This is a genomic window from Streptomyces sp. NPDC006384, assembly GCF_042870695.1.
In the GTDB taxonomy this organism is placed as follows: Bacteria; Actinomycetota; Actinomycetes; order Streptomycetales; family Streptomycetaceae; genus Streptomyces.
Genome location: NZ_JBIAHR010000017.1, coordinates 112,318 through 169,988 on the forward strand (window position 1 = coordinate 112,318; position 57,671 = coordinate 169,988).

Sequence of the window (57,671 nt, forward strand, 5' to 3'; positions counted from 1 at the left end):
GATCAGCCGACACCTTCGGCTACGGCGGCGTCGCCGTCGACGCCCGCCGCCCCGGCACCGTCGTCGTCTCCACCAACAACCGCTGGGCGGCCGTCGACACCCTCTTCCGGAGCACCGACGGCGGCCACAGCTGGACCTCCCTCAAGGAATCCGCCCGCCTCGACGTGTCGGAGACCCCCTACCTGAAGTGGGGAGAGAAGCAGCCCAAGTTCGGCTGGTGGATCCAGGCCGTCGCCCTCGACCCCTTCGACTCGAAGCACCTCGTGTACGGCACCGGCGCCACCCTCTACGCCACCCGCGACCTGCGCCGCTGGGCCCCGCAGATCCGCGGCCTGGAGGAGACGTCCGTGACCCAGCTGATCTCGCCCCCGAGCGGCCGGGCCCACCTGCTCAGCGGCTCACGGGACATCGGCGTCATGTACCACGAGCGGCTCACGGCGTCCCCGGCGCGCGGCATGGCCGCCAACCCCGTGTTCGGATCGGCGACCGGACTCGCGCAGGCCGCGCGCAGACCGGCGTACGTCGTCCGGACCGGCTGGGGCGACCACGGCAACGGCGCGTACTCGAACGACGGCGGCATCACCTGGGCGCCCTTCGCGTCCCAGCCCGCCATCGCCAAGAGCGCCCCGGGACCGATCGCCGCCAACGCCGACGGCAGCGTCCTGCTGTGGTCCTTCGTCCACTGGGACGGCACGAAGTACGCGGCCCACCGCTCGGCGGACAACGGCACGACCTGGTCCGAGGTCCCCTCCTTCCCCAAGGGCGCCAGGCCGGTCGCCGACCCGGTGGACCCGGCGGTGTTCTACGCCTACGACACCGACGCGGGCGCCCTGCTCGCCAGCACCGACGGCGGCCGCACCTTCACCGCCCGCGCCACCGGACTGCCCGCCGGCGACAGCCAGTACCAGCTTGCCGTGGCACCCGGCCGCAGCGGCGACCTGTGGCTGAGCACCAAGCACAACGGCCTGTACCGCTCCACCGACGGCGGCGCCGCCTTCACCAGGGTGACGAGCTGCCTGGCCTCCCACACCCTCGGCTTCGGCAAGGCCGCCGACGGCGCCGCGTACCCGGCGGTCTACCAGGTCGGCTCCCTCGGCCCCGCCGGTACCCTCACCGCCGTCTACCGCTCCGACGACGAGGCGCGGACCTGGACGCGGATCAACGACGACCGGCACCAGTGGGGCTGGACCGGCGAGACCATCACCGGCGACCCCCGCATCCACGGCCGCGTCTACCTCGCCACCAACGGGCGCGGCATCCAGTACGGAGACCCCAGGTGATGCCCAACCTCGCGGACACCACCCGCCACCGCATCCTCTTCGGAGGCGACTACAACCCGGAGCAGTGGCCCGAGGAGACCTGGCACGAGGACGTCCGCCTGATGAGGGCCGCCGGCGTCAACTCGGTCACCCTCGGCGTCTTCTCCTGGTCCCGGCTCGAACCCCGGCCCGGCGCCTACGACTTCGCCTGGCTGGACCGCCTCATGGACCTGATGCACGCGAACGGCATCGGCGTCGTCCTCGCCACCCCCACCGCCTCGCCCCCGCCCTGGCTCGGCCGGCTGCACCCGGACACGCTGCCCGTCGACGAGGACGGCCGCACCGAGTGGTGGGGCGGACGCCAGCACTTCTCGCACTCCAGCGCCACCTACCGCCGTTACGCCGCCGCCGTCACCGAGGCCCTGGCCGCCCGCTACGCCGGCCACCCCGCCCTCACCATGTGGCACATCAACAACGAGTACTGCACCTTCGACCACGGCGACGAGGCCGCCGTCCGCTTCCGTCACTGGCTGCAGGACCGGTACGGCACCCTCGACGCCCTCAACACCGCCTGGGGCACCGCCTTCTGGAGCCAGGGCTACGGCGACTGGGACGAGATCCTCCCGGCCCGCCGCACCCACTACCTGAAGAACCCCGCCCAGGTGCTGGACTTCCGGCGCTTCACCTCCGACATGCTCCTGGAGTGCTTCACCGCCGAACGCGACATCGTCCGCCGCCACACCCCGCACCTCCCGGTCACCACCAACTTCATGCCGCTGTGGCACGGCCAGGACGCCTGGCGCTGGGCCGAGGAGGAGGACGTCGTCTCCGTCGACCTCTACCCGGACCCCCGCGACCCGCTCGGCGCGCAGCACGGCGCGCTCGTGCAGGACATGACCCGCTCGCAGGCGCGCGGCCCGTGGATGCTCATGGAGCAGGCCGCCGGACCGGTCAACTGGCGCGGCGCGAACCACCCCAAGCCGCGCGGCCTGAACCGCCTGTGGACCCTGCAGGCGGTGGCCCGCGGCGCCGACGCCGTCTGCTACTTCCAGTGGCGCCAGTCGCGGCAGGGCGCGGAGAAGTTCCACTCCGCCATGCTCGGCCACGCGGGGGAGGAGGGGCGTACGTACCAGGAGGTCAGGCAACTCGGCGCCGACCTCGCCAGGATCGGCCCGCACGTGGCGGGCACCCGGATCACCGCCGACGTCGCCGTGCTGCACGACTGGCACTCCTGGTGGGCCGGCGACCAGGAGGGCCGTCCCTCCACCCGCTTCGCCTACCCCGACCTGCTGCACGCCTGGCACCGGGCCCTGTGGGAGGCCCGTCTCACCACCGACTTCGCCCACCCCGAGCACGACCTCACCCCGTACCGGGTGGTCGTCGTGCCCCAGCTCTACGCCCTCACGGACGCGGCGGTCGACAACCTCCTCGCCCACGTCCGCCGCGGTTCCACCCTCGTCTGCGGCTTCCACACCGGCGTCGCCGACCAGGACGACCGGGTCAGGGAGGGCGGCATGGACGCCCGGCTGCGCGAGCTGTTCGGCATCCGCGTCCTGCACGAGCGGTGGCCGCTGGAGACGGACGAGAAGGCCGCCTGCGACGGCTTCCTGGGCACCCTGTGGTCCGAGGAGATCGAACCCGACGGCACCGCCGACGAGACGGTCCCCTACAAGGGCGGCGAGCTGGACGGACTCCCGGCAGTCCTGCGCAAGGGCCGCGCCTGGTACGTGTCGACCCTCCCGGAACCGGAGGCGCTGCGCGAGCTGCTCGCCCGGATCGCCGCCGACGCGGGCGTCCGCCCGGTGCTCGACGGTCTCCCGGCCGGCGTCGAGGCGGTACGCCGCGGCGACCTGCTGTTCCTCCTCAACCACCACCGCGACCCGGTCACCGTCGACGTCCCCGGCACCCACCGCGACCTGCTGACCGACGAGACCGTCAGCGGCCGCGTCACCCTCGGTCGCCACGGCGTGGCCGTCCTCGCGGAGCCCGCCCGATGACCGGCGCGTCCCTGCCCGGCGGCCCCGTGCACGGCACCTGGGAGCCCGGGCCCGCCGCCCGCTGGGAGGACGCCTTCCTCAGCGGCAACGGCCACCACGGCGCCCTGGTGTTCGGCGACCCGCACCACGACAGGGTCGTCGTCACCCACCACACCCTCGTCCGCCCGGACGGTGACGACGAGCTCCGCCGGCCACCGCGGCTCGCCGCCGCCCTCCCCGCACTCCAGGACCGCCTGCTGGCGGGCGACACGAGGGCCGCCGAGGAGTTCACGGACGGCCGTCCGCTGCAGTGGGTGCGGCCCTTCCACCCGGCGTTCCAGCTCCGGCTGAACCGGCCCCCCGACGACACCGGCCGCCCCAGCCGCCGCACGGTCGACTTCACCACCGGCGAGACGACCGCCACCCGCGCCGACTGGACCAGCCGCGTCTTCGTCTCCCGCGCCGACGACGTGATCGTCCAGCGCGTCACCGCCCCGTGCCTCACCCTCGACATCTCCCTCGACCCGCGCCTGCCCGGCGCCCCCGCCGGTCTGGGCATCGGCCACGGCGCCGTCCTCACCCCCGAGGGCGCCCTGCTCAGCCTGCGCGCCCGCTACCCCGGCAGCGACCTGGCGTACACCGGCGTCACCCTGGTCGCCGTCACCGGCGGCACCACGAGACTCGTCCCGCCGGGCGTGCTCGTCGAGGGCGCCACGGAGGTCCTGCTCCTGACCCGGGTGCACCGGCACACCGGGGAGTCGGACGTCACCGCCGAGGGCCGCGCCCTGCGCGACCTGGCGGCCGGCACCTTCCCCGCCACCCCGTCCCTCACCCCTGGCGCCACCCCGGGTGACGGGCAGGACGGCCCCCCGGAGACCGCCGCCCCGCCCGCCACCCCGTACGACACCCTCCTCCGCCGCCACCTCGCCCTGCACCGCACCGCCTACGGCCGCGTCACCCTCGACCTCGCCGCCGACCCCGCCGAACGCGCCCTGCCGGGCTCCGCCCTGCTGGAACGCCCCCGCAGCACCGCCCTCCTGGAGCGCCTCTTCGCCGCCGGCCGCTACCACCTCCTGTCGGCCGGCGGCCTGCTCCCGCCCCGCCTGACCGGCCTGTGGACCGGCGACTGGAACACCGCCTGGTCCGGCGCCCTCACCACCAACGCCAACCTCAACCTCCAGACCGCCTCCGCCGCCGCGGCCGCCCTGCCCGAGGTCACCGAGGCCCTCGCGGCCCTGGTCCACCGCCAGTTGCCCGACTGGCGGGACAACGCCCGCGAGATCTTCGGCACCCGCGGTGTCGTCGCCCCCTCCCACACCGACGGCGAGTCCGGACACACGTACCACTTCAGCCGCGAGTACCCCCTGCACCTGTGGACGGCCGGCGCCGACTGGCTGCTCAAGCCCCTCGTCGACCACGACGAGACCTACGGCACCCGCGACCCCCGCACCCTCGCCGCGCTCGCCGAGACCGCCCTGTTCTACGAGGACTTCCTCACCCGCACCGACGCCGACGGCAATCTCGCCGTCGTCCCCTCCTACTCACCCGAGAACCGCCCCGCGAACGCGAGCTGGGGCACGGTGAACGCGGCCATGGACCTCTCCGCGGCCCGGCACGCCCTGCGCACCGCCGCCGACCACCACCCCGAGCACGCCGACCGCTGGCGGACCCTCGCCGACCGCCTACCGCCGCACCGGATCAACGAGGACGGCGCCCTCGCCGAATGGGCCCTGCCCGGCCTGCGGGACACCTACGACCACCGCCACCTCAGCCACCTCTACGGCGTCTGGCCGCTCGACGAGATCACCCCGTACGACACCCCCGAACTCGCCGCGGCCGCCCACCGCGCCCTCGAACTGCGCGGCGCCGAGAACGACTCCGCCCACGGACACCTCCACCACGCCCTGGTCGCCGCCCGGCTCGGGGACGGCGCCCGGGTCGCCCACGCCCTGGCCCGGGTGCTCGACGGCGACTTCTTCCACGCCTCCCTGATGAGCGCGCACTACCCCGGCCGCGACGTCTACAACGCCGACGCGGCGCACACCCTCCCGGCGGTGCTCATCGAGATGCTGGTGCACTCCACCCCCGGCCGCCTGGTGCTGCTCCCCGCCCTTCCGGCGGCCTGCCCCGAAGGCGGACTCAGGGGCGTACGCACCCGGTTCGGGGCGGCCGTCGACCTCACCTGGCGGGCCGACGGCACCGCGACGGCGGTCCTGCGCCCCTCCCGCACCGTCCGCGTCGACCTGAGAACACCCGCCGGCGCCGAACCGCTCGACCTCGTCGCCGGACAGGACCGCGTCATCGAGGTCAAGGCGCGCTAGCGGGCCGTGGGCCTCCCCGGCACCTCACACCACGGCCGAGGGGCCGGTCCCGGGAACCACCACCCGGCACCGGCCCCCTCCCGCGTCCGCTCCACGACCGGCGGCCGCGCTTCCTCCCGCAGGTGTCCCGCCTGCGCCCCCGCCGCGAGAAGACCGGTACCGGTGCTACGCCCGCGAAGGCGCCGGACCCGAGCTCGCGCGGACCGTCAGCTCCGGCGCGAGCAGCACGACCTCCTCGCGGCCGCGCCCCTCGAGCTTGGCGACCAGCTGCTCCACGGCGCGCCGCCCCATCTCCTGCGCGGGCACGGCGACCGAGGTCAGCCGCACCGAGGCCTGCGTGGCGACCTGCTCGGGACAGACCGCGACCACCGACACGTCCTCGGGCACGGCACGCCCCTGCTGGCGCAGCAGGGCGAGCAGCGGCTCGACCGCCGACTCGTTCTGGACGACGAACCCCGTGGTGTCCGGCCGCTCGTCGAAGATCCGGGCGAGGGTCGCGGCCATCGCGTCGTACCCGCCGTCACAGGGGCGGTGCAGCAGTCGCAGCCCCAGCTCGCGCGCCCGGGTGCGCAGCCCGTCGAGGGTGCGCTCGGCGAAGCCCGTGTGCCGTTCGTAGACCGCGGGGGCCTCGCCGATGACAGCGATGTCGCGGTGCCCGAGCGACGCCAGATGCTCCACGCACAGCGCGCCGGTCGCCCGGAAGTCCAGATCGACGCAGGTCAGACCGGTCGTGTCGGCGGGCAGACCGATCAGCACGGAGGGCTGGACGGCCCCCGCGCCCGGCCTCGTCCCGGCGGGGCCGTCCCCGCCGTCCCCGCCGCGCAGCAACGGCAGCCGCTCGTCGTCGAGTTCGACGTCCATCAGGATCATCGCGTCGGCCAGGCCGCTGCCGGTGACCCGGCGCACCGCGTCGGGGCCCTCCTCGCCGGTCAGCAGCAGGGTGTCGTACCCGTGGGCGCGGGCGGTGGTCGCGACCGCGATGGCGATCTCCATCATCACCGGCACGTACATGTCGGTACGCAGCGGGATCATGAGCGCGATGATGTTCGACCTGCTGCTGGCCAGGGCGCGGGCTCCGGCGTTCGGGTGGTAGCCGAGCTGCCGGATGCTCTCCTCGACCCGCTGCCGGGTGGTGACGGAGATGGACCGCTTGCCGCTGAGGACATAGCTCACCGTGCTCGCCGATACTCCGGCGTGCTGAGCGACCTCGGCGAGGGTGACCATCCAGCTCTCCAAGCTTTGTGAAGCGCTTCGACAGCGCACAAGGTGGGCAACAAAGGGTGAGGATGGTTCCGACAGTAACCCCGGCCGCAGTGGGTGTCCATAGGTCGTCGAAGCGCTTCGACAGCTTTCTTCTCCGGTCCCCCTCCCACTGCCCGGCGGGGTCTTCGGTCCGTGCCTCCCGGCCATTCTCCCGCGCCCGCGGCCATCGGCCGAACGGCCGCACGAAGGGTGGTGGGTCCGCCCCGGAAGGGGTACACACGATCGGGTAGCACCGACTAGTCGCATACGCCCGCGAGTTCACGCACGCCCGGTTCGCGGACGTATCCCCCTTCGATGCCGATCCGCGGCGAGGTGAGCCTCATGTCCGCTCCAACCACCCCCTCCTCCCGATCCACCGTCACCGAACGGGAGGCCCGCCAGGTGGCGGAGGCCGCCCGGGAACAGGACTGGCGCAAGCCCAGCTTCGCCAAGGAGATGTTCCTCGGCCGCTTCCGCCTCGACCTCATCCACCCCCACCCGGTCCCCGCCGACGAGGACGTCCAGCGCGGCGAGGAGTTCCTCGCCAAGCTCCGCGACTTCTGCGAGACGAAGATCGACGGGGCCGTGATCGAGCGCGACGCCCGCATCCCGGACGACGTGATCACCGGGCTGAAGGAGCTCGGCGCCCTCGGCATGAAGATCGACACCAGGTACGGCGGACTCGGCCTCACCCAGGTCTACTACAACAAGGCCCTCGCCCTGGTCGGATCCGCGAACCCCGCGATCGGCGCGCTGCTCTCCGCCCACCAGTCGATCGGCGTCCCGCAGCCGCTGAAGATGTTCGGCACCCGGGAGCAGAAGGAGACCTTCCTGCCGCGCTGCGCCCGCACCGACATCTCGGCGTTCCTGCTCACCGAGCCCGACGTCGGCTCCGACCCGGCCCGTCTCGCGACCACCGCCGTCCGGGACGGCGACCACTACGTCCTCGACGGTGTGAAGCTGTGGACGACCAACGGCGTCGTCGCCGACCTGCTCGTCGTCATGGCCCGCGTCCCGGAGTCCGGGGAGAGCCGGGGCGGCATCACCGCCTTCGTCGTGGAGGCCGCCTCCGAGGGCATCACCGTCGAGAACCGCAACGCCTTCATGGGCCTGCGCGGCCTGGAGAACGGCGTCACCCGCTTCCACCGGGTGCGCGTGCCGGCCGCCAACCGCATCGGCGAGGAGGGCCAGGGCCTGAAGATCGCCCTCACCACGCTCAACACCGGCCGGCTGTCCCTGCCCGCCATGTGCGTCGGCGCCGGCAAGTGGTGCCTGAAGATCGCCCGCGAGTGGTCGGCGGCGCGCGAGCAGTGGGGCAGGCCGGTCGCGCTGCACGAGGCGGTCGGCTCCAAGATCTCCTTCATCGCCGCGACCACCTTCGCCCTCGAGGCCGTCCTCGACCTCTCCTCCCAGATGGCCGACGAGGACCGCAACGACATCCGCATCGAGGCCGCCCTCGCCAAGCTCTACGGCTCCGAGATGGCCTGGCTGATGGCCGACGAGCTGGTCCAGATCCGCGGCGGCCGCGGCTTCGAGACCGCGGCCTCCCTGGAGGCCCGCGGCGAGCGCGCCGTCCCCGCCGAGCAGCTCCTGCGCGACCTGCGGATCAACCGGATCTTCGAGGGCTCCACCGAGATCATGCACCTGCTGATCGCGCGCGAGGCCGTCGACGCCCACCTCTCCGTCGCCGGCGACCTGATCGACCCGGACAAGTCCCTGTCCGACAAGGCGAGGGCAGGCGCCCAGGCGGGCGTCTTCTACGCCAAGTGGCTGCCCAGGCTGGTCGCCGGACCGGGACAGCTCCCGCGCTCGTACGCCGAGTTCCACCCCGCCGGCCACGTCGACCTCTCCGGCCACCTGCGGTACGTCGAACGCACCGCCCGCAAGCTCGCCCGCTCCACCTTCTACGCCATGTCCCGCTGGCAGGGCCGGATGGAGACCAAGCAGGGCTTCCTGGGCCGGATCGTCGACATCGGCGCCGAGCTGTTCGCGATGAGCGCCGCCTGCGTCCGCGCCGAGCACCTGCGCGCGAAGGGCGACCACGGCCGCGAGGCCTACCAGCTCGCCGAGGCCTTCTGCCGCCAGTCCCGCATCCGCGTCGAGGAACTCTTCGGCCGCCTGTGGACCAACACCGACGACGTCGACCACAAGGTCGTCAAGGGCGTCCTGGGCGGCGCCTACGAGTGGCTGGAGCAGGGCGTCATCGACCCGTCGGGCCAGAACCCCTGGATCGCGGACACGACGCCCGGGCCGAGCACCAGGCAGAACGTCCACCGCCCCATCCCCTGACCCGCCCGCCGGCACCCGGACCCCGCCGTCACCCGCACCTCCGCGCGGTGACGGCGGGGTCCGGGTGCGACCGCCCCGCACCGGGGGGCGCGGCGACCCGCCCGAGGGACGCGCTGTCCCGCCGGACACCGGGTGCGGCCACAATGGGGGGATGAGCGACAGTCCAGCCCCCCTCGCCGATCCGCACCTCGTCTACGACCCGGTGGCGGGCGACGGCCCGAAGGACGTGGTGATCCTCGGGTCCACCGGGTCGATCGGGACCCAGGCCATCGACCTCGTGCTGCGCAACCCGGACCGCTTCCGGGTCACCGCGCTGTCCGCCAACGGCGGCCGGGTCGCCCTCCTCGCCGAGCAGGCGTACCGGCTGAGGGCACGGACCGTCGCCGTGGCCCGCGAGGACGTCGTACCGGCGCTGCGGGAGGCCCTGCGGGCGCAGTACGGCGCCGGGGAGCCGCTCCCCGAGATCCTCGCCGGACCGGACGCGGCCACCCAGGTCGCCGCCTCCGACTGCCACACCGTCCTCAACGGCATCACCGGCTCCATCGGGCTCGCCCCGACCCTCGCCGCCCTGGAGGCGGGCCGCACCCTCGCGCTCGCCAACAAGGAGTCGCTCATCGTCGGCGGCCCGCTGGTCAAGGCCCTCGCCAAGCCCGGACAGATCATCCCGGTCGACTCCGAGCACGCCGCCCTCTTCCAGGCGCTCGCCGCCGGCACCCGCGCCGACGTGCGCAAACTGGTCGTCACCGCCTCCGGCGGCCCCTTCCGGGGACGCACCCGGGAGCAGCTGGCGGGCGTCACCGTCGAGGACGCCCTCGCCCACCCCACCTGGGCCATGGGCCCGGTGATCACGATCAACTCCGCCACCCTCGTCAACAAGGGCCTGGAGGTGATCGAGGCCCACCTCCTCTACGACATCCCCTTCGACCGCATCGAGGTCGTCGTGCACCCGCAGTCCTACGTCCACTCGATGGTCGAGTACACGGACGGGTCGACGCTGGCGCACGCCACGCCCCCCGACATGGGCGGCCCCATCGCCGTCGGCCTCGGCTGGCCCGAACGCGTCCCCGACGCCGCCCCCGCCTTCGACTGGAGCAAGGCCTCGACCTGGGAGTTCTTCCCGCTCGACAACGAGGCCTTCCCCTCGGTGAACCTGGCCCGGCACGTCGGACGGCTCGCGGGCACGGCCCCGGCGGTGTTCAATGCCGCCAACGAGGAGTGCGTCGAGGCGTTCCGCGACGGCACGCTGCCGTTCCTCGGGATCATGGAGACCGTCACGCGGGTGGTCGAGGAGCACGGCACCCCCCGTACGGGAACCTCGCTCACCGTCGCGGACGTCCTCGAAGCGGAGACCTGGGCACGCACCCGGGCCCGGGAACTGGCGGCACAGACGGCGGAGGCCCGTGCATGACGACCCTGATGTTCATCCTCGGCATAGTCCTCTTCGCCGTCGGCCTGCTGTTCTCCATCGCCTGGCACGAGCTGGGGCACCTGTCCACGGCCAAGATGTTCGGCATCCGCGTGCCGCAGTACATGGTCGGCTTCGGACCGACGCTCTTCTCCCGCAGGAAGGGCGAGACCGAGTACGGCATCAAGGCCATCCCGTTCGGCGGCTACATCCGCATGATCGGCATGTTCCCGCCCGGCGCCGACGGCAGGCTGGAGGCCCGCTCCACCTCGCCCTGGCGCGGCATGATCGAGGACGCCCGCTCGGCCGCCTTCGAGGAACTCCAGCCCGGTGACGAGAAGCGCCTGTTCTACACGCGCAAGCCGTGGAAGCGCGTCATCGTCATGTTCGCCGGCCCGTTCATGAACCTGGTCCTCGCGGTGGTGCTCTTCCTCACCGTCCTGATGGGCTTCGGCATCTCCCAGCAGACCACCACCGTCGGCTCCGTCTCCCGGTGCGTCATCTCACAGAGCGAGAACCGCGACGACTGCACCAAGTCCGACCCGGCCTCCCCGGCCGCGGCGGCCGGCCTCCGCGCCGGCGACAAGATCGTCGCCTTCGACGGCGTACGGACCGACGACTGGGACAAGCTCTCCGACCTGATCCGCGCCAACCCCGGCGAGCAGGTGCCGGTCGTCGTCGAACGCGGGGGCCGGGAGGTCACCCTCCAGGCGACCATCGCCACCAACCAGGTCGCCAAGAAGGACTCCCACGGCCAGATCGTCGAGGGCGAGTACGTCACCGCCGGCTTCCTCGGCTTCAGCGCCGCCACCGGCGTCGTCAAACAGGACTTCGGCCAGTCCGTGACCTGGATGGGCGACCGCATCGGCGACGCCGTCGACTCCCTCGCCGCCCTGCCCGGCAAGATCCCCGCCCTGTGGGACGCCGTCTTCGGCGACGGACCCCGCGAGGCCGACTCCCCGATGGGCGTCGTCGGCGCCGCCCGCGTCGGCGGCGAGATCGCGACCCTCGACATCCCGCCCACCCAGCAGCTCGCGATGTTCGTCATGCTGGTCGCCGGCTTCAACCTCTCCCTGTTCCTCTTCAACATGCTCCCGCTGCTGCCGCTGGACGGCGGCCACATCGCGGGGGCCCTGTGGGAGTCGCTGCGCCGCAACACCGCCAAGGTGCTGCGCCGGCCCGACCCGGGCCCCTTCGACGTGGCGAAGCTGATGCCGGTGGCGTACGTGGTGGCGGGCGTCTTCGTCTGCTTCACGCTGCTCGTCCTGGTGGCCGACGTCGTCAACCCGGTACGGATCAGCTGACGCCCACGCTCCGCCGTGAAGCCCGATCCGGAGAGCATGTCCCTCCGGGCCGGGCTTCACGCGCCTCACCCGCCGTACGGGCGCCATCGGGCGAACCTGGCGTACGCCCTGTGCCGGGTGTTCGGGCGCGTGCCGTAATCTCGAAGGCCGGAGCCCACCGCTGAACGGGACCGGACCTTGATCCACGACTTGGGGTTGCACAGCAGATGACTGCGATTTCTCTCGGCATGCCGTCCGTTCCGACCACGCTCGCCGAACGCCGCAAGAGCCGGCAGATCCAGGTCGGGTCCGTGGCGGTGGGCGGTGACGCGCCCGTGTCGGTGCAGTCGATGACCACCACCCGCACCTCCGACATCGGCGCCACGCTCCAGCAGATCGCCGAGCTGACGGCCTCCGGCTGCCAGATCGTGCGTGTGGCCTGCCCCACCCAGGACGACGCCGACGCCCTCCCCGTGATCGCGAAGAAGTCGCAGATCCCGGTCATCGCCGACATCCACTTCCAGCCGAAGTACGTCTTCGCCGCCATCGAGGCGGGCTGCGCCGCGGTCCGGGTCAACCCCGGCAACATCAAGCAGTTCGACGACAAGGTCAAGGAGATCGCGCAGGCGGCCAAGGACCACGGCACCCCGATCCGCATCGGCGTGAACGCGGGCTCCCTGGACCGGCGCCTGCTCCAGAAGTACGGCAGGGCCACCCCCGAGGCCCTCACCGAGTCCGCGCTGTGGGAGGCGTCCCTCTTCGAGGAGCACGGCTTCCGGGACATCAAGATCTCCGTCAAGCACAACGACCCCGTCGTCATGGTCGAGGCCTACCGCCAGCTCGCCGCCCAGTGCGACTACCCGCTCCACCTCGGCGTCACCGAGGCCGGCCCCGCCTTCCAGGGCACCATCAAGTCCGCCGTCGCCTTCGGCGCCCTGCTCTCCCAGGGCATCGGCGACACCATCCGCGTCTCCCTCTCCGCCCCGCCGGTGGAGGAGATCAAGGTCGGCATCCAGATCCTGGAGTCGCTCAACCTGCGCCAGCGGGGCCTGGAGATCGTCTCCTGCCCGTCCTGCGGCCGCGCCCAGGTCGACGTCTACAAGCTCGCCGAGGAGGTCACCGCCGGCCTCACCGGCATGGAGGTCCCGCTGCGCGTCGCCGTCATGGGCTGCGTCGTCAACGGCCCTGGCGAGGCCCGCGAGGCCGACCTCGGTGTCGCCTCCGGCAACGGCAAGGGCCAGATCTTCGTCAAGGGCGAGGTCATCAAGACCGTCCCCGAGTCCAAGATCGTGGAGACCCTCATCGAGGAGGCCATGAAGATCGCCGAGCAGATGGAGAAGGACGGCGTCGCCTCCGGCGAGCCCTCCGTCTCCGTCGCGGGCTGACCCGCCCCCGCTCCTGCCGCGTCGCCCCGGGGGGCGGCGCGGCATATTCACGACGGGTACAGTGCGGAGACCAGCAGAACTCAGGGTGAGGCCCCCGCACGTGTTGACGCAGACCACCTCCCGCCTGCTCGAACCGAGCGACCTGGACGCCGCGCTCGCCGTCCTCGACCGCGAGCCGGTCGCCAACGCCTTCGTGACCGCACGGGTGCAGATCGCCGGCCTCGACCCGTGGCGCCTCGGCGGCGAGATGTGGGGCTGGTACGAGGACGGCATACTCACCTCCCTCTGCTACGCGGGCGCCAACCTCGTTCCCGTCTGCGCCACCCCGCGCGCCGTGCGCGCCTTCGCCGACCGCGCCCGGCGGGCCGGCCGCCGCTGCTCCTCGATCGTCGGTCCCGCCGAGTCCACCGCCCTGCTGTGGCGGCTCCTCGAACCGGGCTGGGGCCCCGCCCGCGAGGTCCGCGCCCGCCAGCCCCTCATGGTCACCGACCGCCTCCCCGCAGGCATCGCCCCCGACCCCTACGTCCGCCGCGTCCGCAAGGACGAGATGGAGCGGATCATGCCGGCCTGCATCGCGATGTTCACCGAGGAGGTCGGCGTCTCCCCGCTGGCCGGCGACGGCGGCCTGCTCTACCAGGCCCGGGTCGCCGAACTCGTCGGCTCCGGCCGCTCCTTCGCCCGCTTCGACAGCGACGGCAAGGTCGTCTTCAAGGCCGAGATCGGCGCCGCCACCGACCGCGCCTGCCAGATCCAGGGCGTGTGGGTGGCCCCCGAGTACCGGGGGAGGGGCCTCGCCGCCCCGGGCATGGCCGCCGTCCTGCGCTACGCCCTCGCCGACGTCGCCCCCGTGGTGAGCCTGTACGTCAACGACTTCAACACCCCGGCCCGGCGGACGTACCGGCGGGTGGGTTTCCGGGAGACCGGCTCCTTCATGAGCGTCCTGTTCTGACCCGGCGCGACCACCCGGCGCACGACCGCGTCCCCCCTGTAGGCTCCCCGCCATGGACCTCGTCATCGGCCCCCTGGACCTGTCGGCCCACGTCGACGAGGCCCTTGCCGTCCAAGCCGCCGCCTTCGGCCTCGGCCGCGACGAGGTGGCCGTCCGCCGGCAGATCGTCCTGCGCCACATGACCTGTCCCGGCGCCCGCGCCCTCGGCGCCACCACCCCCGCGGGAGACCTCGTCGGCTTCGTCTACGGCATGCCCAACGACCGCTCCCAGTGGTGGTCCACCGTCGTCGAGCCCTATCTGCGCGCCCAGGGCAACGACGCCTGGCTAGACGACTCCTTCGTCATCACCGAACTCCACGTCCACCCGGCCCACCAGAACCGCGGCGCGGGCCGCTCCCTGATCACCACCCTCACCGACGCCGCCGCCGAACCCCGCTCGATCCTCTCCGCGATCGACACCGAGAGCCCCGCCCGCGGCCTCTACCGCTCCCTCGGCTACACCGACCTCGCCCGCCAGGTCCTCTTCCCCAGCGCACCCCGGCCGTACGCCGTGATGGGCGCGCACCTTCCGCTGCGCAGGCCGTAACCGATTTCCGCCGCGCCGGACCACCCGGCTAACCTCCTAGCACCACCCTTACGCAGCAGGAGACACGAGAACCATGGCCAACGCACCGGTCCAGCGCATGTCGAAGTTGATGGCGAAGACGCTGCGCGACGACCCGGCGGACGCCGAGGTCCTCAGCCACAAGCTGCTGGTCCGCGCCGGGTACGTGCGCCGCACCGCCGCCGGCCTGTGGAGCTGGCTGCCGCTCGGCAAGAAGGTCCTCGGCAACATCGAGCGCATCGTCCGCGAGGAGATGGACGCCATCGGCGCCCAGGAGGTGCAGCTCCCCGCCCTGCTGCCGCGCGAGCCCTACGAGGCCACCGGCCGCTGGGAGGAGTACGGCCCCGAACTCTTCCGCCTCCAGGACCGCAAGGGCGCCGACTACCTCCTCGGCCCCACCCACGAGGAGATCTTCACCCTCCTCGTCAAGGACCAGGCGTCCTCCTACAAGGACCTGCCGGTCATCCTCTACCAGATCCAGAACAAGTACCGCGACGAGGCCCGCCCCCGGGCCGGCATCCTGCGCGGCCGCGAGTTCCTGATGAAGGACTCCTACTCCTTCGACGTCGCCGACGAGGGCCTCGCCGAGTCCTACGCCCTGCACCGCGCCGCCTACCAGCGCATCTTCGAGCGCCTCGGCCTCGACTACCGCATCTGCGCGGCCACCGCCGGCGCCATGGGCGGCTCCAAGTCCGAGGAGTTCCTGGCGCCCGCCGAGGCCGGCGAGGACACCTTCGCCGACTGCCCGAACTGCGACTTCGCCGCCAACACCGAGGCGATCACCTACACCCTGACGCCCGTGGACGCGACGGACGTCCCCGCCGCCGAGGACATCCCCACCCCCGACACCCCCACCATCGAGACCCTGGCCGCCTCCCTCGGCGTCCCGGCCTCCGCCACCCTGAAGAACCTCCTCGTCAAGGTCGACGGCGAGATCGTCGCCGTGGGCGTCCCCGGCGACCGCGAGGTCGACATGGACAAGGTCGAGGCCCACTTCGCCCCGGCCGCCGTCGAACTGGTCACCGCCGAGGACTTCGTCGGCCGCCCCGACCTGGTCCGCGGCTACGTCGGCCCGCAGGGCCTGGGCGAGAAGGTGAAGTACATCGCCGACCCCCGCGTGGCCCCCGGCACCGCCTGGATCACGGGCGCCAACAAGGAGCACACGCACGCCAGGAACGTCGTCGCCGGCCGCGACTTCGAGGTCGACGAGTACGTCGACGTCGTCGTCGTCCGCGAAGGCGACCCCTGCCCCAAGTGCGGCACCGGCCTCAAGCTGGACCGCGCCATCGAGATCGGCCACATCTTCCAGCTCGGCCGCAAGTACACCGACGCCCTCAAGCTCGACGTCCTCGGCCAGAACGGCAAGCCGGCCCGCGTCACCATGGGCTCCTACGGCATCGGCGTCTCCCGCGCCGTGGCCGCCCTCGCCGAGCAGCACGCCGACGAGAAGGGCCTCGTCTGGCCCGAGGAGGTCGCCCCGGCCGACGTCCACGTCGTCGCCGCCGGCAAGGCCCTGCAGACCGAGCTGGCCCTCGAGGTCTCCGACAAGCTGGCCGCCGCCGGCGTCCGCGTCCTGGTGGACGACCGCGCCGGCGTCTCCCCGGGCGTCAAGTTCACCGACGCCGAACTCATCGGCGTCCCGCAGATCCTGGTCGCCGGCCGCCGCTCCGCCGAGGGCGTGGTCGAGCTGAAGGACCGCCGCACCGGCGAACGCGAGGAACTGACCGTCGACGAGGCCCTCACCCGCCTCACCAGCTGACCACCGCAGAATGATGCCCGCCCCCGGAGCCCGGGGGCGGGCATCGCTCTGCGGAAGAAGGGAGCGGACGGGCAGCCGCGTACGGCGGGGAGGGGGTGTGCCGGGGGGTGTCCGCCCGCAGCGGTCGGCGCGTCGACGCCGGTACTTCTGCGGCCGGCCGATTCCGCGCCGTTCCGAGGACGGACACCCCCGGCGTGCCCACGCACCACAACACCACGCACCACAACACCACGCACCGCGCTACGCGCACCCCCACCTCACCCGCACAGGCCGCCGCAGGCACCCCGCCCAAGCGCCGCACGGCAACCCGTGCCGCACGGCACCCCTCACAGCCAGCCGGCGAACTCCAGCAGCAGCTCCGCGTCCCGTTCGCGCCCGACCCGGTGCGCCCGTACGCCCGACTCCACCGCCCGGAACAGCGTCCACCCCCGCAGCCGCTCCTGGTCGACCTCCAGCGACTCCGCGAGCCGCTTCACCCGCCGCCGGGTCGTCGCGGCGCCCGACGGCTGCGCGATCAGGTCCTCCACCCGGTCCCGCACCAGCCGCGCCAGGTCGAAGGCGCTCTCGCCGACCACCGGGTCCGGCCCCACCGCCAGCCACGGCATCCGGTCCCCGGCGAGCACCTTGCTCTGCCGGAACGTTCCGTGCAGCAGCCGCTGCTCCGGCGGCGCGGCCAGCAGGTCCTCGCGGGCCGCGAGCGCCGCGTCCACCAGCGGGGCCACCGCGGGCTCGGCCGCGGCGACCGCCCGCATGGCCTCGGCCTGCCGCCCGGTCCGCTCGGCCACGGTCTCGAAGGGATGACCGGCGGGCGGCTCCACCCACAGCCGGCGCAGCGTGCCCGCGGCCTCCAGCAGCGCCTTCGACTCGGGCAGCGACCGCACCGAGACGTCGGGATGCAGCCGCTCCAGCAGCAGCGCGCCCTCGGGGGTCTCCCCGTCCAGGAGCCGTACGGCACCGAACCCGTCCCACCGGGCGAGCGCGGCCCGCTCGCTCTGAGGCCGGGCCCGGCGCGGGGCCAGCTTGAGCACCGCGGGAGTCCCGTCGGCCGTCCGCACCAGGACCACCAGACTGCTGCGCCCGCCGGGCACCTGCACCCGCTCGACGGTCGCCCCGCACAGCGCCACGGCCTGCCGTGCCGTCTCCGGCAGCGTCGCCAGCCAGTCGTCACCGTCCGGTGCCGTCTCACCGAGTGCCCTGACCAGGCGCCGCGGCGGTTCGAATGCCATGCGCGAGCCGTTCCCTTCCCGTACGGTCCCTGCCGTACGCGCGTTACGCGGTCGGTGACGCCGAGGCCGGCGGGGTGCCGGCCCGTTCGGCGAGCCCAGGGAAGGCTACGCTGCCGCCCCGCCAGCGCACGGCCCGGACCGCCGCCTCCCGCAGCGCTTCGGCCGCCGTCGTCCGCAGGCCGCCCTCGGCCGCCCGCACCAGGTCGGAGTAGACCCCCGCCACCCTGTCCTCCAGTTCGGCCGCCAGCCGCACCGCCGCGGCCGCGTCCGGCACGGCGAAGGGCAGCGCGTACCCGGCCTCCGACGCGACCGGACTGCCGCCCTCGTCGCGCACCGCACGCGCCAGCGCGTCCCGCCGGGCCCGGTGCGCGTCGTACGCCGTGCGGGCCTCCGGGCGCCGGTCCTCACCGATCCGCCCGCCGACGACGCCGTACCCGTACACCGCCGCGTGCTCGGCGGCCAGCGCCGCCTGGAGGGCGCCCAGCCTCCGGTCCTTCGCCGCGTCCCTCGCCGTGTCCTTCGCCCCGCTCATCCGTGACCCTCCGTCAGCAGAAACACGTGCGCCGCCCCGGCCGCCGCCACCGAGGCGAGCAGCCGCGCGGGCTCCCCCGGCACCTGGAGCAGCGCCGCCGCCCGACGGGCGGTCAGCTCCCGCTCTGCGGCGGCCAGTCCGGCCAGCGCCGCCTTCTCGTCCCCGGGCACCGCACCGGAGGCGTCCCCCGGCCCGGCGGCCCGCGCCGACGCCGACCCCGACGCCGATGCCGGCGGCGAACCCGCCCCGCCGAACGCCTCCGCGTGCCGGACGACCTCGTCCCGCAGCGGCCGCAGCCGCCCGGCGAGCCCCGGATGCGCGGCGATCACCGCGTCGTACCGCGCGGCCAGCCCCGCGCTGTCACGTGCCGCCCGCGCGCGCACCCGCTCGACGGCCGCCGGAGCGCCGCCCGAGGTGCCGGTCCCCGGGCCGCCGGAGCAACCGGAGACGAGGGCGGCCCCGGCGGCCGAGGCGAGCAGCAGACTTCTTCGGCGCGGCCCCGAGGGCACGCGAGGGGCGGAGGGGAACGACACGGCAGACGTCCTCGGCAGACTCGTACGGAAGCGACGGGTGAGCGAGGGCGCGCGGCTCGAGGAGCGGTGACCAGCGGCGCGGCACGCCCGTGATCACGGTACCTGGGCCGCCGCCGGGCACCACCCGGCGGCACCGCCCGGTGGCGCCCGGCGGGCCGGGTGGACGGCAACACCCCTTGGGACCGGATACCCTTTGACCAGACACGCGCACCGTCCCACAACAGCACACGCGGCCGAGGAGTCACCCGGATGAGCACCACCCAGAGCGAGAGGCTGCGAGAGCTGCTGGAACCGCTCGTCACCTCCCAGGGTCTGGACCTCGAAGAGATCGCCGTGGAAACGGTCGGACGCAAGCGTGTGCTGCGTGTCGTCGTCGACTCCGACTCCGGTGCGGACCTCGACCGGATCGCCGATGTGAGCCGTGCGCTCTCGGCGAAGCTCGACGAGAGCGACGCGATGGGCGACGCCGAGTACACCCTCGAGGTCGGCACCCCGGGCGCGGAGCGCTCCCTCACTGAGCACCGCCACTACGTGCGGGCCGTGGGCCGCCTGGTGCGGTTCCAGCTCCACGAGGGCGGCGAACTGACCGCCCGCATCCTCGGTGCGGACGAGGACGGACTCGACCTCGAAGTACCCGGTGTGAAGGGCCGCAGGGCCACCACCCGCAGACTCGCCTTCGGTGACATCGACAGGGCACGCGTCCAGGTCGAGTTCAACCGCAAGGACAAGCAGGACAGGCAGGATCAGACGGACATGACGGAAGAGGAGGAGGCGTAGCCGTGGACATCGACATGAGCGCCCTGCGGGGCTTGGTCAGGGAGAAGGAGATCTCCTTCGACCTGCTGGTCAAGGCGATCGAGTCGGCCCTCCTCATCGCCTATCACCGCACCGAGGGAAGCCGCCGGCACGCGCGCGTGGAGCTCGACCGGGAGACCGGACACGTGACCGTGTGGGCGAAGGAGGACCCCGCCGACCTCGAAGAGGGCCAGCAGGCCCGCGAGTTCGACGACACCCCGTCCGACTTCGGCCGCATCGCCGCCACCACCGCCAAGCAGGTCATCCTGCAGCGGCTGCGCGACGCCGAGGACGACGCGACGCTCGGCGAGTACGCCGGACGTGAGGGCGACATCGTCACCGGTGTGGTCCAGCAGGGCCGCGACCCGAAGAACGTGCTCGTGGACATCGGCAAGCTGGAGGCCATCCTGCCGGTGCAGGAGCAGGTCCCCGGCGAGTCCTACCCGCACGGCACGCGGCTGCGCAGCTACGTCGTCCGGGTGGCGAAGGGCGTGCGCGGTCCGTCCGTGACGCTGTCGCGCACGCACCCCGGCCTGGTGAAGAAGCTCTTCGCCCTGGAGGTGCCGGAGATCGCCGACGGGTCCGTCGAGATCGCCGCGATCGCCCGCGAGGCCGGCCACCGCACGAAGATCGCCGTACGTTCCACCCGCTCCGGCCTGAACGCCAAGGGCGCCTGCATCGGCCCGATGGGCGGCCGGGTGCGCAATGTCATGGCCGAGCTGAACGGCGAGAAGATCGACATCGTCGACTGGTCGGACGACCCGGCCGAGATGGTGGCGAACGCCCTCTCCCCGGCCCGCGTCTCCAAGGTCGAGGTCGTGGACCTGGCGGCCCGCTCCGCGAGGGTGATCGTGCCCGACTACCAGCTGTCCCTGGCGATCGGCAAGGAAGGCCAGAACGCCCGGCTCGCCGCCCGGCTGACCGGCTGGCGGATCGACATCCGGCCCGACACCGAGCAGCCGTCCGGGCAGTAGGCGGACGGCCGCGGGGAATAGTTCCAAGCCGCACGGCGCTGAGATCACGACAGCTTCGCCTGCGGCACGTGTTCGATTCTTGCCCCAAAGGGGTGAGGTCGGTCCGGGGAGGTAGACTTAGGAAGTGTCTGGCCGGACACCTACCGGAGCACGCCCTGAACGCACCTGCGTGGGGTGCCGGGAGCGAGCGGTCAAGAGTGCGCTGCTGCGCACCGTGGTGGTCGAGGGTGCATGCACCCCCGATCCACGCGGTACGCTGCCCGGCCGGGGTGCGTATGTGCACCCCGTGCCGGTCTGTGTCGACCAGGCAGTGCGCCGCAAGGCGTTCCCGCGGGCGCTCCGCGTCCCGGGTCCGCTCGACGTAAAGGCGTTGCGCCACTACGTCGAGCACGCACAAGGTTGCTGACGGCACCACGTGAGCAACGTTGGCAAGGAAGACGTGCCGCACGGAACCTCCCGTGCGGTCTGGTACCTCGCGAGTCGAAAGCAGGTCGAGATTGCGATGAGCACTCGATGAGTACGCGATGAGTACGCCCATGAACTAGCGACGGTCCGGACGCAACCCGGACCTCAGAGGAGCGAAGTGGCTAAGGTCCGGGTATACGAACTCGCCAAGGAGTTCGGTGTCGAGAGCAAGGTCGTCATGGCCAAGCTCCAGGAACTCGGTGAGTTCGTCCGTTCGGCGTCTTCGACGATCGAAGCGCCCGTAGTACGCAAGCTGACAGACGCCTTCCAGCAGGGCGGTGGCAACGGCAGGTCCGCGAAGCCCGCCCCCCGCAAGGCGACCCCCAGGCCCGCAGCGCCCGCCCCGGCGCAGCCCGCGGGTCCCTCCGGCGCCGGTCAGGCCGCCGGAGACCGTCCGGCCGCGCCGCGTCCGGCCGCCCCCAAGCCCGCGGCCGCGCAGCAGCCCGAGGCTCCGTCGGCGCCCGCGCCGGCCGCTCCGGGCCCGCGTCCGACGCCGGGTCCCAGGCCCGCCCCGCGTCCGGCTCCGGCCGCGCCGGAGTTCACCGCTCCGCCGGCGGCCCCCGCCGCCCCGGCGCCGTCCGGTCCCAAGCCCGGCGCGCGTCCCGGTGCCCCGAAGCCCGGCGGTCGTCCCGCCGGTCCCGGTCAGGACCGCGGCCAGCAGGGCGGCCAGGGCCGTCCCGCCGGTCAGCGTCCCGGCGCCCCGGCACAGCGTCCCGGCGGCCGCCCCGGCGGTCCCCGCCCGGGCAACAACCCCTTCACCTCCGGCGGCAACGCCGGCATGGCGCGTCCGCAGGCCCCCCGTCCGCAGGGCGCCCCGCGTCCCGGCGGCCCTGGTGCCCCCGGCGCCGGCCCCCGTCCGCAGGCTCCCGGCCAGGGCGGCGGTCCCCGTCCCCAGGCTCCGGGCGGCAACCGTCCGACCCCGGGCTCGATGCCGCGTCCGCAGGGCGGTGGCGCAGGCCCCCGTCCCGGCGGCGGCCCGCGTCCGAACCCCGGCATGATGCCGCAGCGTCCCGCTGCCGGCCCGCGTCCCGGCCCCGGTGGCGGCGGTCGCGGTCCCGGCGGTGCCGGTCGTCCCGGCGGTGCCGGTCGTCCGGGCGGCGGCGGCTTCGCCGGCCGTCCGGCCGGTCCCGGCGGCGGCGGTCGTCCCGGTGGCGGCGGCGGCTTCGCCGGCCGTCCCGGCGGTGGCGGCGGCTTCGGCGGCGGCGGTGGCCGTCCCGGCTTCGGCGGGCGTCCCGGCGGTCCCGGTGGCCGTGGTGGCACGCAGGGCGCCTTCGGCCGTCCCGGCGGTCCCGCGCGTCGCGGTCGCAAGTCGAAGCGGCAGAGGCGCCAGGAGTACGAGGCCATGCAGGCCCCGTCGGTCGGCGGCGTGATGCTGCCCCGCGGCAACGGCGAGACCATTCGCCTGTCGCGCGGTGCGTCGCTCACCGACTTCGCGGAGAAGATCAACGCCAACCCGGCGTCGCTCGTCGCGGTCATGATGAACCTCGGCGAGATGGTCACCGCGACCCAGTCCGTCTCCGACGAGACGCTCCAGCTCCTCGCCGACGAGATGAACTACACGGTTCAGATCGTCAGCCCGGAGGAGGAGGACCGCGAGCTGCTCGAGTCCTTCGACCTGGAGTTCGGCGAGGACGAGGGCTCCGAGGAGGACCTGGTCGTCCGTCCGCCGGTCGTGACCGTCATGGGCCACGTCGACCACGGCAAGACCCGACTGCTCGACGCCATCCGCAAGACGAACGTCATCGCGGGCGAGGCCGGCGGCATCACCCAGCACATCGGTGCCTACCAGGTCGCGACCGAGGTCAACGACGAAGAGCGCAAGATCACGTTCATCGACACCCCGGGTCACGAGGCGTTCACCGCCATGCGTGCCCGTGGTGCCCGGTCGACGGACATCGCGATCCTCGTCGTCGCGGCCAACGACGGCGTCATGCCGCAGACGGTCGAGGCGCTCAACCACGCCAAGGCCGCCGAGGTCCCGATCGTCGTCGCGGTCAACAAGATCGACGTCGAGGGCGCCGACCCGACCAAGGTGCGCGGTCAGCTGACCGAGTACGGCCTGGTGGCCGAGGAGTACGGCGGCGACACCATGTTCGTCGACATCTCCGCCAAGCAGGGTCTGCACATCGACTCGCTGCTGGAGGCCGTGATCCTCACGGCCGACGCCTCGCTCGACCTGCGGGCCAACCCGAACCAGGACGCGCAGGGCATCTCGATCGAGTCCCGTCTCGACCGCGGCCGCGGTGCCGTGGCGACGGTCCTCGTCCAGCGAGGCACCCTGCGGGTCGGCGACACGATGGTGGTGGGCGACGCCTACGGCCGCGTCCGCGCCATGCTCGACGACAACGGCAACAACGTCGCCGAGGCCGGTCCCTCGACGCCGGTCCAGGTCCTCGGCCTGACCAACGTCCCGGGCGCCGGTGACAACTTCATCGTGGTCGAGGAGGACCGTACGGCCCGCCAGATCGCGGAGAAGCGCGCCGCCCGCGAGCGCAACGCCGCGTTCGCCAAGCGCACGCGCCGCGTGTCGCTGGAGGACCTGGACAAGGTGCTCAAGGCCGGCGAGGTCCAGCAGCTGAACCTGATCATCAAGGGTGACGCCTCCGGTTCGGTCGAGGCCCTCGAGTCCTCGCTGCTCCAGCTGGACGTCGGCGAAGAGGTCGACATCCGCGTCCTGCACCGCGGCGTCGGTGCGGTCACGGAGTCCGACATCGACCTGGCGATGGGCTCCGACGCCATCGTGATCGGCTTCAACGTGCGCGCCGCCGGGCGTGCCGCGCAGATGGCCGAGCGCGAGGGTGTGGACGTCCGGTACTACTCGGTCATCTACCAGGCGATCGAGGAGATCGAGGCGGCCCTCAAGGGCATGCTCAAGCCGGAGTACGAAGAGGTCGAGCTGGGTACGGCGGAGATCCGCGAGGTCTTCCGCTCGTCCAAGCTGGGCAACATCGCGGGTGTGCTCATCCGCTCCGGCGAGGTCAAGCGCAACACCAAGGCGCGCCTCATCCGCGACGGCAAGGTCATCGCGGAGAACCTCAACATCGAGGGTCTGCGTCGCTTCAAGGACGACGTCACCGAGATCCGCGAAGGCTTCGAGGGCGGTATCAACCTCGGAAACTTCAACGACATCAAGGTCGACGACGTCATCGCGACGTACGAGATGCGCGAGAAGCCGCGGGCGTAACAGCCCCGTCTTCCTCAGACGGTGCGGTCCGGGGCCGGTCGGCGGAGAGCAATATCCGTCGATCGGCCCCGGCCGTTCGTTGTACGGTTCTGGTGACCCCGCCCGTGGACGGCGGGGCCATCGATCCCGGACCGGCGGGTGAACCGGTTGCACATGTATGTGGGGACGCTGTCCTTCGACCTGCTCCTCGGCGACGTACATTCGCTGAAGGAGAAGCGCTCCGTCGTCCGCCCGATCGTCGCCGAACTCCAGCGGAAGTACGCGGTGAGCGCGGCCGAGGTGGAGCACATGAACCTCCACCGGCGGGCCGTCATCGGCCTGGCCATGGTGTCCGGTGACGCCGGGCACCTGTCCGACGTGCTCGACCGGTGCGAACGGCTGGTGGCCGGCCGCCCCGAAGTGGAGCTGCTGTCCGTCAGGCGGCGCCTGCACGGCGACGACGACTGACCAGAAGATACGCAGAAGAAGAAAGAACGGGAGACGGACCAGTGGCCGACAACGCGCGGGCGAAAAGGCTGGCGGACCTCATCCGAGAGGTGGTGGCCCAGAAGCTGCAGCGTGGGATCAAGGACCCGCGGCTCGGCTCGCACGTCACCATCACGGACACCCGGGTCACGGGTGACCTGCGGGAGGCGACCGTCTTCTACACGGTGTACGGGGACGACGAGGAGCGCGCGGCCGCCGCCGCCGGACTGGAGAGCGCCAGGGGCATCCTGCGCTCCGAGGTCGGCAAGGCGGCCGGTGTGAAGTTCACACCGACCCTGACCTTCGTCATGGACGCCCTCCCGGACACCGCCCGGAACATCGAGGACCTCCTCGACAAGGCGCGGCAGTCCGACGCGAAGGTGCGCGAGGTGTCCGCGGGCGCCTCGTACGCCGGTGACGCGGACCCGTACAGGAAGCCGGGCTCCGAGGACGACGAGACGGACGACACCGCCGAATGACCGACAAGCACATCACGCCCGACGGCCTTGTCATCGTCGACAAGCCGTCGGGCTTCACCTCGCACGACGTCGTCGCCAAGATGCGGGGCATCGCCCGCACCCGGCGCGTCGGGCACGCCGGCACGCTCGACCCGATGGCGACGGGCGTCCTGGTCCTCGGCGTGGAGCGGGCCACCAAGCTCCTCGGGCACCTCGCCCTCACCGAGAAGGAGTACCTGGGCACCATCAGGCTCGGGCAGACGACGCTGACGGACGACGCCGAGGGCGAGATCACGAGGTCGCAGGACGCCTCGAAGGTCACCCGGGAGGCGATCGACGCCGGCGTCGCCGAGCTGACCGGCGAGATCATGCAGGTGCCCTCCAAGGTCAGCGCCATCAAGATCAACGGCGTGCGCTCCTACAAGCGGGCGCGCGAGGGCGAGGAGTTCGAGATCCCCGCCCGGCCCGTCACCGTCTCCTCCTTCGCGGTGTACGACGTCCGGGACGCCGTCGCCGAGGACGGCACCCCGGTGCTGGACCTGGTGGTCTCGGTGGTCTGCTCGTCGGGCACCTACATCCGCGCGCTCGCCCGCGACCTCGGCGCCGGCCTCGGCGTCGGCGGCCACCTCACGGCGCTGCGCCGCACCCGCGTCGGCCCGTACAAGCTGGACGCGGCGAGGACGCTGGACCAGCTCCAGCAGGACCTCGCCGTCATGCCGGTCGGTGAGGCGGCGGCCGCCGCCTTCCCGCGCTGGGACGTGGACACCAGGCGCGCCCGGCTGCTCCTCAACGGGGTGCGGCTGGAGATGCCCAACACCTACGCGGGCGCCGGCGCCGTGGCGGTCTTCGGTCCCGAGGGCCGTCTGCTCGCCCTCGTGGAGGAACACAAGGGCAAGGCGAAGAGCCTGGCCGTCTTCGGCTGAGCCGACGCTTCGTCAACTCCCGCCCGTGGAGCGGCGGTCACGGGGAACGCCACGCCCGCCGCTCCACGGTCCCCCTCGGTTCCCCCACCTCATAGGGTTGTCCAACTTTCCTCTCCTGTTCACCCGTCCGGGCAGGCGCTCGGAGTGAACCGGGGGAGTGGAAGGGGGCGCGTTCGCGAGGGAACCGTCCCGCCGATCACCACCCGCCTACCGTCGGACGCGGCACGGACGCAGGACGGTGTACGGCGGGGGGTGCGGCGATGACGTCGCGGAACCGGTCCGGGGAAGCGGGCGGCACCCCGCCGCCCTCCGGGGCACCGGAGGACCCCCCGCTCCGTCCCGGTGCGCCGGACGGCTCCCTGGTCTTTTTCACCGATCCGGCGGGCCGCCCCCGGGGCACGGGATTCGCCGCCGACCACCACGGCACGGTGATCACCGGCCACGAGACGGTCGACGGCCTGTCGTCCCTCGTCCTGCGCACCGCCGGGGGCCGGCACCGGGTCGTGACGGCCGCGGAGGTGACCGCCCTGCCGGAGCTCGGCCTGGCGCTCGTCCGCGCCGAGGGCCTCGGACTCGAACCGCTGGCCGTCACGGTGCGGGACCGCCCCGAGGCCGGGACGTACGTCCGGATCGCCGCCGGCTGCTGGCGCGAGGCCAGGCTCCTCGGCACCGCCGACGTCACCTACACGGCCACCGACCGCCTCCACCGCCTCCACGACGTCCTGGAGCTGGCCGTCGGCACGTCCGGGCCAGGACGCGCTGCGGCCGGGCGGCGGCGCGGCCGGCGGACCGGTGCTCGACGCCACCACCGGCGCCGTCCTCGGCGTCCTCGGTACCGCGCTGGCCTCCGGCCACCGCGACGTCGGCTTCGCCGTACCGCTGCGTCCCGTGCCCGGCCCCCTGGCAGCTCTGCTCGCCGAGAACCGGGCGACGGTCCCGGCGTACGGCGTCGACCTCAACCTGGCCGGTGTCCTCGAGCTCACGGCGACCTCTGTGGGGCAGGACGGGCCGTCGCCGAGCGCCCGGAGACCGCCGGGCACGTGGCCGCGTACACCGACCGGCGCCTCGACGAGCAGGGACCCGCCGCCCGCGGCGTACTCCTGCCCCTGGTCACCGGCCTGCTGGACGGCGGACCCGAGCAGGTGCGGGCCGCGCTGGCCGGCGTCCTCGCCGCCGACGGCGCCCCCGGCTCCGGCGCCCTCCGCCGGGAACTGCGCGAACACCTCCTGGCCCACGAGGACGCCCCCATCGTCCTGGAGGCGCTGCTGCGCGCCGCGGCCTCCCGCGGCGGCCCCGGCCGGCGGGACCTCGTGCACCGCACGGCCCGGCTCCTCGTCCGCACCCCCGACGGCGCCGCCCGGCTCGACCGCTGCCTGGTCGACCTGGCCCGCCACCTCCCCGGTTTCGCCGGCGAGGTGACCGGCTGGCTGGCGGAGGCCCCCGAGGAGTGGGCCGCACTGGCGGGCCCGAGCGCGCTCCGCACCGTCGGGAGCCTCGCGGGCGTCCGCGTCCCCGCCTGACCGCGGCCGGGACCCGGCCGCGGATGCGGGGCGCCGGGGTGCGGCCGGTCACAGCACCCATGCCGATGCGGGCGCCCGGCGCACGGCATGGCACCCTTGGACCTGCATCACAGGCTTCGGCTTTGACGAGTGTGCGACAAGGAGCAGACACAGTGCAGCGCTGGCGTGGCTTGGAGGACATCCCCGAGGACTGGGGGCGCAGCGTCGTCACCATCGGCTCCTACGACGGAGTCCACCGCGGACACCAGCTGATCATCAAGCACGCCGTGGACCGCGCCCGCGAGCTGGGCGTCCCCGTCGTCCTCGTCACCTTCGACCCGCACCCCAGCGAGGTCGTCCGCCCCGGCAGCCACCCCCCGCTGCTCGCCCCGCACCACCGCCGCGCCGAGCTCTGCGCCGAGCTGGGTGTGGACGCGGTACTGGTCCTGCCCTTCACGGCGGAGTTCTCGAAGCTGTCCCCGGCCGACTTCGTGGTCAAGGTCCTGGTCGACAAGCTGCACGCCAGGGCGGTCGTCGAGGGCCCCAACTTCCGCTTCGGCCACAGGGCCGCCGGGAACGTCGACTTCCTCACCGAGCAGGGCCGGATCTACGACTTCGAGGTCGAGGTCGTCGACCTGTACGTGTCCGGCGAGGCGGGCGGCGGCGAGCCCTTCTCCTCCACCCTCACCCGCCGCCTGATCGCCGAGGGCGACGTCCAGGGCGCCGCCGAGATCCTGGGCCGCCCGCACCGCGTCGAGGGCGTCGTCGTCCGCGGCGCCCAGCGCGGCCGCGAGCTGGGCTTCCCCACGGCCAACGTGGAGACCCTGCCGCACACCGCGATCCCCGCCGACGGCGTCTACGCCGGCCGGCTGCACGCCCTGGGCGAGGCGATGCCCGCCGCGATCTCCGTCGGCACCAACCCGCAGTTCGAGGGCACCGAGCGCACGGTGGAGGCGTACGCCATCGACCGCGTCGGCCTCGACCTGTACGGGCTGCACGCGGCCGTGGACTTCCTGGCCTTCGTCCGGGGCCAGGCGAGGTTCGAGACGCTGGACGCCCTCCTCGAGCGGATGGCCGAGGACGTCGAGGAGTGCCGCGAGATCATCGCGGCGGACGACGAGCGGGGCTGACCGGCGGATCCGCCTGAGCCCGCGCCCGCGCCCAGTGGCAGGCCACCTGTGCCTGACCGCCGCCGTGGAGGATCTCCGGGTCCCGGGTGCGGCACGCGTCGGCGACGCCCGCGCGGGAAGCCTCCCCGCTCGCCAGGACCTGACAGCGGGCGTGGAAGCGGCAGCCGGCGGGGACACGGGACGGGTCCGGGGGCTCACCGCCGAGGACGACCGGGTCCCCGGGGGCCTCGGGCAGCACGGACAGCAGGGCCCGGGTGTACGGGTGCCGCGGCGCCGTCAGCACCTGCTCGACCGCGCCCGTCTCCACGATCCGTCCCAGATACATCACCGCGACCCGGTCGGCGATGTTCCAGGCCAGTCCGAGGTCGTGGGTCACCACCAGCGCGGACAGCCCGAGTTCGGTGCGCAGCCGCAGCAGCAGCGCGAGGATCTCGCCGCGCACCGAGGCGTCCAGGGAGGCCACCGGCTCGTCGGCGACGAGCAGTTCGGGTTCCAGGACCAGCGCTCCCGCGATGACGACCCGCTGGCGCTGGCCGCCCGACAGCTCGTGCGGGTGGCGCAGGAAGAAACGCTCGGGCGGGCGCAGCCCGGCCCGGGCCAGGGCCCCGGCGACCGCCTCCCGCTCGTCACCGCCGTACCCGTGGATGCGCAGCCCCTCGGCGACGGCGTCGTAGACCGTGTGCCGCGGGTTGAGGGAGCCGCTCGGATCCTGGAGGACCAGCTGGGCGCGTCTGCGGTAGGCCTTCAGCGCGCGCGAGGTGTAGGAGAGCGGGGCCCCGTCGAAGACGACGCGGCCCGAGGCCGGCCGGACCAGGCCGAGCAGGGAGCGGGCCAGGGTCGTCTTGCCGCAGCCGGACTCGCCGACCAGCGCCACGATCTCGCCCGGCCGGACGGCGAGGTCGACCCCGTCCACGGCCCGGGCCGGCGGCGCGCCGTGCCGGCCGGGGAAGGTGACGTGCAGGCCCTCGACGCTCAGCAGCGGCGGCGTGACCGGTGGCGGCGTGGCCGGCGATGGCGAGGCCGGCGATGGCGAGGCCGGTGGCGGCGTGGTCGTCATGCGGTGCGGCTCCTCACGTCTGCTTCCTGCGCGGCCCCCGGCGTCCCCGTGGCCACGTGCACGCACGCCGCGCGCCGGTCCGCGCCCGCCGCGCGCAGCTCCTGGTCGTCGGTGGCGCAGACGTCCAGCGCGACGGGGCAGCGCGGGTGGAAGGCGCAGCCGGACGGCACCGCGGCGGGGTCGGGCGGGTCGCCGGGCAGCCCGCGCGGCGCGAACCGCGAGCGCGGGTCGCCGATCCTCGGGAACGCCTCCGACAGGGCCCTGCCGTAGGGGTGGCGGGCGTCGTCGTGGACCAGTCGCGCCGGGCCCTCCTCGACCACCCGGCCCGCGTACATCACCGCGAGCCGGTCGCAGGTGTCGGCGAGGACGGCGAGATCGTGACTGATCATGATCAGCCCCACGTCCTGCTCGCTCACCAGCTCCTCGATCAGGCGCAGGATCTGGGCCTGGATCATCACGTCGAGCGCGGTGGTCGGCTCGTCGGCGACGATCAGACGCGGATCGCAGGCCAGCGCCATCGCGATCATCACGCGCTGCCGCTGCCCGCCGGACAGCTCGTGCGGGTAGGCGGAGGCGCGCGCCGCCGGCAGACCCACCTGCTCCAGCAGCTCGCCGGCTCTCTTCCGGGCGCCCGCGGGGGTCGCCCCGTGGTGCAGCAGGATCGGTTCGGCGATCTGGTCGCCGACGCGGTGCACGGCGTTGAGGGAGTGCATCGCGCCCTGGAAGACGATCGACGCCCCGGCCCAGCGCACCGCCCGCACCCGGCCCCACTTCATCGTCAGCACGTCCTCCCCGTCGAGGAGGATCTCGCCGCCGACCCGGGTCCCGGCGGGCAGCAGCCGCAGCAGCGCCAGTGCCAGCGTGGACTTGCCGCAGCCGGACTCGCCCGCGATGCCGAGCTTCTCGCCCGCGGCGAGGCTCAGGTCGACCCCGCGTACGGCGGCCGCGCCGCCCGGGTAGGTCACCTCCAGGTCCCGCACGTCGAGCAGGGTCAACGGGCCACCCCCAGCCTGGGGTTGAGGACGGATTCGACCGCACGTCCGCACAGCGTGAACGCCAGCGCGACGGCCGCGATCGCGATGCCCGGCGGCACCAGGTACCACCAGTCGCCGGAGCTGACCGCCCCCGCCTCCCGGGCGTCCTGCAGCAGCCCGCCCCACGACACGACCGAGGGGTCCCCGAGCCCCAGGAACGCCAGGGTGGCCTCGGCGAGGATCGCGGAGGAGATGATCAGGGTGGTCTGGGCGAGGATCAGCGGCATCACGTTCGGCAGCACGTGCCGGGACATGATGTGCCAGTGGCCGCCCCCGAGCGCCTTCGCGCGTTCGATGTACGGCCGTGACTCCACCGCCAGCGTCTGGGCCCGCACCAGCCGCGCGGTCGTCGGCCAGGTGGTGACGCCGATGGCCAGGACGATCGTGCCCAGCGAACGGGACATGACGGTCGCGAGCACGATGGCGAGCACCAGCGTCGGCATCACCAGGAACCAGTCGGTGACGCGCATGGCCACCGTGGCGTACCAGCCGCGGAAGTGCCCGGCGGTGATGCCGATCAGCGCCCCGATGGCCACCGACAGCACGGCCGCGAGCAGCCCCACCAGCAGCGAGACGCGCGACCCCCAGATCAGCAGCCCCAGCAGATCGCGCCCGAACTGGTCGGTGCCCAGCGGGAACCGGCCGCTGGGGCTCTCCATCGGCTGCCCGGGCGCGTCGGTCACGCTCTGCACGTCGGAGCCGACGGTCAGCGGCGCGGTCAGGGCGAGCAGCCCGGACAGCACCAGCGCGGCGAGCCCGAACAGGCCCGCGCGGTGTCGCCGGTACTCCTTCCAGAAACGTGCGGCGAAGGCCCGGCGGCGCCGCCGCGCGAGCGTGCGCGGGCCGGGCGGCGGAGCGGTCTCGGCGGTCATCGGCCCACCCTCGGGTCGAGCAGCGGATACAGGAGGTCGGCCAGGGTGTTCATCAGGATCACCGCCGCGGCGAAGACGAAGAACAGCCCCTGCACCAGCGGCAGATCGGGCACGCTCAACGCCTGGTAGAACAGCCCGCCGAGCCCCGGCCAGGAGAAGACCGTCTCGACGAGGATGACACCGGCGACGGTCCGGCCGAGGTTGACGAAGATCAGGGTCACGGTCGGCAGCAGCGCGTTCGGCACGGCGTGCCGGCGCCGTACGAGGTCGTCCCGCAGGCCCTTGGCGCGCGCCGTGGTCAGATAGTCGCCGCCCATCTCGTCGAGCAGCGCCGACCGGGTGACCAGCAGCGTCTGCCCGTACTCCACCGCGACCAGCGTCACCACCGGCAGGACGAGGTGGTGGGCGACGTCGACGGCGTACGCGAGGCCCTGCTCGCCGCCGGACTCCATGCCCCCGGTCGGGAACAGGCCGGGGACGGGGCCCACGCCGACCGACAGCACGATGATGAGCAGCAGCCCCAGCCAGAAGGAGGGGATGGAGTAGAGCGTCAGCGCCAGCCCCGTGTTGATCCGGTCGGCGGGCCTGCCGTGCCGCCACGCGGAACGGGTGCCGAGGAAGACGCCCAGGGCCGTGTAGAGCACGAAGGCCGTGCCGGTGAGCAGCAGCGTGTTCGGCAGCGCCTCGGTGATCTTGTCGACGACGGGGCCGTGGAACTGGTACGAGGTCCCCAGGTCTCCCGTCAGCGCCTTGCCGCAGTACTGCGTGAACTGCTGCCACACCGGCAGGTCGAGACCGAACTCCCGCCGGTAGGCGGCGATCTGCTCGGCGGACACCGGACGGCCGCCGGTCATGAACCTCACCGGATCGCCCGGGATCAGCCGGAAGAGGAAGAAACTGGTGACGAGGACGGCGAACAGCGAGACGGCCGCACCGGCCAGCCTGCCGGCCACGTACCGCAGATACGCCCCGGCGCCGCCCCGGGACGCGCGCCCCGGCCCGGCCGGTCCGGACTTCACCGGACCGGCCGCGGCCGTGGCCCCGGGCGAGGGGGATGCCGCTTCCGTGGTCATGGGCGGGCCCGCCTACTCACGCTCTTCCGCCGTGGCCCGGCGGCGCACCGCGACCAGCACCCCGAGACCGGCGAGCACGACGGCGCCCGCGACGACCCCGATCACCACGCCGGTCGACGAGGAACCGTCCGAGGAGCCGGCGGAGTCCGCGGGGACGGCGGACCACCAGCTCCAGTAGCCGTCCTGGCCGTAGATGTTGCCCGCGTCCGACGGCATCGTGGTGATCGACCCGATCTGGTCCGTGCGGTAGGCCTCGACGGCGTTCGGATAGGCCATGACGTTCATGTAGCCCAGGTCGTACAGCCGCGACTGCATCCGCTTGACGATCTGCGCCCGCTTGTCCGGGTCGTACTCGGCGAGCTGCCGGGCGTAGAGGTCGTCGTACGTCCTGTCGCAGATGAAGTTGTCCGTGGCGCCGGTGTCCTTGGGTGTCTGCGGGAGGGCGTCACAGGTGTGGATGGAGAGGACGAAGTCGGGGTCGGGGTTGACGGACCAGCCGTCGAAGGCGAGGTCGTACGTGCCCGCGAGCCAGGGGTCGGTCACGTTGTCGAGGCAGTTGAGGGTGGTCTTGATGCCGAGCTCGCCCCACCACTCCTGAAGGTACTTGCCGACCGCCTTGTCGTTGGGGTCGGTGGCGTGGCACAGGACGCGGTAGTTCAGCGGTTCGCCGTCCTTGCCGACGCGCTCGCCGTCGGCGTTCTTCTTGTAGCCCGCCTCGTCGAGCAGCCGGCCGGCCGCCACGGGGTCGTACGCCAGCTCCTGCTGCGGCGAGGGTTTCCAGAAGTACCGGGAGAACCGCGGCGGTATGTACCCCTGCCCCTGGACCGCGTGGCCCTGGAAGACCTTGTCGACGATCGCCTTGCGGTCCACCGCCATGAACAGCGCGTGCCGCACCCGCTGGTCGAGCAGCGACGGGTGGCCGTCACCGAACCTCGTGCCGTCCTTGGCGCGTGCGCCCGGGTTGGTGGCGAGGGCGTAGAAGCGGCGGCCGGGCGCGTCGTTGACGTGGATGTTCTTGTCGCCCTTGAGCGAGGCCGCCTGGGCGGGTGTCAGCGACGGGGACCCGGCGACGAAGGACACCTCGCCCTTGCGCAGGGCGGCGACGGCGGCGTCCTGGTCCTTGTAGTAGCGGAAGACCAGCTCGTCGAACTTGGGCGCGCCCCGCCAGTAGTCCTTGTTGGCCTTCAGCCGCACATGGCTGTCCGGTTTGTAGTCGGTGAGGACGAACGGTCCGTTGCCCACGACGGGGAAGCTCTTGTCGTTGTTGAACTCGGAGAAGTCACCGACCTTCTCCCACACGTGCTTGGGCACGATCGGCACGTCGAGCGCGGTCATCGTGGCCTGCGGCTTCTTCAGCTCGATCACCAGCCGGGTGGGGCCTGGCGCGGTGACCTTCTCGAAGTTGGCGACGAAGCTGCCGTTGGCGGTGGCGGCGCCGTCGTCGGTCATCATCTTGGTGAACGTCCACGCCGCGTCCTCGGCGGTGACCTTGCGGCCGTCCGACCACTTCGCGTCGGAGCGGATCGTGTACGTCCAGGTCAGCTTGTCGGGGGAGGACTTCCACGCGGTGGCCAGTCCCGGTACGACGCGGTTGTCCTTGGGGTCGTAGGCGGTCAGGTACTCGTACGTCAGCCGGTGGATGCTCGTGCTGAGCAGCCGCACGGCGAGGAACGGGCTGAGCGAGTCGACGCTCTGCGCGACCGCGACGGTGAGGACCTTGCCGCCCTCCTCGGCCTGCACCGGGCCGCTCTGCGGTCCGGCCGAGACGGACGGGGCGGCGACGCCGGACGCGAGGACGAGGGCGGCGGCGCCCGCGGCGGCCAGGAGCCGCGCCCTCCTCGGGCGGGGACCGATACGTCCTCTGCCGTGCTGATCTTGTGTGTTCATGGTTCGGTACCTCGCGTCATCACTCGTGCGGACGCCCGTCCGGCGTCCGCACGGGGCGGGCTTGAACAGGTGCGAACAGACTTGAACGGATGCGAGCGGCCTTGCATGGAGCGTGATCAGTCGGCGCCGACGGAATGAAGTGTGTGTCTATCAACGGCAGTCTGCGCGCGTCAACGGTGCGTCAAACGCCATGTGGCCTGCGGAAACGGCGAGTTGGCCGCCGAGTCGCCCACATTGGCAGAGACCATTGACGCCTTGCAGGTGAGAGTGTGGCGGCGCTTTCCCGTCGGTTCTGACCGCGAACGCGCGAAGGCCCGCGCCGTCGGGGACGGCGCGGGCCCGGGGACCGCCGGCCTACTGCTACTGCTGCGGCGGGGGCGGGGTATGGCCCTGCGGGGGCTGCGGCTGCTGGGGATGACCGGGCTGCGGGTGACCGGGCTGCTGCGGGTAGGGCTGCCCGGGCGCCTGGGGGTACGGCTGCCCCGGATGGGGCGCGGGCTGGCCGTACGGCTGGGGCTGGCCCGGCTGGGGGGCGTACTGCCCGGGGGCGGGCTGGCCCGGATACGGCTGTCCCGCGTAGGGCGGCTGCCCCGGCATCCCCTGGCCCGCGAAGTCCTGGCCCGGCATGGGCGGTGCGGCGACCGGCGGCGGGTTGCCGTCGGACGTCCACAGGCCGTGCGACTGCTGGTGGCGGACGAAGTCCTCGGCGACCATCGCCGCGAGGTTGAAGTACGCCTCCCGCACCTTGGGCCGCATCATGTCGAGGTCGACCTCGGCACCGGCGGCGAGATGCTCGTCGAACGGCACGACGACGACACCACGGCACCGCGTCTGGAAGTGGCTGACGATGTCCTCCACCTTGATCATCTTGCCGGTCTCGCGGACCCCCGAGATGACCGTGATGGACCGGGAGACGAGGTCGGCGTACCCGTGCGCGGACAGCCAGTCCAGCGTCGTGCTGGCGCTGCTCGCGCCGTCCACGGACGGGGTGGAGATGATGATCAGCTGGTCGGCGAGGTCGAGCACACCGCGCATGGCGCTGTAGAGCAGACCCGTGCCGGAGTCGGTCAGGATGACCGGGTACTGCTTGCCGAGCACGTCGATCGCGCGCCGGTAGTCCTCGTCGTTGAAGGTCGTCGACACGGCAGGGTCGACGTCGTTGGCGATGATCTCCAGCCCGGACGGCGCCTGGGACGTGAACCGCCGGATGTCCATGTACGAGTTGAGGTACGGGATCGCCTGGACGAGGTCGCGGATGGTGGCCCCGGTCTCGCGGCGCACCCGGCGGCCGAGCGTACCGGCGTCCGGGTTCGCGTCGATGGCGAGGATCTTGTCCTGCCGCTCGGTGGCGAGCGTGGAGCCCAGCGCGGTGGTCGTGGTCGTCTTGCCGACGCCGCCCTTGAGGCTGATGACGGCGATGCGGTAGCAGGACAGCACCGGCGTGCGGATCAGCTCCAGCTTCCGCTGCCGCTCGGCCTCCTCCTTCTTCCCGCCCAGCTTGAAGCGCGAACCGCCGGCCGCGGGGCGGCTGCTCTTCGCCTTCTGCTTCTTGTTGTTGAGCAGCCGGTCCGACGACAGCTCCACCACCGCCGTGTAACCGAGCGGCGCGGCACCGGGGTTGGTGGGCTGCCGCTGGTCGTGCTGTACGGGCTGCGGCCAGGCGGTACCGAGACGCGGATCGGCCGGCTGCGGATGCTGCCCCTGTGGCTGTCCCTGCGGGGGCCGGCCCTGGTGGGGCTGCTGCGGGAACGGCTGCCGGCCGGGCTGCGCGGCGTGCGGCGGCTGCGGGACCTGCCCCGGTGCGGCCTGCGGCGGCAACGGGTGCGCCGGGTACGGCTGTTGCGGCTGACCGGGCTGGTGGGGCACTCCGGGCGGCTGCTGGCCCTGCGGCGCCTGAGGCTGGGGGAAGCCGTAACCGTCGGGCTGGGGCTGCTGGGCCGCGGCTTCCGGCTGGGGGAAGCCGTACCCCGCGGCGGCGGGCATGGCGCCGGGGCCGCCCGACTGCGGCACCGACGGCTGCGGCGTCGTGGAGGGAGCGGCGCTCTGCGGCGGGAAGCCGTAGCCCGCCGCAGGCGCGGGCTGTCCCGGCGCCTGACCGTGGGGCGCCGGCGCGCCGGTCTGCGCGTGCCACGCGGCGTGCGGCGGCTGCGGGGCCTGCGGCTGGAACGGAGACTGCTGCGCCGGTGCTTCCGGCTGCCCCGGTACGGCGGGCGCCGACTGCGGCTGCGCGGGCCACTGACTCGCCGGCGCGGGTGCGGCGGGCGGGTACGCCGGAGGCAACGGCGGCACGCCGTCCGGCGTGACGGGAGGCGCGGCGACGGAAGCGGAGGCCTGCGGTGCCGCGTCCTGCGGGGGCGCGTCCTGCGGTGCCGGGCCGGCCGGATCCGCCTGGCCGGAGCCTGAGGGTCCGGCCGTATCGGCATCCGGGGCCGGCTCGACGGCGTCACGGGCGCCGGTGAGGGCGGTGCCGTCCGGGGCGTCGGGGGAGGCGTCGTCGTCGCCGTCGTCCTTCACGTCGCCCTCGTCCTTGACATCGCCGTCGTCGGGCCCGGGCCGTACGGTGTCGTCGGCCACGGAACCGGCAGCCTCCGGCACGTCGCCCGTGTCGTCGCCGTCGCCCTCGTCGGAAGCGGCGGCCTCGCCACCGGTCGCTTCCCCGGCGGTGCTCTCCGTCCCGCCGGCGGCCGGCTCCTGCTGCTTGTCCGCCCGCACCTCCTCACGCAGGGCCTCCTCCGCGGCGGCGAGCTCCGCGAACTCCCGCTTCAGGGAGGCGGCGGAGAACCGCATGGTGGCTCCGCTCTCGAGGTCGCCGTCGGCGCTCCCCGGCTCGGAGCGGTCCTCCGACCGGGCCAGCGGCAGGTCGGGCTCGAAACCGCTCCCCACCGGAAGACCGGGCACCTCGGCCGTCCCGCCGGCGGGAGGCGTGGACGGGGCGGTGGGAACGTAGGGCTCACTCGTCGCCGGCGGAGGCGGCGGGAAGGGCGTCACGCCGGGGGACGGCGGCTGGGGAACGGACGGGACGGCGGGGGAGGCGCCGGCACCCGGCGAACCGGCCGCCGCCTGCCCGGAGTCGCCGGAAGCGTTCTGCGTGTACCAGGCGGGCGGCGCGTAGTCGATGGTGAACTCGCCCGTCGTCTCGATTGCGGACTCCGCGTCGGGCTGGTCATCGCCGGGTGTCGCCCAGCCCCCGCGGATCCCGTCCCGATCGCTGCTCACAGTTCCTCCTGGTGTGGTCGGGCACCCTCATGCCGTGCTGGGGCGACCGATTCCGTCCGACGTTGTCCGAGATCGACGAAGGCGAGACGAGAGATGTCGGTCCCCGCCCTTCCTGAAGGACGCCGACGCCCATTCCACGGGTTCTGGCGTGGCGCCCGGGACCAGCCTAATCACGAGTGACCCGGCACCGTCAGGGCCCGTCCCTCTGCCCACCCGGCACCCGAGGCCGCAAAACGCCCAAAGGTGAAGCTCTTTCGCCGCCGTACCCGCCGGAATCGGACGAACCGGCCGGTGCGTCCCCTCAGTCCATCCGCCGTGGTGTACCGAGAAGGCCGATCTCCGCGTCGGTCGGCTGCGTCATCACGTACTGCCGGTCACGATCGGAGCACCACAGGGTGACACCGTCGGCGAGGGTGGGCAGCGCGTCCACGTCACCCCGCGGCAGGGCCATGGTGCGGCCCAGTTCCCCGGCCTCGGCCGGGGAGATCCGCTGCACTCCCACGAGCCGCGCCTGCCGGACGAGCCGGGGCGCGACCGGGCTGAGATAGGGCAGCAGCGTCAGCACCGACCTCCAGGGGCCGGAGACCACGCGGCCGCGCGGCGGACGCATGCCGCAGTCCCGCACCACCAGCACCGGCGTACCGGCCGACGCCCCCAGCGGGGGCACCCGGCCCACGTCGTAGACCGCGAGTCCGTTCTGGCCGCCGCCCATGGCGTGGACCATCTGCGTCCACGCCTGCGCCCGCCCGGTCTCCACGGCCACCCGCGCACCGGTCGCGGCGGCCCGCAGCGCGAACACCTGGGCCGTCCACAGGCCGCCGATGAGCACCATCTCGTAGGGAGTCGGCCGGTTCAGCCCCAGAACCGCGGACTGACCCTCGGCGTCCACGCCGATGACCACACCGTCGTCCCCGATGGGCAACGACAGCGTGTCCAGATCCTCCGGGGACAGGGTGTGACGTCCGTGGCGCGGACCGATCAGGCCGAATCCGGTGTGCAGCAGACCGCGCACCCGGCCGCCGGCCGGCCGCCGGGTGTCCGCCGGCGCGCCGTGCACGTCCGGTCCGTCGACGGTCCCTGTCGTCGTCATGGCGGTCACCGGACACCTCCGAGGGGCAGCGTGGCGAGTACACCCGGCAGTTGCTCGCGGTCGAGTCGCATGAGCGCGGCACCCGCCTCCCGGGCGGCACCCTCCAACGCGCGCCGCGCCTCGGTGAGTTCCTCGGCACTGCGCCCGGTGACCCGCAGATGGCCGCGCAGCGACATCTCCTGCCGGTCCGCGCGCGACAGGGTGAGACTGACCGTCGTGGCGAGCGCGGGAACCGCGGTGACCCGCGCGACGAACTGCGGCAGCGACGTCCCGCGGTCACCGCCCAGCTCGGGCCACTTGCGGATCCAGTACGTCGTGTGGCGGCGATTGTCGCAGCGCCAGCTCCGGCTGGACTCCTCGGTGCGCCGTTCGTGCCGGGTCGCCCGCCCGGCTTCGGCCGTCACCAGCGGGTTCGCGCAGGCCGACGTGGCGATCGCCGACGTCAGCTCCTCCTCGTCGAGGACCGTGGCGCGGAACCCGGCACCGGTCAGCCGGCTGGCGAGATGATCGGCGACACGCACGACGCACTTCTGCGCCCCGATCAGGCCCCCGCCCCGGGCCGCGACGGCCTCGGCGCACAGCTCCGGAACGACCTTCAGCGCGATCCAGGTGATCCGGACCGCCGGAGCCCCGGTCTGCTCCTGCAGCGGCGCGTAGTTGCTGACGGCCACCGACTGACGCGGCAGATGCAGCGCGGGCGCGGGCTGCGTGTGCAGCACGATCTGCGCCGATTCCAGACGGATCCCGTCCACTTCGAGAGCGTCCCGCACCAGCGCCAGGGGCAGGGGCCGCCTGCTCCGCTCGGCGCGCAGCGCGGTGGCGTCGGCCTCCACCTGCACCACGGCGGTGACGAACGTGCCGTCGCCGATGATGCCCACGGGCCGCCGGTCCCGGCCGCCGTAGGCGTATGTGCGCAGGCTCGGATCGCACTCCAGGGCCGGGGCCAGCGCCGGCTCGGTGCCCGCCGGTATCACCAGATCCGCGGCGCGCTTCTGCCGGACACGCAGAGCCCGTGCCGTGCCCAGCCACTCCGGCAGGGAGCGGCCCCTGCGGCGCACGACGGCCAGCAGGACGAGGACGACCGCGACGACGGCCGCGGGCACCAGCGCCAGGGTGCCGATCGCCCATCCCGTGAGGAGGAGGGCGGCCGCGAGCTCCAGGAGCACGATCCGTTGCAGCCGGAACGAACCCGGAACGCCCGAGCGCACCTTGAGAGCGAGGCCGCCTCGCGCGGACGGCTGCCGTGTGCGCCGCGGCCCTGGCTGGACGGGACCGCGTGCCCGGGCCCGGTCACGTCCCGAGGCGCGCGTCCCGGAAGCCATCACTCCATCCCCCCAATTCGCTCACAACCCACTGGAATTCCTGCCATTGCGCCCAGCCCCGAAGGGCCCACGCACCCTACCCGCTCCACACGACGCTCCTCACACCAGGCATAGTAGGGGCGGCGTCTGACACCGGCGGGCGGAGGACGACGGTCCCCGGGGCCGGCCGGACGGAACTCGGGCGAGTACGGGCGGGACACGGGGAGAGAAACGCACCAATGGCATCTCGGCGGGATCAGCTCAACGCCTACACCTTCGCGAAGCGCCGCTTGCTCGCGGCCTTCGTCCAGTCCTTCCCGCAAGGCTCGGAGGAGGGCGCGCCGCGCCCCCTGCGAGGTGTCGTACCCGGACTCGTCATCGGCGTGATCGTCATGGCCGTCTTCGGCGCCTGGGGAATGTTCAAGCCCACCGCGCCCAAGGGCTGGGACACCCCGAACGAGAAAGTGATCATCGCCAGCAAGTCGACCACCCGGTACGTCGTCCTGAAGACCGGCGACCAGGTCCAGCTCCACCCCGTGCTCAACATGGCGTCGGCGAAGCTCCTCCTCGCCCCCAACAAGGGCGACGTCGTCACCGTCAGCGAATCGCTCCTCGACAGCGGCAGGATCCGGCACGGTGTCACCATCGGCATCCCGTACGCCCCCGACCGCCTGCCCTCTCCCGAGGAGGCCGGTGCCGCCAAGCGGTGGGTCGTCTGCGAACGTCCGAGCGCGGGCGGCCGGGCCATCCAGAAGGCCGCACTGGTCCTCGCGGACCGGGAGAGGAAGCTGACCGAGGGGAAGCAGAAGCTGTCCGGTGGCGAACTCCTCTACGTCGTCGACCCCGACGGCAGGCGTTTCGTCGTGGACGCGGGCGGCACGGCGTACCAGGTCGACGGGAAGGACACCGGATCCGACCTCGAACTGCTGCTGCGTACCGTCGTCGGCTCCGGACGCGAGCCGCAGCGGGTGTCCCGGGAGTGGCTGGCCACCCTCCACCAGGGCGACCCGGTCACCTTCCCGAAGATCACCGGCACTCCGGGCGCACCCGCGAACGCGCCCGGCCGGCTCGACGCGTCGGCCGACAAGGTCGGCACCGTGCTCAAGGCGTTCGACAACAACAAGGAGCAGTACTACGTCGTACTGCCCGGCAGGGTCGCGCCGGTCTCCGCCTTCGTCGCCCAACTGCTGCTGTTCAGCAAGGACCTGACCCAGGTCGGGCAGGCCGGCCAGGCCCTCGAGGTGAGCCCCGGAGCGATCGTCCCGGGCAAGCCCTTCGGCACCGAGCACAAGTGGCCGAGCGGCACCCCCCGGGCGGTCAACGAGGCATCCGACGCCAAGGGAAGCCGCAACACGGTCTGCAACGTGCTGCGCGACGTCGACGGCAAGGGCGCCACCACCCTCAGCACCTGGGCCGGTACCGACTTCCCGGCCGATCTCCCCACCGGTTCCTCCAGCGCCTACGTCACACCGGGCTCCGGCCAGCTCTACCGCCAGTTCAAGGGCACGGAGACGAAGGCGGGCCCCGTCTTCCTGGTCACCGACACCGGTCTCCGCTACGTCCTGCAGTCCAACGCGGACAGCGCCACCGACGACGCCGGGATCGGCATGTCGGCCAAGGAGAAGAAGCAGCTGGAGCAGGAGGCCCAGCAGGCCCAGACCCGCCTGGGCTACGCCGACGTGGACCCCGCGCCGATCCCCGCGGCCTGGTCCGCCTTCCTGCCCACGGGGCCCCGCCTGTCCACGGCCGCGGCACGCCAGCCGCAGGGCTCCTGACGGAGGGGTGCCGCCATGCGACCCATGTGCCTGCGCCTGCTGCCGACGGCGGCCGTCACGAGCCTGCTGATGGCGGGTTCCCTGGCCGCCGGCCACCCCGCCGCCGCCGAGGAATCCTTCTCGGACCAGTGCGAGTTCCCCAACGCCGCCTACCCCGGCCGCCCCTGGTCCCTCCAGCGCGTCCAGCTCGACGAGCTGTGGAGCCGGTCGAAGGGCGAGGGCGTACGCGTCGCCGTCATCGACACCGGCGTCGACGTGAAGAACCCGCAGCTGAAAAGCGCCGTGGACGTCAAGAGCGGCCGTAATTTCCTGCCCAAGGACCTCAAGGACGAGAACGGCGACCCCATCGAGCGGGGCAACGAGAACGGCACCACCGACACCGTCGGCCACGGCACCAAGGTCGCCGGCATCATCGCGGCCCGGCCCGACGACAGGACCGGCTTCGTGGGCCTGGCCCCCGAGGCGACGATCATCCCGATCCAGCAGAACGACGCGGAGGGCAACGGCGACACCGGCACCCTCACCGAGTCGATCCGCTACGCCGTCAAGGCGGGGGCGGACGTCATCAACATCTCCCAGGACACCACCGGCGCCGCCGAACCCGACCCGGAACTGGAAGCGGCCGTCGACGAGGCCCTGGCCCAGGACGTCGTCGTCGTCGCATCGGCGGGCAACGACGGACAGGGCGGCAACGTCAAGAAGACCTACCCCGCCTCCTACGAGGGCGTCCTCGCCGTCGCCGCTTCCGACCGCAACAACGAACGCGCGTCCTTCTCCCAGTCCGGCGACTTCGTCGACGTGGCGGCCCCGGGCGTCGACATGATCTCCACCGTGCCCGGCGGAGGCCACTGTTCCGACAACGGCACGAGCTTCTCCGCCCCCTACGTCGCGGGCATCGCCGCACTCCTCAAGGCCGAACACGACGACTGGAGCGCACGCCAGATCGTCGCCCAGATCGAACAGACCGCGGAACGCACCGTCGCCGGCCACGACCGCCTCGTCGGCTGGGGAGTGGTGGACCCGGTCCGCGCCCTCACGGAGGACGAGCAGCCGATCGAGTCCCCCCGCCCTCAGGAGGGCCTGGCCAGGGCCGAGGCACCGGCGGCGGCCGCGATGCCCGTCGGTGAGACAGCGGCCGAGAGGAACACCCGCCTCGCCACCTACGTCGCGGTCGGCGCGGTGGTCCTGGTGGCGGGCCTCGGCGGAGCGGCGGTCGCGATCCGCGACGCGGGCAGACGAGGCCGGACCAAGGGGATCCGGTGACAAAGGGACACCGGTGTCCCGGCGGGAACTGTGTCGGTCAAGTGAAGACGGCGATGGCGGGGGCTGGTTGCAGCAGGCCTGTGGCACAGGGCGGTTGGGACTGTCGGTGTCTGTTACTAGAGTGGCCCCGTGGCGTTCGTGATCGCTCCGGCGCCGGGGTCCGTCCGGCACCTCGAGCCGGGCAGGCCGCAACACGGGGAAACGGGGAGGAGTAGCACAGTGGTTGCTGCAGAAATGGGCGGAGCCGCAGACGTCCGCCGCGGCGTGATGGCGCTCTCGACGTTCAAGAAACGCGTGGACGACCTGCTCAAGAACTTCGAGGAGTCGGCGGGCGGCCCGTCCAAGGTCAGCACCCACAGCCTGCCGGAGAGCGCGTTCGGCAGCGGCGCCTTCCCGGAGGGCAAGCGGCTCCACCTCGAGTACGAGCGCGTCCACGAGCGGATCACCGCCCTCTCCAAGTCACTGGGACTCCACCTGGAGGCCATGCAGATCGCCGTGCACGGTGTGGACGTCACCTTCGACAACCTCGAGGAAGAACAGCGCCAGCGGTTCCACGAGATCCGGGCCGTGGCCAATCAGACGCGCGAAGAGATGCTGGAGGAGCGTCTCAAGCAGGAGAACCACGCCGACAAGACCGACGCGGGATGGTCATGAGCGACAACAACAAGCCGGGGCCGCACCTGGAGGAACAGAAGGACGCCCAGGCGCAGATCGGTGCGCTCGACGCGGTCATGACGGTGACCAAGCTGGTGCCCTTCGGTCCGTCCAGAGGCGTCCACTTCGGCTCCACGAACTTCGAGGGCTACGGCCTCAACCAGATCCTCGACATCATCGATTCCGCCAACCCGGAACTCCTGGAATCCGCCGGCACCGCCCTCGTCGACGCCCGGGACGCCATCAAGAAGGCGGCGGACGAGCTCAAGGGCAACCTCGGCGACATCGACTGGAAGGGCGAGGCCCGCGAGGCCTTCTCCGGCTGGGGCGACAACCTCATCAAAACGGCTGAAGGCATCGCCGACTACGCCGACCTCATCGGCACCCAGGTCCTGGCCGCCGGCTCGGGCCTCGCCTCGGTCAAGAAGTCCATGCCCCACCGCGATGCCCGCACCGATCCCAAAGCGCCGAAGGACTTCGACGAGAAGGACAAGGTCGAGACCAACGACGAGTACATGGCGGCGGTCAAGGCGGAGAAGGACCGCCAGGAGGCCATCAACCAGATGTACCGGCTGGCGTCGTTCTACACGGTGTCGGCGGGGATGATGGGGAAGGCCGAGGAACCGGTGTTCCCGAAACTGCCGGATGTGGGGGTGCCGGCGCCGGCGAACATCCGTGACGGAAGTCCGATTCCGAGTGCGGAAGCCTCTCCTCTCCGGAGTGTTGAGGAACCGGCCACTGTGGGTCGGCAGTCAGTGCGTGAGCCCGACATGCGGTCGCAGAGCGTCGGTGACCTGCCGTCTGTCAACCAGTCGGCCGGTCTCGTCGCGCCTTCGGACCCGCGAGTCGGTACGCAGATCGACAGCGTCGGTACCTTGCCGCAACAAGAGGTCGCCAAGCCGATCAACGCCACGCAGCCGACAACATCTGGTCCCACCGGACCGACAGGGCCCCTTCCCTCCATGGCATCCAGTACGGCTCCCCCCGCCTTGCGTGGTGTGGCCGGGCGTACCACAGGCCCCGGTGGTGTGCCTGTGAACAGGGCCCCCGCAGCGGCGAAGGGACGAGTGGGAGGTGTCCCGGGTGCCGGCGGCCCGGCACCGCGCTCCGGCGCCGGTCCTCTGGGGCAGGCTCCACGGACCGCTGCGCCCGGTTCTGTGGGAGGCCGTGGGACCGCTCCTGTGGGGCCGGTCCCACGGACGGCCGCTCCGGGGCAGGCTGCGGGGCGGGGGTCCGCTCCCATGGGACGTGGTGTTGTCGGTGGCGTCCCGAAGTCCGGGGGGCCGGTGCCGGGACAAGTTGGCGGTGCCCGCGGTCCCGTCGGTCCCATGCAGGCTGCTCCTGCCGGCCGTAGTAGCAGTACCCCGGGGCGCGCCGCCAACGGAGTTGTCGGAGGGCGTCCTGTCACCGGCGCGGTGCCAGCCGACAAGGGCTCCAAGATGCCGCGTGGCACGGTCATCGGCGGGGAGGGTGCCGCTGTGCCTCGTCCGGCTGGGCAGAAGCCTGCCCAGCGCGGTGTGATCGGGGCTCCTCCGGCGCCAGACGCAGGCCGGGAAACCCGCCGCCTCGCTGCCGGCCCGGACGGGGTCGTCGGAGCGCCGAATGCAGGAAGCCGCGGGGCCACCTCCGGACGTGCTGCAGCGCCACGTGGTGGAGCCAGCAGCCAACGGCCTGACAAGGGCCGTTCACGCCGCGACGAGCGACGTGGCAACTCGGCCACGGCCGACTGACCGGACCAAAGCGAGGACAGGCACAAGCATGTTGTCAGGTTTCAGCCGTCGATCCAGGCGGACCGCCCCCGTGGCGAGGCGCAACAAAACGCGGGCAGTAGCTGTCTCCTGCCTGCTCGGCGCACTTGCCATGACCTCGACGGGGCTGGCACCGAGCGCGGCAGCAGCCGATGCGCAGTCCCAGCAGTGGTATTTGTCGGCGATGAAGGCTGACGAGATGTGGAAGCTGAGCACAGGCAAGGGGGTGAAAGTGGCTGTGCTCGACTCGGGAGTCAACCCGCACACCCCCTCCCTCAAGGGGCAGGTGCTTGTGGATGAGACCTCTGCGTCTGTTTCCTACGGTGCTACTGAGGACTACCAGGGGCACGGATCGACCATGGCCGAGTTGATCGCTGGCACCGGGGCTGGCGGTGGTCTGAAAGGACTCGCTCCAGATGCCAAGATTTTGTCCTACAGGATTGCTCTCGACGACCTGAAAGACAAGACCGAAAGAAGCAAAGCCCCGAGCTCAGCGGAAGCCATCAAGGCGGCAGCAGACAGCGATGCAAAAATCATCAGCATGTCATACGGCAGTCCCGGTGAAACTGATGAGGAGAGGGCTGCTGTAAAGTATGCACACTCAAAAGGCAAGTTGATGTTCGCTGCTGTCGGGAACGATGCGGAGAGGATGAACGTCATCGATTATCCGGCCGCTTACCCGTATGTGGTCGGCGTCGCTGCCGCAGACGCCACCGGTAAAGTCGGGAAATTCTCGGAGCACGGAAACTACGTCGATCTGGCTGCCCCTGGACTGAACATCCCCGGTTGGTGCGACGCCAGCTTCCGTTCGTACTGTGAACGGCAGGGAACGAGCGCAGCCACCGCAATCGCATCCGCCTCCGCCGCCCTCATCTGGTCCGCTCACCCCGACTGGACGGCCAACCAGGTGCTCGGCAGTCTCATCGACACTGCCGGCCGTGACTGGGCACGGAACACCCCGAGCACGTATCTCGGCCACGGTCTGATCCGCCCCCGCAGGGTGCTGGTGGACAAGAACTTCAAGCCTGTTGCGCCGAACACCGATCCTCTCGCGGACGAGAACGCCATCGGCCTCCTGGACGAATCGGGAAATCCCGTGACGTCTTCCCCGTCACCGTCACCCCAGCCCTCGAAGCCCTCGAAAGACACGTCGGGCAGTCAGTCCCGGCCCGTCGCGTCCGAAGCGGACGACTCCGGCGACACCACGCTGTGGGTGGCCCTCGGAGCCGCGGCGGCGGTGCTCGTGCTCGGGGGCGGCGCCTTCGCGGTGCTCCGCTCACGGCGAGGTGCCTGAAGACCCCACCGCACACCGACCGACCCTCACCACCACGCGGTGACACACACGACAACGTCGCACCGCACTCACGAAAGGGACTGCCGAAGTGGCTGAAGACCGCAAGTTTTACGACAGCCAGGTACAGAAGCTCCAGACGAACGTCATCGACCGGTACGACTCGATCAGGCAGTCTCTCGCCCGCCTCCAGGGGACGATCGACATGATCGAGAAGCACTGGACGGGCCAGGGCGCCATGGCGTTCGACAAGAAGCAGACGGAGATCAACAACCACATGGCCTCGATCGGCCGGATGCTCGACGAGTTCCTCGAGGGCATCCAGCTGAACAAGGCCGACAAGCAGAAGCTCGAGGACCAGATCGAGGCCGACGTCACCAAGATCTCGGTCGAAGACCTCGGCGGCAAGACGTCGGCGCTCAACAGCTACTGACGCGAGCCTCCGAAGACGACCTGCCGGCTTTCAACGAAACGAGGAAGACATGTCCGGAGTCCACTACGACGAGCTCGCCGTCACCTACGGCACCATGGACGCGCTCGCCACCGAACTCGGTGACCAGGCCAAGAAGCTCGAGGAGGACCTCCAGGCCCTCAAGAAGGCCGTGCTGGACGCGGCCCAGGGCTGGGGCGGTGAGGCGTACGAGGAGTTCACCAAGAAGACCAAGGAGTGGGACCGCCACGCCTCCGGCATCCACCAGGCCCTGGTCAGCATCAGCCAGCGCGTCGGCCTCGCCGGCGGTGACTACCGCGGCGGCGACCTGAAGGGCGCGAGCTACTTCATGTAGGACGCCAGAGAAGCACGAACAGGGTGGACACGCGCGGGAGGTGTCCACCCTGTTCTCGTCTCACGACGCTGTCCGCCCCGCGCGTCTGCCGTTCGCCAGGGGGAGCGCAGGGCCGCTGTGAGCCGCCGCTACCCCAACTGTTGCGCCAGCGCGCCCGCGAGCCCTTCGATCACCTCGGGAGTCAGCGTCGCGATGTCGGCCTCACTCACGCCGACCAGAAGGGCTGCGTCCCCCTCCCCGTCGAGCTCGAGGCGTACGGACGCGATGGCGCCGCCGTCGCCGATCACGTCCCCGGCATCGGCGGCACCGGCTTTGCCGAGGTAACCGACGGTGTCGCCGCTGGACTTGGAGGCCAGCGACGAGACCACCGGCCCCAGGAGGTTGATCGCGTCCCGGTCACGCGTGGCGATGGTGTGCACCTGCACGTCGTTCTGGCCGACATGGAAGGTGCAGCTGATCAGCACACCCGGATTGACGGCGAGCGGGTCTCCGGGCTTGGCACGCTTGCCGCCCTCCGCCGTGGCGGTGGGCGCCTCCATGTCCCGCTCGGCTCCGGGACCGCCCGGCGCCCCCGTTCCCGCCTTCTTCGCCGCCTCGGCCATGTCGTAGGGCAGCGGGCAGGTGTCAGCACCGTCGTCCGGTACCGCGTCGGCGGTCTTCGTCAGGCCGGCCAGGCTCAGTGGTTCTGCGCTGCTCCCACTCTGGCAGCCGGTCAACAGGACTGCTGCGGTCAGCACCGCAGTGATGGTCAGCTGGTGTGATGCGCGTGTCACGTGCGGTCCTCGATTGGGCTGCGGATGGTGTGGTGATGCCGCTCAGGAACTGCGGTAGTCGCGAAGCGCGGAACGCCGGGCGGAGAACGCGCTCTCCTGTGCGTCCCTCACCAGTGCTCTCGCCACCTCCTCGCTCGTGCCCAGGGCGGTGGCCCAGGCCCGTGTCATCTCGGCGCCCTGTGCTTCGAGGACCTCGAGCAAGTCGTCAGGAACCTGCCGAGGCAGCGTCGCCCGCCAGGAGCCCGTGATGTGGCCGGACGGGTCGTCCCCGAACGACGGCACGTGCGCCGGCCCTTCGGTCAGACGCGCGAGGACCTTCTTGTCCCACTCCGACGACTCCGACTGCCCCAGGCCCTCACGTGCCGCAGCGGCCACCGCGTTCATGTCGCCGACGACCCAGGAAGCAACCGTGGGATAGGGAGAAAGAGCTGATTCGGTCTTGTCATGAGCGGCACCGGGCAGTTCCTCGGCGACTCGCCCGGTCAGAGCCCTGTGCAGGTTCGCATAGCTGTCGGGGTCGGCGGACAGACCCACCATGACGCGCAGGAGTGACGCGGCGGGAACGGACATGTGCGCGCCCTTGCCGTCCTCCCACGCCTTGTCCGAGGGAAGCTCATGACGGAGGTAGTCGATGCTCCCGGGAGCCAGGACCCCGAATACGTCCGGTGCGTAGTCCGCCAACGCGAGAGAAACTGGCGCCGTCAGCTCCGGATCCAAGGACGAGTCATTCACCTCGGTGGTGTCGGCGAGTGCCAACAGGACGTCCTTCATGGCTTGGGCCTGGGACAGCGAATGGCGCCCTGCCTGCTTCCCGGTCGTCGCGCCCACGATGGCCTCACCGAGTTCCGCGCAGGTCAAGTCGGGTTCGTACGCGGAACCGAGCGCTGTGCGCGTGCGCTCGTGCTTCAGGAGCCGGTGACAGGTTCCTTCTTCATCCTGTGAGCCGAAGGCATAGAACCACCCGCCGATCCCTGCTGCGACGACCAGGAGACACACAACGATCAGTGTTGTCTTGGCGTCCAGGCGCCGTGTTCCGCTCACAGTAACTTCCCCGGATCGATCCAGTCAGCCTGGTCGTCACTCTGCGGCAGCATCGTTGCCGTGCTGACGACCGAGCCGGTCTCGCGTTGTCAGTTCGTCGTGTCCGTCAGGTACTTGCCTGTGGTCTCAGCCCCTCGGTCACGGCCCTGAAGCATGTTGGTGATGAGCTTCCTGCTCTCAGGGCTGTCCGCTGCGATGTCGGACCGGCCCTGGGCCCAGCCTTCCACGAGGTAGGCCGCCTGCTGATTGTCGTTGAGGTACTTGTCCGCGATCTGCGCATTGGCCTCGGCGTCCGCCTCCGCTTTCATGGAGTTTCCGAGGTCCCAGGTCAGTGTGTCCACGCCACGCTGCAGAGCGTCACCGAACGCGATGCTGACGGGGCCCACCGTGGCGTACAGCGGAGTGACCGCACCGCCGACGAAGTGGTACGCGGCCTTCATCTTCCAGTCGACGTCGGCGTACGTGTCCATGCGTTCGTCGTTGAGGACGTCTTCCTTGATCGCCGAGTACGCGCCCAGGCCACTTCCCAGGTTCTCCAGCTCCTCGTCCAGGTCACCGCGAGCCGCACCCTCGGGCAGAGTGCCCAGCTCGTTGCCGACGTGACGGAGTTCGGCCTTCTGCAGGGTCGAGTACGCCTCGGGGTCCTCCGAAAGACCACGCAACGTCTCGACGAGGGTCTTGGCATCGGTGGCCAGATGGGTGGAACCGCCCTCGTCGAAGTAGCCTTCGCCTCCGCCCGCGCGAATGTAGTCGATGTCGACGCCGGCGAGGATCTTGTGCGTGTCCGATCCGTACTCGCCCAGGGCATTGGCCACCGGCTGACGCAGGTTCGCCGGAATGCCGTCGTCCGTGCCGGCGATCGGTGCCAGCTCCGTCACGATCGAGTGCATCACACGTGCCTGAGCCTCGGTGTGCTTCATGTCGGGCCAGGGATCCTCGCCGGTCTTCAGGGGCACGTGCCCGGTCGAGGCGGCTTCCAGGGCCGCGCCGAGCCCCACGCGGCTGAGCGGGTCGTCCATGGTGACGACGGTCGGGCCGGCGGCCGTGCTGTGCCGAGGCCAGTCACGGTCGTCGAGGAGGTACTTCAAGTGGTCGTTCGCCACGTGATCGGCGCCCGAACCGTTGCCCGCGGGGTCGAAGAAGGCGGTGGCCGCGTCGGGGTTCCTGCTCATGACGCCCAGGAGCCCGTCGATCGCGTCCGCACGCACGCCGTCGTGGCCGGCTCCCCACTCCTGGAAGATTCCTGGGGATTTCTTCTCGGCCGTGATCAGGTCGTCCCCCAGCTCGTAGAGGAACTGGTCGTCGTACTTGGTGTCGCTGTGCTGCATCAGACCGACGAAGGACTGGTAGCCGTAGAGCGGCTGGGTGTTCGATCCGTAGTTCTTGGTGCCGGACTTCTCCAGACTCTGGGTCCACTGCCGGTAGAACTGCCCGTCGTCGCTGGCGAGCCAGTTCGTGAACTTCTGCGAGCCCGGAGGGGCGTCGGCGACGGACCCGGGCACCTGGGTGGCCCTGGCGACCGTGTCGGCCAGACCGCCCTGCAGCTCCAGGTACTGGGCCTTGTGTTTCTTGTCGTCGTCGTAGGCGAGCTGGTTCAGCTCGTTGGTCAGTTTGATGGTGCCGTCCGTGCCGAGCCCCTTCAGCAGAGTCTGGCTGAACACCTTGTCGTCGGAGTTGTCGCGGAACGCGCGGTCGAGCTCGGCGAGTTCGGCTGCGGAAACCTTCTTGCCGTCCGCCAGGCGGCTCGCGATGTCCTCGGCCTTCTCCGCCTCGTACAGTTCGATGTCGCCCTTCGCCTGGCCGTTGAAGCCGTTGAGGGTGCCGTCGGTGGCATTCGAGTCGACGACGACGGCTTCGAAGGCTGTCTGTACGCCCTTGTCGGCGTCCGTGACGTCCTTGACGAGCTGGTCTATTCGGTCCTGCCAGGAGTTCACGGCCTTGCGCACACTGTCCTGGAAGTCGGGATCGTGGTGGTACGCGTTGAGGGTCCCCGCGTCCAGACTCGCGGTGTCGTAGGAGACCACGCCCTTGTCCGACACCCTCATCCCCGCCTCGACGGCCTCCTGGCGGGCCGTCTTCAGCTTCCCCTGCAGATCGACGAACTGGGTGTGCGCGTCACGCAGGAGGGAGGCGATGGCCTTCGCCTCGGTCTGGGCGCTCTGGTACTCCGTCAGGGTGATGTCGAACCGGCGGTTGGCGGCATCCGCGCTCAGACCGATCCACGTCGGCCCCATGGAGATGCCGTGCACATCCCGCTTGTAGGCCTTCTCCTGCTTGCCGAACTCCTTGGCCATGTCGTCCCAGCCGTCGGCTGCCGTGGTGAGGGTGGCCAGGTCGGTCGTCATTATCTCGTGGTAGGTCGGCATCGTCCCCCGCTACGCGCTGTGATGACTGCTCGATGGCGACGGCTCAGTAGCCGTCGAGGCTGGACGACTGGCGCACACCCTGCCCGACGGTGAAGTCGGTGTTCGTGAGGAGGATGTTGGTGCTGCGCAGGGCCTCCTTCTCGGCGGACAGGCGGGTCATCAGGTTCTGGACCTGATCACCCCACGTCTTGTGCGCCTTCTTCAGGGCTCCCGAGGTGGCCCACCCCTCACCGTCCTTGGCGGCGAAGGCCTTGACCGCGGCGTTGGTGTCCTCGTCGGCCCAGTCACCCGCCTTGCGGGTGTCGGGCTCGAGGTGGTCCTCGATGGCCTTGGCGGCGGCCTTCTTCTGGGCGGGGCTGGACGCCAGGTCCTTCTTCCCGCCGCCCAGGAGCGGCGGCGGCCCCGGGGTGACTCCCGGCTCGGCCGGGTACTGGTTCAGCCGCATGCCGACCGGCTCCCCGGCCCCACCGCCGTGCTGCTCTCCGACAGACTCAGCCATGGTTCCCACACCCCGTTTCCGCGCGCCTGAGGTTCACGCGCCACACTAACAACACGCCTGTCGGCAATGATCGCGAGCCGACTCCGGGGCTCCACGGCCCCGTCGCACGGCGGCGGGCGCGTACGCCCGCCACCCGTCCGTCAGTACGTCTCCTCCGCCACCCGCCCCGTCTGCACCAGCGGCCGCCCCCGCTTCCGGGAGACGAACACCCCCCGCCCCGCGGGCATCGGCCTCGGCCGTACGCCGCCCAGGACGTCACCCTCGGCCGGGTCGCCCGCCAGGACGACGCCCTGGGCGCCCAGCTCCTTGATGCGCTGCATGAAGGCCTCGTACGAGGCCCGGCCGGCGCCGGCGGTGGAGCGGGCGATGATGAAACGCACGCCCACGTCCCGGGCGAACGGCAGGAGTTCGGTCAGGCCGCTGAGCGGATTGCCGCTCGACGTGGCGACGAGGTCGAAGTCGTCGACGACCACGAACACCGTCGGCCCCTGCCACCAGCTGCGCTCACGGAGCTGCCGGGCGGTCACGTCGGCCGTGGGGGTACGGCGCTTCATGAGGTCGGCCAGGGCCACCATGTGGTGCTCCATGGCGTTGGACATGGGGATGTACTCGGCGAGGTGGGTGTCCGGCGTCACGCCCAGCAGGGAGCGCCGGTTGTCCACGACGAAGAGCTTGCACTCGTCGCCGGAGTACCGCGCCGCCAGCTGCTTGATCAGCAGCCGCAGCAGGTTCGACTTGCCGGACTCGCTCTCGCCGAAGACCAGGAAGAACGGGTCCTGGTCGAAGTCGACGAAGACCGGCTCCAGGTTGTCCTCGTCGAGGGCGAAGGCGACACCCCGCTGCGGGAAGCGGTCGCCCGGAGGCAGCTGCTCCGCCGGGAACTCGCGCGGCAGCAGACGCACCGCGGGCGCGCCCGGCGCCTGCCAGTGCCGGGACACCTCGGCCGACAGCGCGGCCGTGGCGTCCGCCAGGTCCGTGTCGGACGTCAGGCCGTCGATGCGCGGCACCGCCGCCATGAAGTGCAGCTTCTGCGGCGACAGACCGCGGCCCGGGACACCGGTGGGGACGTTCGCGGCGGCCTTCCGGTCCAGCTCGGAGTCCATCGTGTCGCCCAGCCGCAGCTCCAGCCGGTTCAGCAGGCTGTCCTTGAGCGCGGAGCGCACCTCCATCGAGCGGGACGCGGAGAGGACCAGATGGACGCCGTAGCCGAGACCGCGGGCGGCGATGTCGAGGATCACCTGATCGAGCGCCTCGTACTCGGTACGGAAGTTGGCCCAGCCGTCGATGACCAGGAAGACGTCGCCCCACGGCTGGTCGGTGACCGAGATGTCGCCACGGGCCCGCCGGGTCCGGAACTCGGCGATGGAGGAGATGCCCGAGGACCGGAAGTACTCCTCGCGGCGGTTCAGGACGCCGTAGACCTCCGCGACGGTACGCCGGACCTTCTCCGGGTCCAGACGCGAGGCGATGCCGCCCACATGCGGCAGCCCGGCCACCGCGGCCATGCCGCCACCACCGAAGTCCAGCCCGTAGAACTGCACTTCGTGCGGCGTGTGGGTGAGCGCGAAGGAGCAGATCAGCGAACGCAGCAGCGTCGACTTGCCGGACTGCGGGCCGCCCAGGATCTGCATGTGGCCGGCGGCACCGGAGAAGTCCAGCCACAGCGGGTCACGGCGCTGCTCGTAGGGCTTGTCGACGATGCCGACGGGGACCACGAGCCGTCCGGCGCCCTCGTAACCGGGCTGGGTCAGTCCCCGGCCCTGCACGGCGGTGAGCCCCGGCAGCAGCGAGTCCAGCGACGGCGGGCTGTCCAGCGGCGGCAGCCACACCTGGTGGGCCGCCGGCCCCTGGGCCTCGAGCCGGCGCACGACGACGTCCAGCACGGTGTCCGCGAGCGCGTCGTCCACCTCGCCGGCACCGTCCGCCGGACTCTCGCCCTGCCGCGGTGCCGGCACGTACCGCACCGGCACCTCCGCCGCCGTGAACAGAACCGGCCTGCGGTCCTGCGGGAGCAGACCGTCACCGGCCCCGGCCCGCCGCGAGCCGGAACGGTAGACACCGGAGACGTACGCGGCCTTGAACCGGACCATCTCGTCGGTGCCGTACTTCAGGAAGCCGGAACCGGGCACGTTCGGCAGCTCGTACGCGTCCGGCACACCGAGCGCCGCCCGCGACTCGGCGGCCGAGAAGGTGCGCAGACCGATGCGGTAGGACAGATAGGTCTCCAGGCCGCGCAGCCGGCCCTCCTCCAGCCGCTGCGAGGCCAGCAGCAGGTGCACGCCCAGCGACCGGCCGATGCGGCCGATCTGCACGAACATGTCGATGAAGTCCGGCTTCGCGGTCAGCAGCTCACTGAACTCGTCGATGACCAGCAGCAGCGAGGGGATGGGCTGGAGCGGCGCACCCGCCGCCCGTGCCTTCTCGTAGTCGTGGATGTTGGCGTAGTTGCCCGCGTCGCGCAGCATCTCCTGGCGGCGGTTGAGCTCACCGCGGATCGAGTCGCCCATGCGGTCGACGAGGGTGAGGTCGTCCGCCAGGTTGGTGATCACGGCTGCCACGTGCGGCATCTGCGCCATGCCCGCGAAGGTGGCGCCGCCCTTGAAGTCCGCGAGGACGAAGTTCAGCGTCTCGGAGGAGTGGGTGACCGCGAGACCCAGCACCAGCGTGCGCAGCAGCTCCGACTTGCCGGAACCCGTCGCGCCCACGCACAGACCGTGCGGGCCCATGCCCTCCTGGGCGGCCTCCTTGATGTCGAGCATCACCGGGCGGCCGTCCTCGCCGACGCCGATCGGCACCCGCAGCCGCTCCGCCTGGGAACGCGGCCGCCAGGTGCGCCGGGTGTCGATGGAGGCGGCGTCACCCAGGTTGAGCAGGTCGGTGAACTCCAGGTTCGCCAGCAGCGGTTCGTCGTCGTCTCCGCCCGAGGCCATGCGCAGCGGCGCCAGCTGCCGGGCCAGCGCCTCCGCGGACTCGTACGACAGGACGTCGGGCGTCCCTTCGTAGACGACGCCGTGCGCGGGCTCCAGACGCAGCGAACGCGGCTGCACGAGGACGGAGAGGTCACCGCGGGCGCCGGACGGCTCGCCCTCGGTCAGCTCGACGACCGTCACCCCCTGCAGGCCCTCGGGGCCGGCCAGCAGGGAGTCCGGCGGCAGGGAGACGCCGTCGAGGACGACGACGAGGTGCGGGACGTCCGGCAGGGGCGCCGCGTTCGGGTGGAAGCGGGGGCGCCCGGCCAGCCGCGGGGCCAGCAGGTCCTCGAGCTCACGGGGGTCACAACTGATCAGGCGACGAGACCCGGCACCGTCCGCGACACCGGGAAGCTGCACGTGCGGAAGCCACTTGGCCCATTCCCAGTGCCGCACCGCGTCCCGGCTCGCCGCGATCGCGACGACCAGGTCCTCGGGGGAGTGCAGAGAGGCCAGCGAACCGGTCAGCGCCCGGGCCGAGGAGCGTACGGAATCCGGCTCACCGCCGAGCGTGACGTGGTAGAAGGCGCGCAGGGAGACCGCCATCGGCAGGTCGTCCAAGGTGGAGTGGGCCGCCACGAACCGCTGCATCGCGCCCGCCGTGAGCGGCTCCAGCTGGTCGACCGGGCCGGTCTCGGGAGCGACCAGCGGCGTGGCCAGGGACTGGGGGCCGAGACCGACGCGGACCTGCGCGAAGTCCTCGTCGCCGGGCCGCCGTTCCCACACGCGACTGCCCTCGGCGACCAGCGCCCACAGCTGCTCGGGGGAGGGGTGGAGGTAGTACTGGGCGTCACGCTGCGCCCTCGCCGTCGCCACGGTGGTCCGGCGGACCTGCGACAGGTAACCCAGGTAGTCCCGGCGCAGATCGGCGAGCTGCCCCTGGGAACCGCGGCGGAAACGGACCACCATCGCGATCGACATGGCGATCGTCGACGCGATCATCACCATGCCCATGATGCGCATGAACGGCTGCCCGCTGGTGAAGAAGAAGACGACCGAGCCGCCCATGCCGAGCGTCGGCAGCAACTGCATCAGGACGCTCTCCTGATGCCCCCGGGGCAGCTCGGGCGGCGGCTGCACGACCACCTCGCCCGTCGGGACCTCCGGCGGCAGCGCCCGCGGCGGACGCTTCACGACGATCTGGCTCACTGCTCACCAATCCCCTTGCCGGCCCGCCGGATTTCCGTCCGCCACCCCGTGTCAGGCGGACGAGGGCCGCCGCGCGATCCTACTGATCTCATCACACACCGACGGACGGTAGGGTGCCGGATGTTCGCGTGAGCACACGCGAACCCGGGCGGATGTATGGGGCATTCCGTGAGATGTGGTCCGGCGCTTCACGGCCGGGCCCGGTCGAGCGGCCGTCCTCCCGTCCCTTCCCGCCCCGTCCTGCGGCGGACGCCGGGAAAGAGGCGCAGGACCTTCACACCGCAGACACAGCAGCACCGAGGGGGAGCAGCAGGTGAGCATGACGGCCTCCACAGCGGCCGCCGGTACGGGCGGACCGGGACAGGCAGCTCCTTCGGGGGCGGTGACGGGCCTCGGCTTCTGCCGGGTCACCATCGTCGCGCCCGACAGCCGGATCGACGTGGCGCTGCCCGACGACATACCGGTCGCCGACATCTACCCGGAGATCCTCCGGCTCTCCCGGCAGACCGCCGCCGAGGGCGCCCCCGTCGGCTACCACCTCGTCCGGCGCGACGGCACCGTGCTCGACAGCGCCCGTTCCTTCGCGGCCCAGCGCATCGTCGACGGTGAACTCCTCACTCTGCGCCCCTTCGCCGAATCACTGCCGCCGGCCGTCTTCGACGACGTCTCCGAAGCGGTCGCCTCCGCGGTGACCCGGGACCGTTCCCTGTGGCACGGAGAGCTCACGCGCGCCGCCGGCCTCGTCGGCGGCGGCGTACTCCCCGCGCTGCTCGCGTTCGTCGCCTGGAGCGCCGACCCGCGACACGACATGCACGGCCTGCCCGGCATCCTCGCGGGCATCGCGGGGGCTCTCCTCGTCGTCCTCGGCTGTGTCCGCGCCCGCGTCTACGACGACCGGGCCGCCGCCATCGCGCTCGGCCTCGGCGCGCTGCCCAACGTGGGCGTGGCGGGCTCCGGTCTGCTCTCGCTCTCCGAAGGGCAGGGCATCGGCAAGCTCCAGTTCCTGCTCGCCGCCGCGGCCGTCCTGGTGGCCTCGGTGATCCTCGCCCTGTGCTCCCCGCGCGGCGACGGTCCGTTCGTCGCCTTCGCGACCGCGTCCGGCGTCACCCTGCTCGCCACGTTCGCGGCACTCCTCAGAGACTGGGAGCCGGCCGAGATCGCCGCCCTGTGCA

44 protein-coding genes (2 of these 44 only partly in view) are annotated in these 57,671 nt (G+C 72.0%); 27 read left to right on the top strand and 17 right to left on the bottom strand.

Going from position 1 to position 57,671, the window contains the following annotated elements; all coding sequences use genetic code 11:
• The 3 genes in view from ACFYOJ_RS23370 to ACFYOJ_RS23380 are tightly spaced (each overlapping or abutting the next) and all read left to right on the top strand, a layout consistent with a single transcriptional unit that may run on beyond the window.
• Positions 1-1,280: the 3' portion of a WD40/YVTN/BNR-like repeat-containing protein gene (locus tag ACFYOJ_RS23370; RefSeq protein ID WP_388597696.1), read on the top strand. It extends 943 nt beyond the left edge of the window; the window shows 1,280 of its 2,223 coding nt (coding positions 944-2,223); the start codon falls outside the window, past its left edge; the stop codon is at positions 1,278-1,280.
• Positions 1,280-3,256 (top strand): beta-galactosidase, encoded by a 1,977-nt coding sequence (locus tag ACFYOJ_RS23375; protein WP_356553644.1) that lies wholly within the window; start codon positions 1,280-1,282, stop codon positions 3,254-3,256. Before ACFYOJ_RS23370 ends, ACFYOJ_RS23375 begins: the two co-directional genes overlap by 1 nt.
• Positions 3,253-5,556: a glycoside hydrolase N-terminal domain-containing protein gene (locus tag ACFYOJ_RS23380; RefSeq protein WP_356553642.1), complete on the top strand. Its 2,304-nt coding sequence runs from the start codon at positions 3,253-3,255 to the stop codon at positions 5,554-5,556. The genes ACFYOJ_RS23375 and ACFYOJ_RS23380 overlap by 4 nt, the downstream gene beginning before the upstream one ends.
• A gap of 165 nt (positions 5,557-5,721) precedes the next feature.
• Here ACFYOJ_RS23380 and ACFYOJ_RS23385 read toward each other — a convergent pair whose 3' ends face one another.
• Positions 5,722-6,780: a LacI family DNA-binding transcriptional regulator gene (locus ACFYOJ_RS23385; protein ID WP_356553640.1), complete on the bottom strand. Its 1,059-nt coding sequence runs from the start codon at positions 6,778-6,780 to the stop codon at positions 5,722-5,724.
• 360 nt (positions 6,781-7,140) lie between these two features.
• On the opposite strand from ACFYOJ_RS23385, the gene ACFYOJ_RS23390 reads away from it, so the two are divergent.
• The 7 genes from ACFYOJ_RS23390 to ACFYOJ_RS23420 all read left to right on the top strand — a co-directional run bounded on the left by ACFYOJ_RS23390 (position 7,141) and on the right by ACFYOJ_RS23420 (position 16,472).
• Entirely contained in the window at positions 7,141-9,087 is a 1,947-nt protein-coding gene (locus tag ACFYOJ_RS23390; RefSeq protein WP_356553638.1) for an acyl-CoA dehydrogenase family protein, read from the top strand.
• A 151-nt stretch (positions 9,088-9,238) separates the two neighbouring features.
• Positions 9,239-10,495 carry a 1-deoxy-D-xylulose-5-phosphate reductoisomerase gene (gene dxr, locus ACFYOJ_RS23395; RefSeq protein WP_356553636.1) on the top strand — a complete coding sequence of 419 codons (1,257 nt, stop codon included), beginning with the start codon at positions 9,239-9,241 and terminating at the stop codon, positions 10,493-10,495.
• Between the two features lie 8 nt (positions 10,496-10,503).
• The gene (locus ACFYOJ_RS23400; RefSeq protein ID WP_356553801.1) at positions 10,504-11,796 is read left to right on the top strand and encodes a site-2 protease family protein; all 1,293 of its coding nucleotides are present in this window, start codon (positions 10,504-10,506) and stop codon (positions 11,794-11,796) included.
• Positions 11,797-12,002: 206 nt separating this feature from the next.
• Positions 12,003-13,160, top strand: coding sequence for a flavodoxin-dependent (E)-4-hydroxy-3-methylbut-2-enyl-diphosphate synthase (ispG, locus tag ACFYOJ_RS23405; protein ID WP_356553634.1), 1,158 nt, complete (start codon positions 12,003-12,005; stop codon positions 13,158-13,160).
• A gap of 100 nt (positions 13,161-13,260) precedes the next feature.
• Positions 13,261-14,109, top strand: coding sequence for a GNAT family N-acetyltransferase (locus ACFYOJ_RS23410; RefSeq protein WP_356553632.1), 849 nt, complete (start codon positions 13,261-13,263; stop codon positions 14,107-14,109).
• Between the two features lie 52 nt (positions 14,110-14,161).
• On the top strand, positions 14,162-14,695 hold the full coding sequence (locus ACFYOJ_RS23415; RefSeq protein WP_356553630.1) for a GNAT family N-acetyltransferase: 534 nt from the start codon (positions 14,162-14,164) through the stop codon (positions 14,693-14,695).
• 73 nt (positions 14,696-14,768) lie between these two features.
• Positions 14,769-16,472, top strand: a complete 1,704-nt coding sequence (locus ACFYOJ_RS23420) for a proline--tRNA ligase (protein WP_356553628.1) — start codon at positions 14,769-14,771, stop codon at positions 16,470-16,472.
• A gap of 326 nt (positions 16,473-16,798) precedes the next feature.
• Here the strand turns inward: ACFYOJ_RS23420 and ACFYOJ_RS23425 are convergent, their stop codons facing one another.
• From ACFYOJ_RS23425 to ACFYOJ_RS23435, 3 genes are read right to left on the bottom strand one after another with little or no spacing between them, the layout of a single operon-like run.
• The gene (locus ACFYOJ_RS23425; protein ID WP_356553626.1) at positions 16,799-17,698 is read right to left on the bottom strand and encodes an aminoglycoside phosphotransferase family protein; all 900 of its coding nucleotides are present in this window, start codon (positions 17,696-17,698) and stop codon (positions 16,799-16,801) included.
• A 43-nt stretch (positions 17,699-17,741) separates the two neighbouring features.
• Positions 17,742-18,230: a ferritin-like domain-containing protein gene (locus ACFYOJ_RS23430; RefSeq protein ID WP_356553624.1), complete on the bottom strand. Its 489-nt coding sequence runs from the start codon at positions 18,228-18,230 to the stop codon at positions 17,742-17,744.
• The gene (locus tag ACFYOJ_RS23435; RefSeq protein WP_356553623.1) at positions 18,227-18,763 is read right to left on the bottom strand and encodes a hypothetical protein; all 537 of its coding nucleotides are present in this window, start codon (positions 18,761-18,763) and stop codon (positions 18,227-18,229) included. The genes ACFYOJ_RS23430 and ACFYOJ_RS23435 overlap by 4 nt, the downstream gene beginning before the upstream one ends.
• A gap of 249 nt (positions 18,764-19,012) precedes the next feature.
• Between ACFYOJ_RS23435 and rimP the strand changes: the two genes are divergently transcribed.
• The 9 genes from rimP to ACFYOJ_RS23480 all read left to right on the top strand — a co-directional run bounded on the left by rimP (position 19,013) and on the right by ACFYOJ_RS23480 (position 28,656).
• Positions 19,013-19,540 carry a ribosome maturation factor RimP gene (gene rimP / locus ACFYOJ_RS23440; protein ID WP_356553621.1) on the top strand — a complete coding sequence of 176 codons (528 nt, stop codon included), beginning with the start codon at positions 19,013-19,015 and terminating at the stop codon, positions 19,538-19,540.
• Between the two features lie 2 nt (positions 19,541-19,542).
• Positions 19,543-20,532 (top strand): transcription termination factor NusA, encoded by a 990-nt coding sequence (gene nusA, locus ACFYOJ_RS23445; protein ID WP_356553619.1) that lies wholly within the window; start codon positions 19,543-19,545, stop codon positions 20,530-20,532.
• Positions 20,533-20,656: 124 nt separating this feature from the next.
• A complete protein-coding gene (locus ACFYOJ_RS23450) occupies positions 20,657-20,938 on the top strand; it encodes a YlxR family RNase P modulator (protein ID WP_356553617.1) in 282 nt (93 codons plus the stop codon).
• A gap of 177 nt (positions 20,939-21,115) precedes the next feature.
• The gene (gene infB, locus ACFYOJ_RS23455; RefSeq protein ID WP_356553615.1) at positions 21,116-24,181 is read left to right on the top strand and encodes a translation initiation factor IF-2; all 3,066 of its coding nucleotides are present in this window, start codon (positions 21,116-21,118) and stop codon (positions 24,179-24,181) included.
• A gap of 153 nt (positions 24,182-24,334) precedes the next feature.
• On the top strand, positions 24,335-24,628 hold the full coding sequence (locus ACFYOJ_RS23460) for a DUF503 domain-containing protein (RefSeq protein ID WP_356553799.1): 294 nt from the start codon (positions 24,335-24,337) through the stop codon (positions 24,626-24,628).
• 41 nt (positions 24,629-24,669) lie between these two features.
• Positions 24,670-25,125: a 30S ribosome-binding factor RbfA gene (rbfA, locus tag ACFYOJ_RS23465; RefSeq protein ID WP_356553613.1), complete on the top strand. Its 456-nt coding sequence runs from the start codon at positions 24,670-24,672 to the stop codon at positions 25,123-25,125.
• The gene (truB, locus tag ACFYOJ_RS23470; RefSeq protein ID WP_356553611.1) at positions 25,122-26,027 is read left to right on the top strand and encodes a tRNA pseudouridine(55) synthase TruB; all 906 of its coding nucleotides are present in this window, start codon (positions 25,122-25,124) and stop codon (positions 26,025-26,027) included. The genes rbfA and truB overlap by 4 nt, the downstream gene beginning before the upstream one ends.
• Before the next feature lie 260 nt (positions 26,028-26,287).
• Positions 26,288-27,547 carry a hypothetical protein gene (locus tag ACFYOJ_RS23475; protein WP_388597708.1) on the top strand — a complete coding sequence of 420 codons (1,260 nt, stop codon included), beginning with the start codon at positions 26,288-26,290 and terminating at the stop codon, positions 27,545-27,547.
• 152 nt (positions 27,548-27,699) lie between these two features.
• Positions 27,700-28,656 carry a bifunctional riboflavin kinase/FAD synthetase gene (locus ACFYOJ_RS23480; protein WP_356553610.1) on the top strand — a complete coding sequence of 319 codons (957 nt, stop codon included), beginning with the start codon at positions 27,700-27,702 and terminating at the stop codon, positions 28,654-28,656.
• Here the strand turns inward: ACFYOJ_RS23480 and ACFYOJ_RS23485 are convergent.
• From ACFYOJ_RS23485 to eccE, 8 genes are all read right to left on the bottom strand, one after another.
• Positions 28,628-29,713, bottom strand: a complete 1,086-nt coding sequence (locus tag ACFYOJ_RS23485) for an ABC transporter ATP-binding protein (protein ID WP_356553608.1) — start codon at positions 29,711-29,713, stop codon at positions 28,628-28,630. The genes ACFYOJ_RS23480 and ACFYOJ_RS23485 overlap by 29 nt on opposite strands.
• A complete protein-coding gene (locus tag ACFYOJ_RS23490; RefSeq protein ID WP_356553606.1) occupies positions 29,710-30,708 on the bottom strand; it encodes an ABC transporter ATP-binding protein in 999 nt (332 codons plus the stop codon). Before ACFYOJ_RS23490 ends, ACFYOJ_RS23485 begins: the two co-directional genes overlap by 4 nt.
• The gene (locus tag ACFYOJ_RS23495) at positions 30,705-31,619 is read right to left on the bottom strand and encodes an ABC transporter permease (RefSeq protein WP_356553604.1); all 915 of its coding nucleotides are present in this window, start codon (positions 31,617-31,619) and stop codon (positions 30,705-30,707) included. The genes ACFYOJ_RS23490 and ACFYOJ_RS23495 overlap by 4 nt, the downstream gene beginning before the upstream one ends.
• On the bottom strand, positions 31,616-32,692 hold the full coding sequence (locus tag ACFYOJ_RS23500) for an ABC transporter permease (RefSeq protein ID WP_356553602.1): 1,077 nt from the start codon (positions 32,690-32,692) through the stop codon (positions 31,616-31,618). Before ACFYOJ_RS23500 ends, ACFYOJ_RS23495 begins: the two co-directional genes overlap by 4 nt.
• A gap of 12 nt (positions 32,693-32,704) precedes the next feature.
• Positions 32,705-34,579 carry an ABC transporter substrate-binding protein gene (locus ACFYOJ_RS23505; protein ID WP_356553600.1) on the bottom strand — a complete coding sequence of 625 codons (1,875 nt, stop codon included), beginning with the start codon at positions 34,577-34,579 and terminating at the stop codon, positions 32,705-32,707.
• 360 nt (positions 34,580-34,939) lie between these two features.
• Complete coding sequence (locus ACFYOJ_RS23510) at positions 34,940-37,795, bottom strand: SCO5717 family growth-regulating ATPase (RefSeq protein ID WP_356553598.1); 2,856 nt, start codon at positions 37,793-37,795, stop codon at positions 34,940-34,942.
• 301 nt (positions 37,796-38,096) lie between these two features.
• Complete coding sequence (locus tag ACFYOJ_RS23515) at positions 38,097-38,885, bottom strand: hypothetical protein (RefSeq protein WP_356553596.1); 789 nt, start codon at positions 38,883-38,885, stop codon at positions 38,097-38,099.
• A 5-nt stretch (positions 38,886-38,890) separates the two neighbouring features.
• Positions 38,891-40,207 carry a type VII secretion protein EccE gene (eccE, locus tag ACFYOJ_RS23520; RefSeq protein ID WP_356553594.1) on the bottom strand — a complete coding sequence of 439 codons (1,317 nt, stop codon included), beginning with the start codon at positions 40,205-40,207 and terminating at the stop codon, positions 38,891-38,893.
• 218 nt (positions 40,208-40,425) lie between these two features.
• On the opposite strand from eccE, the gene eccB reads away from it, so the two are divergent.
• The 7 genes from eccB to ACFYOJ_RS23555 all read left to right on the top strand — a co-directional run bounded on the left by eccB (position 40,426) and on the right by ACFYOJ_RS23555 (position 47,702).
• Positions 40,426-41,961: a type VII secretion protein EccB gene (eccB, locus tag ACFYOJ_RS23525; protein ID WP_356553592.1), complete on the top strand. Its 1,536-nt coding sequence runs from the start codon at positions 40,426-40,428 to the stop codon at positions 41,959-41,961.
• Between the two features lie 15 nt (positions 41,962-41,976).
• Positions 41,977-43,224 (top strand): type VII secretion-associated serine protease mycosin, encoded by a 1,248-nt coding sequence (gene mycP, locus ACFYOJ_RS23530; protein ID WP_356553590.1) that lies wholly within the window; start codon positions 41,977-41,979, stop codon positions 43,222-43,224.
• A 219-nt stretch (positions 43,225-43,443) separates the two neighbouring features.
• Positions 43,444-43,878, top strand: coding sequence for a hypothetical protein (locus ACFYOJ_RS23535; RefSeq protein WP_356553588.1), 435 nt, complete (start codon positions 43,444-43,446; stop codon positions 43,876-43,878).
• Entirely contained in the window at positions 43,875-45,608 is a 1,734-nt protein-coding gene (locus ACFYOJ_RS23540) for a hypothetical protein (RefSeq protein ID WP_356553586.1), read from the top strand. The genes ACFYOJ_RS23535 and ACFYOJ_RS23540 overlap by 4 nt, the downstream gene beginning before the upstream one ends.
• A 130-nt stretch (positions 45,609-45,738) precedes the next feature.
• Complete coding sequence (locus tag ACFYOJ_RS23545) at positions 45,739-46,920, top strand: S8 family serine peptidase (RefSeq protein WP_356553797.1); 1,182 nt, start codon at positions 45,739-45,741, stop codon at positions 46,918-46,920.
• 88 nt (positions 46,921-47,008) lie between these two features.
• Positions 47,009-47,350: a WXG100 family type VII secretion target gene (locus tag ACFYOJ_RS23550; RefSeq protein ID WP_356553584.1), complete on the top strand. Its 342-nt coding sequence runs from the start codon at positions 47,009-47,011 to the stop codon at positions 47,348-47,350.
• Between the two features lie 49 nt (positions 47,351-47,399).
• The gene (locus ACFYOJ_RS23555; RefSeq protein WP_356553582.1) at positions 47,400-47,702 is read left to right on the top strand and encodes a WXG100 family type VII secretion target; all 303 of its coding nucleotides are present in this window, start codon (positions 47,400-47,402) and stop codon (positions 47,700-47,702) included.
• 128 nt (positions 47,703-47,830) lie between these two features.
• On the opposite strand, the gene ACFYOJ_RS23560 is transcribed toward ACFYOJ_RS23555, so the two are convergent.
• From ACFYOJ_RS23560 to eccCa, 5 genes are all read right to left on the bottom strand, one after another.
• A complete protein-coding gene (locus ACFYOJ_RS23560; protein ID WP_356553580.1) occupies positions 47,831-48,475 on the bottom strand; it encodes a hypothetical protein in 645 nt (214 codons plus the stop codon).
• A gap of 42 nt (positions 48,476-48,517) precedes the next feature.
• Entirely contained in the window at positions 48,518-49,516 is a 999-nt protein-coding gene (locus tag ACFYOJ_RS23565) for a hypothetical protein (protein ID WP_356553578.1), read from the bottom strand.
• 89 nt (positions 49,517-49,605) lie between these two features.
• Positions 49,606-51,861, bottom strand: a complete 2,256-nt coding sequence (locus ACFYOJ_RS23570; protein WP_356553576.1) for a hypothetical protein — start codon at positions 51,859-51,861, stop codon at positions 49,606-49,608.
• A gap of 64 nt (positions 51,862-51,925) precedes the next feature.
• Complete coding sequence (locus ACFYOJ_RS23575; protein ID WP_356553574.1) at positions 51,926-52,381, bottom strand: hypothetical protein; 456 nt, start codon at positions 52,379-52,381, stop codon at positions 51,926-51,928.
• Between the two features lie 140 nt (positions 52,382-52,521).
• The gene (eccCa, locus tag ACFYOJ_RS23580; RefSeq protein ID WP_356553573.1) at positions 52,522-56,499 is read right to left on the bottom strand and encodes a type VII secretion protein EccCa; all 3,978 of its coding nucleotides are present in this window, start codon (positions 56,497-56,499) and stop codon (positions 52,522-52,524) included.
• Positions 56,500-56,818: 319 nt separating this feature from the next.
• Between eccCa and eccD the strand changes: the two genes are divergently transcribed.
• Positions 56,819-57,671, top strand: the 5' portion of a protein-coding gene (gene eccD / locus ACFYOJ_RS23585) for a type VII secretion integral membrane protein EccD (protein ID WP_388597720.1). 656 nt of this gene lie beyond the right edge of the window; 853 of the gene's 1,509 nt are visible here — the first part of the coding sequence; it begins with the start codon at positions 56,819-56,821; the stop codon falls past the right edge of the window.

Excerpts from the sequence above, each read along its gene's own strand:
- ACFYOJ_RS23385 (WP_356553640.1), bottom strand. The coding sequence starts at position 6,780 with ATGGTCACCCTCGCCGAGGTCGCTCAGCACGCCGGAGTATCGGCGAGC.
- ACFYOJ_RS23505 (WP_356553600.1), bottom strand. The coding sequence starts at position 34,579 with ATGAACACACAAGATCAGCACGGCAGAGGACGTATCGGTCCCCGCCCG.
- ACFYOJ_RS23570 (WP_356553576.1), bottom strand. The coding sequence starts at position 51,861 with ATGACGACCGACCTGGCCACCCTCACCACGGCAGCCGACGGCTGGGAC.
- ACFYOJ_RS23390 (WP_356553638.1), top strand. The coding sequence starts at position 7,141 with ATGTCCGCTCCAACCACCCCCTCCTCCCGATCCACCGTCACCGAACGG.
- truB (WP_356553611.1), top strand. The coding sequence starts at position 25,122 with ATGACCGACAAGCACATCACGCCCGACGGCCTTGTCATCGTCGACAAG.
- ACFYOJ_RS23515 (WP_356553596.1), bottom strand. The coding sequence starts at position 38,885 with ATGACGACGACAGGGACCGTCGACGGACCGGACGTGCACGGCGCGCCG.
- eccB (WP_356553592.1), top strand. The coding sequence starts at position 40,426 with ATGGCATCTCGGCGGGATCAGCTCAACGCCTACACCTTCGCGAAGCGC.
- ACFYOJ_RS23555 (WP_356553582.1), top strand. The coding sequence starts at position 47,400 with ATGTCCGGAGTCCACTACGACGAGCTCGCCGTCACCTACGGCACCATG.
- ACFYOJ_RS23545 (WP_356553797.1), top strand. The coding sequence starts at position 45,739 with ATGACCTCGACGGGGCTGGCACCGAGCGCGGCAGCAGCCGATGCGCAG.
- ACFYOJ_RS23375 (WP_356553644.1), top strand. The coding sequence starts at position 1,280 with ATGCCCAACCTCGCGGACACCACCCGCCACCGCATCCTCTTCGGAGGC.
- ACFYOJ_RS23425 (WP_356553626.1), bottom strand. The coding sequence starts at position 17,698 with ATGGCATTCGAACCGCCGCGGCGCCTGGTCAGGGCACTCGGTGAGACG.
- ACFYOJ_RS23400 (WP_356553801.1), top strand. The coding sequence starts at position 10,504 with ATGTTCATCCTCGGCATAGTCCTCTTCGCCGTCGGCCTGCTGTTCTCC.
- ACFYOJ_RS23380 (WP_356553642.1), top strand. The coding sequence starts at position 3,253 with ATGACCGGCGCGTCCCTGCCCGGCGGCCCCGTGCACGGCACCTGGGAG.
- dxr (WP_356553636.1), top strand. The coding sequence starts at position 9,239 with ATGAGCGACAGTCCAGCCCCCCTCGCCGATCCGCACCTCGTCTACGAC.
- ACFYOJ_RS23575 (WP_356553574.1), bottom strand. The coding sequence starts at position 52,381 with ATGGCTGAGTCTGTCGGAGAGCAGCACGGCGGTGGGGCCGGGGAGCCG.
- ispG (WP_356553634.1), top strand. The coding sequence starts at position 12,003 with ATGACTGCGATTTCTCTCGGCATGCCGTCCGTTCCGACCACGCTCGCC.
- ACFYOJ_RS23540 (WP_356553586.1), top strand. The coding sequence starts at position 43,875 with ATGAGCGACAACAACAAGCCGGGGCCGCACCTGGAGGAACAGAAGGAC.
- ACFYOJ_RS23430 (WP_356553624.1), bottom strand. The coding sequence starts at position 18,230 with ATGAGCGGGGCGAAGGACACGGCGAGGGACGCGGCGAAGGACCGGAGG.
- ACFYOJ_RS23415 (WP_356553630.1), top strand. The coding sequence starts at position 14,162 with ATGGACCTCGTCATCGGCCCCCTGGACCTGTCGGCCCACGTCGACGAG.
- ACFYOJ_RS23475 (WP_388597708.1), top strand. The coding sequence starts at position 26,288 with ATGACGTCGCGGAACCGGTCCGGGGAAGCGGGCGGCACCCCGCCGCCC.
- ACFYOJ_RS23420 (WP_356553628.1), top strand. The coding sequence starts at position 14,769 with ATGGCCAACGCACCGGTCCAGCGCATGTCGAAGTTGATGGCGAAGACG.
- ACFYOJ_RS23500 (WP_356553602.1), bottom strand. The coding sequence starts at position 32,692 with ATGACCACGGAAGCGGCATCCCCCTCGCCCGGGGCCACGGCCGCGGCC.
- ACFYOJ_RS23495 (WP_356553604.1), bottom strand. The coding sequence starts at position 31,619 with ATGACCGCCGAGACCGCTCCGCCGCCCGGCCCGCGCACGCTCGCGCGG.
- rimP (WP_356553621.1), top strand. The coding sequence starts at position 19,013 with ATGAGCACCACCCAGAGCGAGAGGCTGCGAGAGCTGCTGGAACCGCTC.
- ACFYOJ_RS23485 (WP_356553608.1), bottom strand. The coding sequence starts at position 29,713 with ATGACGACCACGCCGCCACCGGCCTCGCCATCGCCGGCCTCGCCATCG.
- eccE (WP_356553594.1), bottom strand. The coding sequence starts at position 40,207 with ATGGCTTCCGGGACGCGCGCCTCGGGACGTGACCGGGCCCGGGCACGC.
- mycP (WP_356553590.1), top strand. The coding sequence starts at position 41,977 with ATGCGACCCATGTGCCTGCGCCTGCTGCCGACGGCGGCCGTCACGAGC.
- ACFYOJ_RS23460 (WP_356553799.1), top strand. The coding sequence starts at position 24,335 with ATGTATGTGGGGACGCTGTCCTTCGACCTGCTCCTCGGCGACGTACAT.